The organism is Saccharibacillus qingshengii (genome assembly GCF_013185195.1).
Lineage (GTDB): Bacteria > Bacillota > Bacilli > Paenibacillales > Paenibacillaceae > Saccharibacillus > Saccharibacillus qingshengii.
Genome location: NZ_JAAZWC010000011.1, coordinates 120,632 through 167,637, shown reverse-complemented (window position 1 = coordinate 167,637; position 47,006 = coordinate 120,632). Strand labels below are relative to the sequence as shown.

Annotated in this window: 39 protein-coding genes and 1 pseudogene; 13 read left to right on the top strand and 27 right to left on the bottom strand. The window is 56.6% G+C overall.

Annotated elements, in window-relative coordinates; translation table 11 throughout:
• Positions 1–66: 66 nt before the first annotated feature.
• Positions 67–489, bottom strand: a pseudogene (locus HRQ60_RS11945) (site-specific DNA-methyltransferase); the annotation flags it as partial.
• Positions 490–549: 60 nt separating this feature from the next.
• Complete coding sequence (locus HRQ60_RS11940; RefSeq protein WP_172196041.1) at positions 550–1,254, bottom strand: putative periplasmic lipoprotein; 705 nt, start codon at positions 1,252–1,254, stop codon at positions 550–552.
• Positions 1,255–1,340: 86 nt separating this feature from the next.
• On the opposite strand from HRQ60_RS11940, the gene HRQ60_RS11935 reads away from it, so the two are divergent.
• On the top strand, positions 1,341–1,787 hold the full coding sequence (locus HRQ60_RS11935; RefSeq protein WP_246281286.1) for a helix-turn-helix domain-containing protein: 447 nt from the start codon (positions 1,341–1,343) through the stop codon (positions 1,785–1,787).
• A gap of 51 nt (positions 1,788–1,838) precedes the next feature.
• On the opposite strand, the gene HRQ60_RS11930 is transcribed toward HRQ60_RS11935, so the two are convergent.
• The 3 genes from HRQ60_RS11930 to HRQ60_RS11920 all read right to left on the bottom strand — a co-directional run bounded on the left by HRQ60_RS11930 (position 1,839) and on the right by HRQ60_RS11920 (position 7,118).
• On the bottom strand, positions 1,839–2,972 hold the full coding sequence (locus HRQ60_RS11930) for a Fic family protein (RefSeq protein WP_172196040.1): 1,134 nt from the start codon (positions 2,970–2,972) through the stop codon (positions 1,839–1,841).
• A gap of 79 nt (positions 2,973–3,051) precedes the next feature.
• On the bottom strand, positions 3,052–3,816 hold the full coding sequence (locus HRQ60_RS11925) for a DUF4391 domain-containing protein (RefSeq protein ID WP_172196039.1): 765 nt from the start codon (positions 3,814–3,816) through the stop codon (positions 3,052–3,054).
• Entirely contained in the window at positions 3,813–7,118 is a 3,306-nt protein-coding gene (locus HRQ60_RS11920) for a helicase-related protein (RefSeq protein ID WP_172196038.1), read from the bottom strand. The genes HRQ60_RS11925 and HRQ60_RS11920 overlap by 4 nt, the downstream gene beginning before the upstream one ends.
• Positions 7,119–7,474: 356 nt before the next feature.
• On the opposite strand from HRQ60_RS11920, the gene HRQ60_RS11915 reads away from it, so the two are divergent.
• Complete coding sequence (locus tag HRQ60_RS11915) at positions 7,475–8,392, top strand: aldo/keto reductase (RefSeq protein WP_172196037.1); 918 nt, start codon at positions 7,475–7,477, stop codon at positions 8,390–8,392.
• A 223-nt stretch (positions 8,393–8,615) separates the two neighbouring features.
• On the opposite strand, the gene HRQ60_RS11910 is transcribed toward HRQ60_RS11915, so the two are convergent.
• The 8 genes from HRQ60_RS11910 to HRQ60_RS11875 form a co-directional block, all read right to left on the bottom strand.
• Positions 8,616–9,659 carry an LTA glycolipid anchor biosynthesis glycosyltransferase, IagA/BgsA family gene (locus HRQ60_RS11910; RefSeq protein WP_172196036.1) on the bottom strand — a complete coding sequence of 348 codons (1,044 nt, stop codon included), beginning with the start codon at positions 9,657–9,659 and terminating at the stop codon, positions 8,616–8,618.
• Between the two features lie 25 nt (positions 9,660–9,684).
• Positions 9,685–10,284, bottom strand: coding sequence for a TVP38/TMEM64 family protein (locus HRQ60_RS11905; protein ID WP_172196035.1), 600 nt, complete (start codon positions 10,282–10,284; stop codon positions 9,685–9,687).
• Positions 10,285–10,361: 77 nt separating this feature from the next.
• Positions 10,362–11,549, bottom strand: a complete 1,188-nt coding sequence (locus HRQ60_RS11900; protein WP_172196034.1) for a glycosyltransferase family 4 protein — start codon at positions 11,547–11,549, stop codon at positions 10,362–10,364.
• 237 nt (positions 11,550–11,786) lie between these two features.
• Positions 11,787–12,761 (bottom strand): aldo/keto reductase, encoded by a 975-nt coding sequence (locus HRQ60_RS11895; RefSeq protein ID WP_172196033.1) that lies wholly within the window; start codon positions 12,759–12,761, stop codon positions 11,787–11,789.
• Positions 12,762–12,815: 54 nt separating this feature from the next.
• Positions 12,816–13,247, bottom strand: coding sequence for a GNAT family N-acetyltransferase (locus HRQ60_RS11890; RefSeq protein WP_172196032.1), 432 nt, complete (start codon positions 13,245–13,247; stop codon positions 12,816–12,818).
• A 46-nt stretch (positions 13,248–13,293) separates the two neighbouring features.
• Positions 13,294–14,211, bottom strand: coding sequence for a pentapeptide repeat-containing protein (locus HRQ60_RS11885; protein WP_172196055.1), 918 nt, complete (start codon positions 14,209–14,211; stop codon positions 13,294–13,296).
• Positions 14,212–14,449: 238 nt separating this feature from the next.
• Positions 14,450–14,794: a zinc ribbon domain-containing protein YjdM gene (locus HRQ60_RS11880; protein WP_172196031.1), complete on the bottom strand. Its 345-nt coding sequence runs from the start codon at positions 14,792–14,794 to the stop codon at positions 14,450–14,452.
• A gap of 123 nt (positions 14,795–14,917) precedes the next feature.
• On the bottom strand, positions 14,918–16,168 hold the full coding sequence (locus HRQ60_RS11875; protein ID WP_246281285.1) for a Zn-dependent hydrolase: 1,251 nt from the start codon (positions 16,166–16,168) through the stop codon (positions 14,918–14,920).
• A gap of 148 nt (positions 16,169–16,316) precedes the next feature.
• Between HRQ60_RS11875 and HRQ60_RS11870 the strand changes: the two genes are divergently transcribed.
• A complete protein-coding gene (locus tag HRQ60_RS11870) occupies positions 16,317–17,219 on the top strand; it encodes a YegS/Rv2252/BmrU family lipid kinase (protein WP_172196030.1) in 903 nt (300 codons plus the stop codon).
• Between the two features lie 91 nt (positions 17,220–17,310).
• Here the strand turns inward: HRQ60_RS11870 and HRQ60_RS11865 are convergent, their stop codons facing one another.
• The 7 genes from HRQ60_RS11865 to HRQ60_RS11835 form a co-directional block, all read right to left on the bottom strand.
• Entirely contained in the window at positions 17,311–18,555 is a 1,245-nt protein-coding gene (locus tag HRQ60_RS11865) for a leucine-rich repeat domain-containing protein (protein ID WP_172196029.1), read from the bottom strand.
• 12 nt (positions 18,556–18,567) lie between these two features.
• Complete coding sequence (locus HRQ60_RS11860; protein ID WP_246281283.1) at positions 18,568–19,890, bottom strand: VWA domain-containing protein; 1,323 nt, start codon at positions 19,888–19,890, stop codon at positions 18,568–18,570.
• Between the two features lies 1 nt (position 19,891).
• Positions 19,892–22,333, bottom strand: coding sequence for a DUF5682 family protein (locus tag HRQ60_RS11855; RefSeq protein WP_172196028.1), 2,442 nt, complete (start codon positions 22,331–22,333; stop codon positions 19,892–19,894).
• A complete protein-coding gene (locus tag HRQ60_RS11850) occupies positions 22,330–23,433 on the bottom strand; it encodes an AAA family ATPase (protein ID WP_172196027.1) in 1,104 nt (367 codons plus the stop codon). Before HRQ60_RS11850 ends, HRQ60_RS11855 begins: the two co-directional genes overlap by 4 nt.
• 133 nt (positions 23,434–23,566) lie before the next feature.
• Entirely contained in the window at positions 23,567–25,405 is a 1,839-nt protein-coding gene (locus HRQ60_RS11845) for a HEAT repeat domain-containing protein (protein ID WP_172196026.1), read from the bottom strand.
• Between the two features lie 64 nt (positions 25,406–25,469).
• Complete coding sequence (locus HRQ60_RS11840) at positions 25,470–26,909, bottom strand: SWIM zinc finger family protein (protein ID WP_172196025.1); 1,440 nt, start codon at positions 26,907–26,909, stop codon at positions 25,470–25,472.
• Between the two features lie 296 nt (positions 26,910–27,205).
• A complete protein-coding gene (locus HRQ60_RS11835; protein ID WP_172196024.1) occupies positions 27,206–29,494 on the bottom strand; it encodes a carbohydrate-binding domain-containing protein in 2,289 nt (762 codons plus the stop codon).
• Positions 29,495–29,735: 241 nt separating this feature from the next.
• Here HRQ60_RS11835 and HRQ60_RS11830 point away from each other — a divergent pair, with 241 nt between their 5' ends.
• The 3 genes from HRQ60_RS11830 to HRQ60_RS11820 are packed head-to-tail and all read left to right on the top strand — an operon-like array spanning position 29,736 to position 33,413.
• Positions 29,736–31,469 (top strand): extracellular solute-binding protein, encoded by a 1,734-nt coding sequence (locus HRQ60_RS11830; RefSeq protein ID WP_172196023.1) that lies wholly within the window; start codon positions 29,736–29,738, stop codon positions 31,467–31,469.
• Positions 31,470–31,511: 42 nt separating this feature from the next.
• Complete coding sequence (locus HRQ60_RS11825; RefSeq protein WP_172196022.1) at positions 31,512–32,480, top strand: ABC transporter permease; 969 nt, start codon at positions 31,512–31,514, stop codon at positions 32,478–32,480.
• Between the two features lie 30 nt (positions 32,481–32,510).
• Positions 32,511–33,413, top strand: coding sequence for a carbohydrate ABC transporter permease (locus tag HRQ60_RS11820; protein WP_172196021.1), 903 nt, complete (start codon positions 32,511–32,513; stop codon positions 33,411–33,413).
• Between the two features lie 115 nt (positions 33,414–33,528).
• Here the strand turns inward: HRQ60_RS11820 and HRQ60_RS11815 are convergent, their stop codons facing one another.
• The gene (locus HRQ60_RS11815; protein ID WP_172196020.1) at positions 33,529–33,909 is read right to left on the bottom strand and encodes a nuclear transport factor 2 family protein; all 381 of its coding nucleotides are present in this window, start codon (positions 33,907–33,909) and stop codon (positions 33,529–33,531) included.
• A 179-nt stretch (positions 33,910–34,088) separates the two neighbouring features.
• Here HRQ60_RS11815 and HRQ60_RS11810 point away from each other — a divergent pair, with 179 nt between their 5' ends.
• Complete coding sequence (locus HRQ60_RS11810; RefSeq protein ID WP_172196019.1) at positions 34,089–34,418, top strand: ArsR/SmtB family transcription factor; 330 nt, start codon at positions 34,089–34,091, stop codon at positions 34,416–34,418.
• Between the two features lie 227 nt (positions 34,419–34,645).
• Here HRQ60_RS11810 and paiA read toward each other — a convergent pair whose 3' ends face one another.
• From paiA to HRQ60_RS11790, 4 genes are all read right to left on the bottom strand, one after another.
• Complete coding sequence (gene paiA / locus HRQ60_RS11805) at positions 34,646–35,164, bottom strand: spermidine/spermine N(1)-acetyltransferase (RefSeq protein ID WP_172196018.1); 519 nt, start codon at positions 35,162–35,164, stop codon at positions 34,646–34,648.
• A 27-nt stretch (positions 35,165–35,191) separates the two neighbouring features.
• The gene (locus HRQ60_RS11800) at positions 35,192–35,644 is read right to left on the bottom strand and encodes a MarR family winged helix-turn-helix transcriptional regulator (RefSeq protein WP_172196017.1); all 453 of its coding nucleotides are present in this window, start codon (positions 35,642–35,644) and stop codon (positions 35,192–35,194) included.
• Positions 35,645–36,098: 454 nt separating this feature from the next.
• The gene (locus HRQ60_RS11795; protein ID WP_172196016.1) at positions 36,099–36,788 is read right to left on the bottom strand and encodes a DUF4956 domain-containing protein; all 690 of its coding nucleotides are present in this window, start codon (positions 36,786–36,788) and stop codon (positions 36,099–36,101) included.
• Positions 36,781–37,590 (bottom strand): polyphosphate polymerase domain-containing protein, encoded by an 810-nt coding sequence (locus HRQ60_RS11790; protein WP_172196015.1) that lies wholly within the window; start codon positions 37,588–37,590, stop codon positions 36,781–36,783. The genes HRQ60_RS11795 and HRQ60_RS11790 overlap by 8 nt, the downstream gene beginning before the upstream one ends.
• Positions 37,591–37,835: 245 nt before the next feature.
• Here HRQ60_RS11790 and HRQ60_RS11785 point away from each other — a divergent pair, with 245 nt between their 5' ends.
• Positions 37,836–38,516 (top strand): response regulator transcription factor, encoded by a 681-nt coding sequence (locus HRQ60_RS11785; protein WP_172196014.1) that lies wholly within the window; start codon positions 37,836–37,838, stop codon positions 38,514–38,516.
• The gene (locus HRQ60_RS11780) at positions 38,516–39,865 is read left to right on the top strand and encodes a sensor histidine kinase (protein ID WP_343044674.1); all 1,350 of its coding nucleotides are present in this window, start codon (positions 38,516–38,518) and stop codon (positions 39,863–39,865) included. Before HRQ60_RS11785 ends, HRQ60_RS11780 begins: the two co-directional genes overlap by 1 nt.
• Positions 39,866–39,973: 108 nt before the next feature.
• Here the strand turns inward: HRQ60_RS11780 and HRQ60_RS23670 are convergent, their stop codons facing one another.
• Positions 39,974–40,612 carry an SEC-C metal-binding domain-containing protein gene (locus tag HRQ60_RS23670; RefSeq protein WP_246281282.1) on the bottom strand — a complete coding sequence of 213 codons (639 nt, stop codon included), beginning with the start codon at positions 40,610–40,612 and terminating at the stop codon, positions 39,974–39,976.
• 27 nt (positions 40,613–40,639) lie between these two features.
• Entirely contained in the window at positions 40,640–41,209 is a 570-nt protein-coding gene (locus HRQ60_RS11770) for a hypothetical protein (protein WP_425501661.1), read from the bottom strand.
• A gap of 114 nt (positions 41,210–41,323) precedes the next feature.
• On the opposite strand from HRQ60_RS11770, the gene HRQ60_RS11765 reads away from it, so the two are divergent.
• The 4 genes from HRQ60_RS11765 to HRQ60_RS11750 all read left to right on the top strand — a co-directional run bounded on the left by HRQ60_RS11765 (position 41,324) and on the right by HRQ60_RS11750 (position 46,788).
• Entirely contained in the window at positions 41,324–42,241 is a 918-nt protein-coding gene (locus HRQ60_RS11765) for a phosphatidate cytidylyltransferase (RefSeq protein WP_172196012.1), read from the top strand.
• 540 nt (positions 42,242–42,781) lie between these two features.
• Positions 42,782–44,383 (top strand): acyl CoA:acetate/3-ketoacid CoA transferase, encoded by a 1,602-nt coding sequence (locus tag HRQ60_RS11760; RefSeq protein ID WP_172196011.1) that lies wholly within the window; start codon positions 42,782–42,784, stop codon positions 44,381–44,383.
• A gap of 37 nt (positions 44,384–44,420) precedes the next feature.
• Positions 44,421–45,686 carry an L-lactate MFS transporter gene (locus tag HRQ60_RS11755; protein WP_172196010.1) on the top strand — a complete coding sequence of 422 codons (1,266 nt, stop codon included), beginning with the start codon at positions 44,421–44,423 and terminating at the stop codon, positions 45,684–45,686.
• 142 nt (positions 45,687–45,828) lie between these two features.
• A complete protein-coding gene (locus HRQ60_RS11750; protein ID WP_172196009.1) occupies positions 45,829–46,788 on the top strand; it encodes a nitronate monooxygenase in 960 nt (319 codons plus the stop codon).
• Positions 46,789–47,006 lie beyond the last annotated feature (218 nt).

Below are 47,006 nucleotides of genomic sequence, written 5' to 3'. Positions count from 1 at the left end.
CAAATGTCTAGGCTGGAAGTCTACACACGAATCGTTTCAGGACGAAGTGTTGCACTTGGATTGACAATCCGTCTTGTAAATAAAATCTTTCCCCGTATTATAAGGCGGATCAATATAAATGCACTTAACCTTCCCCAGATAAGACTCCTGAAGAAGCTTCAGAACCTCCAGATTATCTCCTTCTATGTACAGATTCTCCGTCGTATCCCAGTTCATACTGTCTTCCTTTACCGGGCGAAGCGTTTTGTCGATCGGCGTGTTCGCGTTCAAGATCGCTTCCTTTTTCCCAGGCCAGGTCAGCTGATAGCGTTCTTTATCCCCTTCGACCAGGACATCAGACAGCTCTTGCTTCAACAGCTCGAAGTCGATCGCTTTTTTGAGTTTCCCATCTTTCCCCAACGTCTCGGTCACCAGCTGCGGAAATAGTTCTCCCATCCGCTCAATATTACGCGCGGTCAGATCCGGTGATGTCATGTTCAACTTTTCCATGGATTCCCCTCATCCTCTAATTATGATCAAAAGTAAAAGCGCATTTCCAACGCAAACTCCTTACAATTTACCGTCTTCCTCTGCCTTATCCGATTTTTCTACAAGGCCTTTGTATTTAACCCCGTTATACACAATTGTCAGGTTCGTCTTAAAATTCTCTCCGGCCACATGTAACGAAATATCTGTATCTTCATTTTCCCATAGTGAAATCATCCGAAGGTCACCGGTAGCCAGCGCCATTCCCCACTCTGCACGGGGTTCATCGCGATAAAGATCTCCTGACCAAAGTTCCTCGTTCTTTATGGGTGCTCCATACTTTTCCGTTAGCGAAGATTGAAGGTTGTCGTAGTCTTTTATATATTGATTTTCGTTCATATAACTCTCCGACAGAATATAAGCGCCGGAAACTAACTGATCATCGACGAATTGGTAGTAAACAGAAAAATCAAGTCCGCCAACTTCATCTTGATACAAAAGAACTTCTTCATTTTCCTGCATCGGTTGCGAACCTTCCGCAGCAATAACTTCTTTCATCGACATTCCCCAAATCGTATTACGAAAAGTAGGATTCTCTGTCTCGATAGAAGAAGCCTCAGGCGCTTGCTCTTCTGAAGCCTTCTCGGCAGATAAGGATGCAGCTTCCGTTTCATTTGTCGTTCCGTTCGTTGGCTTCGAAATATTCGAAGATACAGTAGGTTCGGATGTGGCTCCGCAGCCCGTCAATCCAATAGCTGCTAGCACTACAATTACGCCTAATTTTTTCATATTGCCCCCCAAATAGTACTTGAGTAGAATATCCTCCTTCCAATTGTACTATCCAAAAAGGATTTTATAAATAAAATACTTTTATAATGGTAACTGCATTTCCGATCAATTTACCTACCCTCAATATTGAGGTGAGTCAAATGTCGGATTTTTTGAAATTAGTCGGAGAACAACTGAAGAAAATACGGGATTCTAAAGGATTAACCCAAGCCCAAGTCGCCGAGCGTACAGGCAAAGAAGGGTTCAGCAAATCGCGGGTATCCGATATCGAACGTGGACAGACAAATATTTCGCTCAAAACATTGGAAACGTTAATGAAGGCGCTCGACATCTCTCCAAATGAGCTGTTCAACTTCGAAGACTTGTACATGGCTCAGGATATCGAGGACAAAAAACTGATGGTGGATTTACATAAGTACATGCTCATGGAACGAGATCTGGACGAGGTGAAGTATGTAGTACGAACAACGAAGGATTTTCTGGAGACCGTAGACGCCAAGACAGCGGATCGGAATAACAAAAAGAACAAATAAAAAGACAGGAGAGCTTGCGGCTCCCTGTCTTTTGCTTATTCAAGCCTATAATTAGGATTCGTTGTCTATCATTAGATAAGGATAGCTGCCGGGCGCTTGTCGGATTTCTTCTGCTAATTGTTCGTATGCAAGAGACAGCACTACTGTTCGAATACGCTGCGCTTCAGGATCACGTGGCTCTATAAATCCGGCTGCGATCCATCTCTTTACTTTGTCTCGCACCGCACGCTCTCCGACTCCCAACATTCTTCCGATTTCTGTATTTGTAACGAACTGCTGCTTGAAAACAAGATGACGAAATAAGGCTCGCTGCTCCACCTCAAGCCTTCGTATGAGTTCGGGTTCAACTTTCAGCAGTTCGCTGTTTTTTCGTTTTACGATTTGCGCAGCTTCTTCGTATACCTCGCCCAGACCGTCCAAGAAATAATCCAGCCAAGGCGTCAACATGGCATCATGACGACCAAAATAATAATTATGGTGCAGTTCCATTTGGAGTTTTCTATAATATTCATTTAGATTGCGATCATAGAAGTTTTCAAGAACGAACAGCCCTTTCAGACCATAACCGTTTCTACGAAGCAGGTAGGTTGCAATCATCCGGGCAGTCCTTCCGTTCCCGTCCATGTAGGGATGAATCGTAAGGAACTGCCACATGGCAATGCCCGCTCGAATCGGAGCAGCTAGACCGATATTTTGCGGAGAGTTGAGCCAAGCAACCAAGTCTTCCATCAGAACCGGAACGTCCTGCGGCTCAGGAGGAAGATAAAATCCGGACTGATTGCGGTCGCCTACTTTATTCTGTTCTTCTCGATATTCACTTATTCTTGCACGGCGGCCATGAGTGACTTTAATTACAGCATGAAGCTTTTTAATCCATTCTTCGGTAATGGGAAGTTCTCGTCGCTCAGAATCGTCCAGAAACTCAATAGCCTTCATCAAATTGTAGATTTCCTGCTCTTCCTCATTCGCACTATTTCGATATAACACTTTTCGTTTCTCTTCTTCGCTTAATGTATTCCCTTCCAGCTTTGTAGACAACAGAACGGTCGTTTCTTTCGCTTCCCTTTTTAAATCATCTAATATAGAGGCCGGAAGAGGAAGCTGTTCGACAGTAACACTAGCTCTTTCGATCTTAAGCAAGTTATTGACCATCGATAAAGTAATCATAAATTTAGGTTTAAACATCGTATCACCTCCTGTATATTTTATCATTTTTGCCGCTATTTTTCCTCTAAATAAAAAATATTGTTTATATTCGGACATATTAACCGTTATTTGAAATTTGTATACCGCTTAATCCTGCTAATTCCTGCTGCTTCTTCCGAAGCTCCATATTCAACTCCACCTTACGATTGAACTGCTTCTCCCGCCGCATCTTTGCTTCGAGCCGGTCGCATTCCCGTTGCAGCGCTTCGATCCGGGCCTGACGCTCCAACAGTTCTTCCAGTGGCAGTTCACCGCCTTCAGCATCCTGCTGCTCTGTAATCGCGACTCTCGGCTCGTCCGCGCCGCCAAGTCGACTCCCGTCTTCCGCTAATACCAGGCTGCGCACGATATGCTCGTACACCGCCTTCAGATTCAAGCCCCGCAGCACCTCGAACGCCTCTTCCTGTCCCGAGCCGTCCGTCGTTGAATCATCTGTTCTCCACGGCGTCTCGTGATAAGAGCGTATGACGCTCCGATTCTCGTCGCTGCCGCTGCGCTCCTTGTAAGCGATCGCCAGCTTTTCCTCGCTTTCGTAGCGCAGTACATAAAGAATCGGATACGGGATTGCCCGGTCGATTGCGCGCAGAATCTCAGTCGAATATTTGCGCTGTCGCAGTTCGATCTCGAATATTTGAATCTCTTCAATTCCGTCCGCAGGCTCCAAGTGCACGGTCCGAGCGGATAAATTGTGGGCCCAGACTACCGAATCGACCTGCTCAACAAACAGCTCTTTCAGATTCGAACCGGCTTGCAATTTTTCATAAAATTTGGTTTTGGGAATTTTGCGGCCGAACCGGGTTCCTGGCGGAAGTTTGAACCTCATGATTCGTTCCTCCGCGCCACCGACGACTCGACTTCAGCCCCAACTTCTGTTCCGACCTCCCGAATCACCACAAAGTTCAACAGCTCGAAGTCTTCGATTCCGCGAATTGAATCCAGTAGTGCCGTCGTACCGCCTGCGCTAAACAGACTATCCAGATCGCCTTCTTCCTTAACCTGCACGATCGACAAAATGGCATCTTCCAACAACTGCGAGTAATGTCCCATTTTCCGCCCATCCCGAGTCTCTGCGTTAAAATCGGCATAAGCTTCCGCAACCGGTTCTCCCTGCCCCCGACAAAGCGCCCTCAACACATCCAGTGTCTTTTTCACGTCCAGATGATTCGTCACGACTTGTCCGCTGTCCCCAATGTAGACCAGATAAAAAGGATGTAGTCGGTTCTGCCGCTTGGCGTCGAGCGCTTCATCGATATTGCGAAGCACGAACACGACGCCCGGACGCGTGATTCCTTTACTCGCATCAGTGCTCACAACCGCATGCAGACCGCCCGGAACTTCGTCCATCTGTCCATGCTCTTTGACATAGTTGACCAGATCCATCCGAAAATCGTTCAACCCCAGATCGGTAATCGACACTCCAGTGTCCATCTGATCCAGATCGACCACTTCTTCTTGCAGCCGATTCAACTGCCGTTTGCGGTATTCCAGATCGCTGGAGCGATTGAACAGCACATTGTCGTCGCCCGTCGCCGTCATATCCATGATGACCATCCGATTCTCCACGCGGCTTTTGAGCTTGATATATTCGTCTAGAGACAGATTCGGCCAGAAATTGACAAGCTGAATCGCTTTGTTGCGCGAACCGATCCGGTCGACGCGGCCGAACCGTTGAATAATACGCACCGGATTCCAGTGGATATCATAGTTAACCAGATAATCGCAGTCCTGCAAGTTCTGACCCTCGGAAATGCAGTCAGTCGCAATCAACAGATCCAGTTCGCGCTTCTCGCCGGGCATCGTTAGATGTTTTTCTTTGGAACGCGGCGAGAAGCAGGTCAGCAAGGTATGAATATCGCTGCGCAGCCCGGCCGTATTTTTGTTCTCGTCGCTGCCTGTGATTTTGGCGGTGTCTATTCCATATTGTTCTTTCATATAAAGCGAAAGATGCTGGTAGAGGTAGCCCGCCGTATCGGAAAACGCACTGAACACAATCACTTTACGATTGCCCACGTTGATCGGTGTCCGGATCTTGTCGTCGATAATGCTTTTGAGCACACTTAGCTTCTTATCGTGTTCCGGCGTTACCTTTACCATTTCTTCGTACAGTCCTGATAGAACGGCACGATCATGCGCCAGGTCTTCTTTCCAGCGCAGCAGGTCGATATCCGCCAGATTGATTTTGACGTTTTTGCCGATGCTAAAGTCCTCGTCGAGCCAATCTTCATCGTCGAGATCCGCTTCCTCTGCCTCCGAGTATTCAATATCGTTCGCTTCCCGGCTGCGCTCGTACTCTTCTACCCGCTGCAAATTGCGCTCTAGGTTAGCTATGATCTTGGACAGGGTCAGGCGAAACGACTCCACGGAGCTTTCCAGCCGCTTGAGCAGATTAATCCGCATCAGAATCTGCAAGCTGCTTTCGCGGTCTCTTTGCTTCAGATTGCCGCTGCCGCCTCTGACACTCGTATCATACAGATTTTCGTAAAAGCTCATTCGGCTCGGCTGGATATATTGAAACGGCGCATAGATGCCCAGGTTGATACGTGACAGTTCGGCGAAAATCACATCGTATCCCGGTACATCGGAACGGTCCGTAATCGCGCAAGCCTGGGACAGCGGGACAAGCCGTTTTGGGAATTCGCCAATCTCCTCCGTGTTATAGTATTTCTGAATATGCGTACGCGAACGAGCGATGGTCAAGCTGTCCAGCAGCTCGAAAAAGTCGAAATCAAGCATTCCCAGCAGTACCGAAGTGGTCCGCTGCTCGACCTCAAGTTTTGACCATTGATTAAAAGCAGACTGGGCTCTTTTGAAAATATCGTCGATCCCGCGTTCAGTGCCCAGCTTCTCATTCATCTGTTCCGGGTTGCCTTCGTACGCAAGGGCAAGCTGGTTGCGCAGATCCATGAAGCGGTTGTTGACCGGCGTAGCCGACAGCATGAGCACTTTCGTCCGCACGCCGCTTTTGATCACTTTGTTCATCAGTTTTTGGTAGCGAGTTTCTTTGTTCTTTTTGGCCTCATTGTTGCGGAAGTTATGAGACTCGTCGATCACAAGCAGGTCGTAGTTACCCCAATTGAGGCGGTCCAGCGGCATGCCGTTGGAAGATCCTTTTTCGCGGGACACATCGGTGTGATAAAGCACGTCGTAACGCAGTCGATCCGCAGCCAGCACATTATTGTTCACCGGCTGCCGATAGGTCAGCCAGTTGTCGCCAAGCTTTTTGGGACAGAGCACCAATACGGACTTATTGCGCAGCTCGTAATATTTGATCACACCGATCGCACTGAATGTTTTGCCCAGACCTACGCTGTCCGCAAGAATGCAGCCGCCGAATTTCTCCAGCTTGTTGATCGAACCGAGCACCGCGTCTTTTTGAAACGGATAGAGCCGATTCCAGATCGCGCTCTCTTTGAAGCCCGTCGCTTCATTAGGCAGTACATCTTCACTCAGATCCGACAGAAATTCATTAAATATATTGTAAAGAATCGCGTAATAGACGAACTCCGGCGAATTTTCTTTATATACCGAAGAGATTTGCTCAGCCACTTGTTTCGTCACGTCTTCAAGTTTTTCTTTATCGTTCCAGAGTTGATCGAACAACCCGATATAAGTCCGTGTGGCTTCTGGCTCGTCGAATCGATTAACCATATTGGTCATCGCTCCACCTTTTTCGTAACCCAGATCTTCCCGAGCAAATCCTGCCAGCGGCATATAAGACACGGCGGCATCCATAGACTGTACGTTCATCATGCCTTGCATCATGCTTTGAGTCCGATTAGACTTGAACGTCGCTTTTTTGCGAATCCATTCTCCACATTCCCGGGCGATCGCTTTCTGATTGAGTTCGTTTTTTAAGCGAATTTCAAATTCCGTGCCGTATAGACTGCTTTCCCGATTACGTTTGGGTATGTAAAATTCCCGTTTTTCTTTGGACTGTTTCTCCGCAACGAAGGTCGGAGAAGTGAAAATGAAGCGCACTTCATCCACCTGCTGCAGCTCTTTCATTAAAGCTTCGTAAGCGTATAAGGAAAAATACGAAGCGGCGATCGAAACCTTGCTTCCTTTTTGCAATGTTTCTTTGAGATCGTCTCCAAGCCGTTCGCTAATATTATTGATAATTTTCATTTATTCCCACCTCTTATAAGAATACTAATCAAACAAATTCCCGTTTGGCAAGTACTTATGAAGAGGCGTGAGCCTTAATCTTATAAAAAATCGACCCTCTTGCGGAGATCCAGGTCCCTTATCCTGATTACTGAAGCTTCTCAAAATGATTCTTCACTTTAAACAGGTGTTATATAAGGATCGATGATCCTGGCGATCGGACTCGGCATTTTCCATTGAATCCGGCCGAAAGAGCGCAGAATGACCGGGTACCCCAGCAAAAACCTCAGGGTGGCTTTTATATCTTGAAAACGTTTTATTTTTATGTCACAATTGGTATGTTTTTAAGTTCCGCCCAATACGAGGAGGAAATAGCCATGAGAACCATCAAGCTCGGAAGCAGCAATCTCGATGTACCGGTAGTCGCGGTCGGCTGTATGAGAATCGATTCCCTGGACAAAAAAGAAGCGGAAACGTTCGTGCAAACGGCACTCGACGAAGGCGCGAACTTCTTCGACCATGCAGACATTTACGGCGGCGGCAAGTGCGAAGAAATCTTTGCCGAAGCGGTACATATGAGCACGTCGGTACGCGAGAACCTGATCCTTCAGTCCAAATGCGGCATCCGCCAGGGACAGTTCGATTTCTCCAAAGAGCATATCCTGTCCTCCGTCGACGGCATTCTGCAAAGACTGAATACCGACTACCTCGATATCCTGCTGCTGCACCGTCCCGACGCTCTGGTCGAACCCGAAGAAGTGGCCGAAGCGTTCGATAAGCTGGAATCTTCGGGTAAAGTGCGCCACTTCGGCGTGTCCAACCAAAAACCGATGCAGATCGATCTGCTCAAAAAATACGTGAAGCAGCCGCTGGTCGCCAATCAGCTGCAGCTCAGCATCACGAATGCCAACATGATCTCCAACGGCGTCAACGTGAACATGCTGATCGACGAGTCGGTCGACCGCGACGGCAGCATTCTGGATTACTGCCGCCTGAACGATATCACGATTCAGCCGTGGTCGCCGTTCCAATTCGGATTCTTCGAAGGCGTGTTCCTCGACAACGACAAATTCCCGGAACTGAACGCGGAGATCAACAAGGTCGCGGAAGCTCACGGCGTGAGCAATACGACGATCGCGATCGCATGGCTGCTGCGCCACCCGGCCAATATGCAGCCGGTGACAGGAACGATGAACGTGCAGCGGATCAAAGACTGCATCAAAGCCGGTGAAGTGAAGCTGTCCCGCGAAGAATGGTACGCCATCTACCGTGCGGCCGGCAACAAACTGCCTTAAGACATTCGCAATTACTGATCCGATCGCAACCGATTCAAGGCTCAATCCCTAGACCGGGCAACGACTGCGCGGCTGTATCCGAATATCAAAAAACCTGCCCGTCCGTCCCGGCTGCGTATCCGAAGATACACAGCCGGGCGGCGGCAGGTTTTTTGGCGTTTGCAGGTTACGACCCGCTTATGCGCTTGGTTTGTAAGGAAGGAAGCCGAGTCCCGGAGAACGTCTACAATTCCGGGTGCAGGATCTTCGCCTGCGGCTTGACCGGTCCGCTATGTAAGGCAATCTCGTATAATTCGACCAGGCGCCGGCCGACCGCATCCAGATCGAGCCCCAACGCCAATTTCCGGCCGTTGGCGGTAAGATCCGGCAGCGTATGCCCCGCAATCCCCCGGATGCCCCGCTCGAACGCGTCCAGATCACGCGCCTTGTAGACGGTTCCTCCGTCTTCCAGCCACTCGGCGTAGATCGGCAGGTCGCGCACCAGCACGGGGATTTCCGCAGCCAGAGCTTCCAGCAGCACGATGCCTTCCGTCTCTTCGTGGGTCGCGAACAGAAACAGATTGCTGCCGCAGTAGGCGTCGCGCAGTTCTTCCCGGTTCACGTAGCCGGGAAAATGCAGGTTCGGCAGCTTCGTTTCCACCGCTTCGCGAATCTTCGGCGGCACCATGTACAGCGGCGTATAGCCGAACCAGTAGAATTGATGATCCGGCATCCGCCGGGCCAGCTCCACGAAATCCAGCACGCCTTTGCGCTCGATATAATGTCCGACCGACAGCACGACTTTCGCCTCTTCGCCTAGACCGTGCTTAAGGCGGAAACGGCGTCCGGCTTCTGGATCCGGCGCAAAAAACGCGCTGTCCACCCCGTTCGACAAACTGACGATCGGATTGGTCACCCCGTAGTTTTGGATCAGTCCTTTGGCGTATTCCGTCGGTGTAATGAGCAGATCGGCACTGCGGTAACAGCGCATGATCCAACGTTTGAACAGCGGTGCCGCCAGGTTCGAACCCCGGAAGGAATTGCGAAAGTCTTCCATGGTCGAATGCGCATGATAGACGACTTTTTTGCCTTTTCGTTTCGCTCTTTTCGCCATCCGCAGGGAATCGGGGAAAATGGTGTTCAGATGCACAAGATCGTAGTCCTCTTGCTCGTTCATCGTGTAATCGATGCCGAGCCTCTCCAGCGCTTCGCGCTGGTGGCGCACTGCCTCGCCGACTCCGCTTCGGCTTACCGTGTCCAGCGATCCGGCATACAGCAGGATTTTCATATTTGTTTCCTTCCCTTCTTCACATTCAAGCGATGCCGAACAGCTTCGCCGCCCAGGTAATCGCCGCGCTCAGACCAAAGCTGTAAGCGGCGATCGCAAGCGGTTTGCCGAGCAGGATAATCGTCGTAAAGCGGCGCAGCGTCATCTTCGTCGTTCCCGCCAGGTAGCACAGGAAATCGTCCGGCGCGACCGGCATGAAGATGCCTACGGCAAACAGATTGTTGAAGCGGCGGCCTTCCGTCCAGTGTTTGTATTTGGCTTGCAGCTTCGGACTGAACATGCTGTCCAGAATAGGGCGGCCGTATCTTCTCGCAAGCAGGAACGCGGCCAGCGAACCCAGGCAGATGCCGATATAGTTATAGAAAAATCCGGCCAGCGGCCCGAAGATCAGGATGCCGCCTACGCAGCCGATCCCGCCGGGCAGAATCGGAATGATTACCTGCACGGCCTGGAATACAACGAAGATCAGCGGCGCCCACACGCCAAACCCCGCGAGAAACCCTTCCAGCGAAGCTTGGGAAGTGAAGATCCCCGTATAGAAACCGTAAACGATGCAGGCTGCACAAGCAGCCAATCCGGCAGCGGTCGTGGCGTTCATCATATAGCGCATCGAGAAAGACTTCAAGGCCAATCCCTCCGATCTGTAAATAAGGAATGCGTTGCACATGCAGCTTATCCGTCATGCCGTCAAGCGGAAACCGGCTACTTGATCGCAGCCATGATAAACGGCCGGCTGGTCTCGGGCCGGTATAGGGCGGTGGCCCGAACGTAGATTTGTTCCGCACTCGTCCCGAATGCCGAGGACGAGTAACGTTCCAGGGCAAGCTTGCGGGCATTCTCGCCCAATTCCTCGAGCAGACCTTCTTGATGAAGAGCCGCCGTCAGCGATTCTTCGAACTGCTCGAACGTATCGTACTGCCAGCCGTTGACGCCGCTGTCGACCACGCCGCTCAGGCAGTCGTCGCGGCGGCACAGCACGGGCACGCCCGAAGCCATCGCTTCGATATAGGTCAACCCCTGCGTCTCGCTGTTCGACGCGCTGACGAACAGATCGCCCAACTTGTAGTAATCCGCGATCCGCTCCGGTTGAACCATCCCCGCGAAGACCACGCGATCCTGCAGATCCAGTTCTTTGGCATACCGTTCCAGCGCCTGGCGGTTCGGCCCGTCTCCGACCACCAGCAGTTTGAGATGGGGCTGGCGGCACTGCGAGACAAACCGCAAAATCTCTTCGAGGTTTTTCTCCTTCGCCAGCCTTCCGACCGAAACCAGCACATGATCTTTTTCGGACAGTCCGAAGCTTTCTCTAAGAACCAAGCGACGTTCCGCAGACAGTTCCGCCTGGAATTGACTCAGATCGACGCCGGTCGGCACGACATGAATATCGCCCGGTACGCCGTATCCCTCAAGCAGGCTGCGGACTTTTTGCGTAGGCGCCACCACACTCTGCACATGCTTGAGCGTACTGCGGGTAAACAGGGCAACGGCGGCCCGCCCCCAGGTGCGGCTCGGCGAGAAGTAATGCGTGTAATCTTCGTAAACCGTATGGTACGTATGAACGATCGGGATTTTCAGCTTTCCCGCTATGTATCTGGCCATGCGGAACGTACTGAATTCGCACTGCGAATGAATGACGTCCGGTTTCCAATCCAGCAGATCCTGCAGCTCACGGCGGTGCACGCGCAGTGCGGTGCGGACCCCCGGATACAGCGCCTTGACGGAGCCGATATAAGTAATATCTTCCTGCACAAACGAATGCGCGTCCGGCGAAAGGGTCAGAATGCGAACTTCATGCCCGTTCTTCTCCAACTCGCTTTGCAGATTGACCACAGAGGTGACAACTCCATTGATGATCGGTCGGTAGCATTCGGTCGTAATCAAAATTTTCATACCCGTCCCTCGATTTCGATAGAATTTTGACCGTTGGGAATGCCATTTATGATTATATCTTCTCTATTTAAAATACATTCGAATTCCTGATTAAACAATCCTAAACAATTGTTAACATATTCGGAGATCGTCATTTTCTTTTCTTATTAACGTGCGCAGCCCCCTTTCCCCCTGCGAGGCAGCAGAAAAAGACCGAAGCTTATGCTCCGGTCTATTCTTGGCGCGTCTGCAAAAAGCTCAGCTCAGCCGATACACCGCAAACGGTTCGCCCCGGCGGAACGGCTCGCTGATCTCGTCCAGCTTCGCGAACAGTTCCGCATCCGCTTCGAACGTTGTACTCGCCAGATTCGCTTCCACCTGCTGCGGATTCGTGGCTCCGGCGATTACCGTAGAGACCGCAGGGCGGCGCATCAGCCAGGCCAGCGACAGCGCGCTTGGGGTCGTACCGGCTTCCGCCGCCCATTCGCCGACCCGCCGGCCCAGTTCCAGATAGCTGTCGTTCATAAACCGGTTGAAGTTCGGATCGGTCTCGGCGCGCGAACCTTCGGGAGCCGACCCGCCGCTGCCGTATTTGCCGCTCAGAATGCCTCCCGCCAGCGGGAAATACGGAATAAGCCCGATCTCCTGATCCAGACACATCGGAATCAATTCGCGTTCCGGCGTACGGTCCGCGAGCGAATAGCTGGTCTGGCTCGAGATATACCGAACGAAACCTTCCCGTTCACTGATCCCGAGCGCTTTCATAAATTCCCAGGCCGTATAATTCGAAGCGCCTACATAACGGACTTTGCCCGAAGAAACAAAATCGTCGAGCGTGCGCAGCGTCTCTTCAAGCGGCGTATAAGGGTCAAACGTATGGATCTGGTACAGATCGACATAATCGGTCTTCAACCGCTTCAGACTGCTCTCCAGCTCCTTCTGCAGGTGGCGGCGGGACGAACCCCGCTCGTTGGGGCCTTCGCCGCGCGGCAGGCCCGCTTTGGTCGTCAGTATAGCCCGGTCGCGCCGGCCTTCCAGCGCTCTGCCGATGATGCGTTCCGATTCCGTGCCTGCGTAGATATTGGCGGTATCGATAAAGTCGATGCCGCCGTCCATCGCCGCGTGGATCACCCGGATCGACGTCTCTTCGTCGGCGCGCTTGCCGAAAGCGTTGGTGCCGAGACCGAGTTCCGAGACGTACAGACCGCTGCGGCCGAGTCGATTATGCTTCATGGTCATCTTCCTCCCGATACCGGATAGCCGAACGTTCAAGTTCGGGGCAGAACTTTAAGGACTTAATCTCATATAGACGTCAATTCCGTCTTCACTGTCGGTGACGAAGCCAAAACGTTCGTACAAACGGCGGGCCGGACTGCCCTGCAGCACATTCAGACGCACGGTTTCGTTCTTCGCTTCGCCCAGCACCCGACGCAGCACCCGCGTGCCGAGGCCGCTTCCGCGGAAGTCGGCATGCAGATAGAAATGTTCCAGCAGATAGCCGCCGGAATCCGGCTTAAGCGCGATGCAGCCGGCAAAACGGCCGCCCTCCTCCACGATGCGGGTATACTCCGGTATAAAAGAGCGCCGGAATCGTTCCCGCACTCCCTGTTCGTCGTAGCGCCCCAGACGATTCAGGGATTCGAACAGCGCTTCTGCGCGCAGCTCGGCAAGCCGGTCCGCATCGGACGCAGCCGCCTGCCGCAATGTAAGCAAATTCATCTCTCTTTGCCTCCTTGTGCCAGACCGGGATTCTGCCCGACCGCAGTCAGTTCGCCCAATGTCCCGGGCGCTCCAATCCCGGCGGAAGCAGGGTCGACGCGTCCCCGCGGGCCGCGTTCACCTGCACCTGCGTCAGGAACAAGGCGCCGGTCAGATTGGCGCCCCGCAGATCGGCATCGCGGAAATCGGCGCCGATCAGGTCCGCTTCGCGCAGATCCACGCCGCCCAGATTGGCGGCGATCAGGTAAGCGCCGCGCAGGTTCGCACCGCGCAGATCCTCGCCGCGCAGATCGGCGCCCACCAGGTCCGCGCCGCGGCCGATGGCCGGTTTGCGGCCCTTGCGGCCGCCTTTGCCCCCGCGCGGGTTCTGACGCCCGCGCGCCGGCTCTTCGCCGCGCGATGCCCGGCGCCGCAGCGCTTCGGCCCGAACGAGCTCGCTGCCTTCGAGCAGCAGCCCGTTCACTTCCGCGCGCTGCACGGAGACGCTCAACTGCATGAGAGCGTCGGGTTCAAGCCGGGTAAGACGCTCGATCTCCGCGAGCTTCTCACCCAGCTGCGGATGGAGCTTCGAGGCCGCAGGGCGGCCAAGCAGCTCCGTCAGGTACAGCATCAGCTCGTGAAGCTGCCAGACGATCGGCAGCACTTCGAACATGGCGCGCGCCGTCTCCGGACGCTCGCGCCAGCTGACCCCGCCGTAGGTCTGCTGCGAGACTTTCTGGCCCGCACCGAAGCAGTCGTAGACCGTGCAGCCCCGGAATCCGCTGCTTCGCAGCTTCGTATGAATGCCGCAGCGGAAGTCTTCCCGCAGGTTGCGGCACGGTTCGCCTGCCGCTTTGTCGATCGCAAAGTCGACCGAAACCGCGAACGGCAGCGCCGCACAGCAGAGACCGAAGCAGTTCTCGCAATCTCCCCGGAACGACTGACGGAAGTCACCCGGACCGTTTCTATGATCTGTCGAATCCATCTTCATCCGTAAAATCCTCCAAACTTTTCGTTTGCCCAACTTTCGATACCTGGAAACGTTCGTCCTCTATCTTAAAACAACCGCCGCCGCAACCACAAACCTTTTGTCGGGAACGGGAACAAAAAAGCCTGCCGGGCGACAATTCGCCCAGCAAGCTTTTTCGATTCCAGCATCGACCAGTCATCGTGATCCGTTTCGAAGGTCTTTCTTCTCTTCCAGTGGGCTGCGGCGCAGCCAATCAGGCTTTGCGTACGAATTCCGACTTCAGTTTCATCGCGCCGAATCCGTCGATCTTGCAGTCGATATCGTGGTCGCCGTCGACCAGGCGGATATTCTTGACCTTCGTCCCGATCTTCAGCACGGACGAACTTCCTTTGACTTTGAGGTCTTTGATTACGGTCACGGAATCGCCGTCTTTGAGTTCGTTGCCGTTGGCGTCGCGCACGATCTTCGTGTCGGCCGCGCCGTCCGGCTTTTCCGCTCCCGGCGTCCATTCGTGCGCACATTCCGGACAGACGAGCAGATTGCCGTCCTCGTATGTGTATTCGGAATTGCAGGCCGGGCAGTTAGGCAGTTCATTCATGGGTTTCATTCCTCGTTTCCATCGCATTCGTTCTCTTCATGGTGCCATATTCGCAGGCCGCTTCACAAGTCGTGCAGCCGACAATCCTTCGACATTTCGATGTCGGTAGACGCTTGTCTCCGCTTACTCGGCTTCGGTCAACGTTTTGGCGGCTTCATAGAAAATGTCTACGGCACGCGCAATATCCGCAGGATCCGACCATTCTTCCGGACAATGGCTGAGTCCGCCGCGGCTCGGGATAAACAGCATGCCGACCTCGGTAAAATCGGAAAAGATCATCGCATCGTGCCCCGCTCCGCTGTTCAGCGGGCGAGATTCGATTCCCAGCGCGCCGCTGCTTTGCTCCAGTAGGTCCCGCACTTGGCTGCTCATCCGCTTGGGCTTGATGTACAGCTGGCGTTCGACGTCGATCTCGATGCCATCCCCCGCCGCAGAACGCGCCAGCGTCTCTGCTTTATCGAGTATGCCCAGCACGTCTTCTTCGCGTCCCGCACGCAGATCGGCGGTAAAGACGACGCGGTCCGGGATCACGTTCGCTCCGTTCGGAAAAACGTTCAGTCGGCCGACCGTCGCGACCGTCCCGTTCCCCTGCTCCTTCGCTAGCTCCGGCAGCTGCGCCACGATCTTCGAAGCGGCCACCAGCGCATCGGCGCGCCGCTCCATCGGCATCGTCCCGGCATGGCCGGCACTGCCGCGTACGGTGACCTGAATCTGGGTCAGACCGACAATCGCCTGAACGATACCGATCGGAATACCTTCTTCCTCAAGGATCGGCCCCTGCTCGATGTGCAGCTCCAAGAAGGCTTTGATACTTTCTTTCTCCCGTTTGCCGGGCAGAGACGGATCCAGTCCGATCGCGCGCATCGCTTCGACCGTCGTGATCCCGTCCTTGTCTATCGTCTGGGCAAACTCCTCTTGGGAGATTACGCCCAGCATGGCGCGCGAACCGAGCAGTCCTCCGATAAACCGCCCGCCTTCCTCTTCGATCATCGCCACCGCTTCGAGCGGGTACTTGGGCGTCAGTCCGTTCTCCCGAAACAGCCGGGCGACTTCAAGTCCTGCGACCACGCCCGCCGGACCGTCGTACGAGCCGCCGTTTGGCACCGAATCGAAATGCGACCCGATCAGAACCCTCGGCGCCCCTTCGATCGTACCTTCCAATCGGCCGAAAATATTGCCGAAGCCGTCTTCTCGCACCTCTAGTCCGTATTCGGTCATCACTCGCTTGATGTACTCGCGCGCCTGAAGATCCTGCTCGCTGTACGTCAGGCGGGTCGTTCCCTGTCCGGGAGTCGACGTAAATTCGCCGATCGCTTCGATATGCCGTTCGATTCGCTGCCGCAGGTCATCCGTGTACCCCATTTTTTCGCTCATTTCAACCTTCCTCCGTTCCTGCCGCTTTTTTTATCATTTCTATCCGGTCTATTGTACAGCCTTCTCTGCAAAAAAAGAGACGCTCCCTGCATTTTCTGGGTAAAGAAAAGTAGCAAGCATATTCCAACCAGAACGGGGGAGCCTCTTCGTGAAGCAGGCCATGATTATAATGAATCCGTCTTCAGGCAAAGAGAAGGCGCTGGAATACGTCCGTAAAGTCGAAGATGCACTGCGCGACGAAGCCGGATACGACGTCGTGATCAAAGAAACGACCCAGGAACTCGATGCGACCAAATTCTGTGTGTCCGCGTGTCAGGACAAGTTCGACCTGGTGGTGTCGGTCGGCGGAGACGGCACTCTGCACGAGACGATCAACGGGCTGCTCGACCAGCCGCACCGGCCGAAGCTCGGCGTGATTCCGCTCGGAACCGTCAACGATTTTGCCCGGGCGCTGAATATTCCGCTCGATCCCGATCAGGCGATCCATACGCTGAGCTCGACGCGTCTGCGCCGTGTCGATATGGCACGCGTCAACGATCAGCTGTTTGCCAATGTGGTCGCTGCCGGTTCGCTCGCCGATGCGTTGTCTTCCGTCACTTCGGAAGAGAAGTCCAAGCTTGGCGCACTCGCGTATTTCAAGCAGGGGGCCAAAGAACTGCTGGGCAGTTCGACTTCGCCGCTGACGATCACGCATGACGGCGGCACCTGGGAAGGCGATGCGCCGATCTTTATCGCCGCACTCACCAACTCGGTCGGAGGCTTTGAGAATCTGGCACCCGACGCTTCCGTAGACGACGGACTGCTGCACTGTTTTATCCTGCACGATCTGAACATTTTCAATACGCTGACCGCCGGGGTATCTCTCCTGCTCGGCAATCTCAAAGGCCACAAAGATGTGGAATACTTCACGACCAAGCGGGTAAGCGTCTCGTCTTCCCAGCCGGTCAAGACCAACGTCGACGGCGAGCCGGGACCGGCCCTGCCGATCGAGCTGCATATCCTGCCTTCGCATGTGCAGGTTGTCGTTCCGGAAGATTCGGAGACCGCCTGAACGGATTGAATTGAGCAGAACGGAAATATTGAACACAACAAAAGGCGGCCGCCAAGGTCGCCTTTTGTTGTGTCTTCTACCGAAAAAATCGTTAGCGATAGACCAGTTCTCCCCCGCGATCTTGCATCATCTGCTCCAGTTCCAACCACGCTTTCGTTCCCGGTTCGGCTTGGCTTCCGGATAACCGCACCCATTTGAGCGCCGGCAGATTCAGCAGCAGGCTTGGATCGGCGAAAGAGGTCTTGGAGAGATCGAGCCGCTCAAGCCCGGTAAGCGTCGGCAGGAAATCCCAGTCTTTGGGCTTCAACAAAGTAACATCGAGATTTCTCAAACGATACATGCCTTGAAGCGGACGAAGATCTTTGACTTTCGTGCCCCAGATCCACAGCAGCTCAAGCAGCGGGAACTGTTCGCCCACACCTTCGATCGAAGCCAGCTTGGATTTCTCCACGTAGAGAGTTTTCAGCATCGGACAGACGCCCATCTCTTTTAAGGTGGTGATGCCCGATCCCCGCAGCCTAAGCTCTTCGATCGCGGGATGCTCATGGAAGCCGCCGAGATCCGAAGCCACGCAGAAATTGGCATCAAACACCCGCAGCCGGGAAAGTTCGGCTGCATGGGACAGGTCGGTCAGCTTCTTGGGTGATATCAACAGTACCTTCTCGACGTTCGGAAACACGTGCAGCGAACCGAGATCCGCAAGCCGGCAGGTCTGCGCGCCAAGCTGAAGCTCGCGGACCGTCGGAGCCGGCTCGTAGTCAGGAACGGATACCAGGTCGTCGAAACGAAGCTGCAGTTTCTCCAATGCGGGAGGCAGCGCGGACGGGCTCTCGTAATTGAAGCGCGACAGACTCAGCTCCCGTACGCGATGCAGGGCAGACAGCAGCTCCTTCGGAAACGCCTGCACCAGATACGTCAGATGCAGCGTCTCGAGCCGGCTCAAGCCGGCGATCGCTTCGATCCCGTGCTTCACTGTCGTCTTGGAGACAAAACTGAGGTGACGCAGATCGGACGCCGCTTCGAGACCCGACAGATCCGGAACGGTCATTTTCGAATCGGTCGTACCGAACTCCAAACGCTGCAGCCCGGGGAATTCCCGCAGCGGCTCATAAGTGGAGATGAGGCGCGGCTGCATGATTTTAAGCGATTCCAGTTCTTGCGGCGAATCCGGCTCATGAAAAAAAGCATATTGGCGGTACTTCCCGATATACGCATCCGCTTCGTTAAGAAGAGCCCGCTTCGATTGGTCGTAATCGGCAGCGCTCGCCACCCGGCCGACTAAAACCGAATCTTCGGGGAGCGGACGCCGGATGTCGATTTGGGGCGGCTGCTCCATCTCCATCCCTCCTCAGCCTTTGTTCGCCGTCAGTTTCTGTGCCAGTGCAGTCATGTCCTGTCCCTGCAGCGCACCCGCCACGAGTTCCGGCAGCATGCCCGGCGTGCACGCGAAGCAGGGTGTGCCGTCCCGGGACAGCTGCTTCGCCAGGCGCTCATCGTAGAACGGGCGGCCGCTGTCGGAGAGTGCCAGCAAACAGAGCGTGCGCACGCCGGATTCTCGCATCTCGCGCATCCGGCGTACCAGCGCCGACTGGTTGCCTCCTTCGTACAGGTCGGTGACCATGATGAACAGCGTCTTCTTCGGATCTTCGATAAAGTTCTCGCAGTAGGCGACCGATTTGTTGATATCGGTTCCGCCGCCGAGCTGGATGCCGAACAGCATATCGACGGGATCGTCGACGCACTGCTCGGTCAGGTCGACCACTTCCGTATCAAATACGACGACGCGCGTATCCAGTGCCGGCATACTGGCGAAGATCGCGCCCGTCACCGAAGCCCAGATGACCGAATCGGCCATCGAACCGCTCTGGTCGATATCGAGAATGACCGTCCACTCCTTGCTGCGGCGCGCCCGATCGAAATAATAGAACCGTTCGGGAATCAGAATCTTGCGTTCGACATTGTAATGCTTGAGATTGCGCTGGATCGTCCGCTTCCAGTCCAGACCGCTGAGCGAAGGCAGCGGCGTATGCTGCCGCTTGTTCAGCGCACCGGTGACGGCACGCTGCATGTCTTCTTTCATTCGGGCCATCAGCTCGTCCACGACCGCTTTGACCAGCATCCGGGCCGTGTCTTTGGTTTTCTCGGGAATCTTGCCTTTGAGCGCCATGAGCGTGCCCACCATCTGGATATCCGGTTTCACCGAAGCCAGCAGCTCCGGCTCGAACAGCAACTGCTTCCAGCCGCGCCGCTCGATCGCATCGTTCTGGATGATCGAGACGACGTCTTCCGAGAACAGGCTGCGTACGTCGCCCAGCCAGCGGGACAGATTGACGGACCCCCGCCCTCTGCCTGCCGTACGTCCGCCGGAGCCGCCGCCTGTGCCGCTGCCCGAACCGCCGCCGGCCGGGGAGGCGCCTTCCGTCGTATCGTCGTAGATCGCCGCAAGCGCGGCATCCATGATCGCTTCTTCTTCGGTGAGGTGCAGTCCTCCCGCCCCGCTCATGCCTTCCAACTGTTTCTGGGCCGCTTCGCCGAGAATCAGACGCCAGCGCGAAACGGAATGTTCGGCCGGGCTGCCCGAAGGCGATGCCGATTCTCCCGTGCCCGCTGCGTTTTGTTCTTCGATCGGATCGTCAGGGTTGTTCATCGAATTCGTCGTGTTATTCACCATATCAAAAGTCCCCAAAGTCGAAATCGTTCAATTCATCCAGCATCTTGTCCTCTTCCTCCTTCAGTTCCCCGGTCAGAATCTCTGCGGTCTGTTCCGTGTTGACCCCCCACAGCTCGCCCAGCATCTCGGCGATCATCGTCTTTTCATGCGCCGAGAATGAGCTGAATGCCCGCCGCAGGAACACGAGTGCCCGCTTGAACTCTTCATCGTCCAACGAATGGATATACCCGTTCAACTGCTGCCACAGGCTCATCCGCGACAGCAGGGCGTAGCGGTTGCGCATGGACAATCCTTCAAACCACCCCGCGCCGAGTTCGGACGGAATACCGGGCGACAGCCGGCGCGAGACTTCCGCGGCGCACTGCTCCGTATCCATCTCGCCCCGCTCAAGCAGCAGTGCGCAGGCAAAGCCGGACAGCTTCGGATTGCGGTCATCGCGTTCGGACAGACTGTTCAGTTCGGCCGACCAGAGCGGCACGTCGACCGCATCGTCATGTTCCTGAGCGATCCGGTTCAGGTCGCTTATGGCCGACACCATGCCGTAAGCCGCTTCGTCGCTGCAGTTCGCGGCATCGACCAGATACAGGCAGCCGCGGTAGAACAGCTGTTCCATCAGCGGAACAAGCGGCCGGGTGTCCGCACGCCGGACATCGCCGTAGGCGATAATGCCCGACAAGCGGGAAGCCGCGGCGGCGATCTGCGCCACATCGCGGCTGTCCGCGGCCAGACTTTGAAGCACGCGGCGGCCGTCTTCCATCTGCGCGGTCATGCCGCAGCGGACGGAAACTTCGATCAGCTTGGAAGCTTCGGAGATCGAGGTGCAGGCTTCGAGCCGTTCCCGCAGCCGGTAGGCGCAGGCGATCTCGATCGTCTCGCCGAGCAGGGTGGACTCGACGACCCGGATCTCGGCTTCCGGCGTCCACTGGATGATCCAGTCTTCGGCCCAGACGGCCCGGTCCGAAGCAGCCGGCCTGGAACGGACAAACGGAATCTCCAACAGTTCCAGACGATGGAACAAGAAAGATCGGTTCAAGTCGAGGAATGCGGCTTCCTGCGAAGAAACGCGCCGATTCTCGCGCAGATCGAGCGAGAGATCCGCCGCGACCGCAGTCTTGTACTTGGTCAGCTTGAGCCGTTTCAATTCGCGGTTCAAGTCGTCTTGCAGAGGCGTCTGGCTGACGCCTTCGGCCAGGCTGCCGATCTGCGTCCCGATATCGACCCGGGCCAACGCTTCGGCCACGACCGACAATTCTCCGCGCCCCAGCAGGGTTTGCGCCGAGTCGCGCAGCTCCTGCAGCGTCGGCGCACTGCCTCCGTGCAGCGAAGCCAGCCCTTCGGCCAAGCGGACTGCCTCGATGACCTCGGCGGTCGAACGATGCGTACCGGCGGCGCGCAGATTCCGGGCCGCCGTCGACAGATACAGCCGGGGCAGTTCGTCCGGCCGTCCGGCCTCCATCGCTTCCCACATCAGCTGATAATAATGCGGAGCGTTGTTGCCCGCCCCGTAACCCGACAGGCTGGACAGCCGATAGTACGAATACGGCATCAGCGTGAGCTTGGCGCTGCGAATAGGCATCGCCGCAAGTTCCTCGTCACTCATCGCGCCGGCCGCGGGTTCTTCCAGTGCCGCTGCATGGTAAGCGCCGCAGACCACCACGATCTTCGCGGGATCGTGTCCGGCTTCGATTGCTTTGAGAATCTGCCGCCGCATATACGCTTCGCGCACATGGTTATAGGCGTGTTCCTGCGGCTGCTCGGATCGTTCGCGATCTTCGCCGAGGGCGCGCATTTCGGCCGAAAAGGCCAGAATCGAGTCGCGGTACGTATCGGGATTGGCATTATGCTCGTAATGACGCTCCCAGTACGTCTCGTAGTCGTGCTCGTCCGCCATCTCGGCGATCCGTTCATAGAGCGAACGGCCGGCGGCTCCGGCTTCCTGTTCTTCCACGCCTTCCGCCTCCAAGGCCGCAGGCGCACCGGAAGACGGCAGACCGCCCGGAAGATCGGGCTGCCCGGAACCTTCGGTTTCCGGGGATTCGGAACGTTCCGCTTCCTCCTTCGCACGGCGCTCCGCGCGTTCTACGGCGCTTCGGTGCCGCAGATCCTGAAGCGCCAGTGCCGCGCCGGAAGGCAGATCGATCATTTCGCACAGCGCGCCGTTCTTGGCAGACCAACGCATGGCCTGCAGCTCGGGCGAATAAATGGCGAACGGCCAGAGCGCTGTTCGTACCGGCATTTCATCCGTGAAAGCCAGTACCGCAACCGGAGGAACCGTCGAAGGCTGGACCAGATCGCGAATGAGGGACGTAGCGTCGGACGGACCTTCGATCAGGACCGCCGTAGGTTTGACGCGGTCCAGATACTGGAGCAGATGGCGGGCACCGCCGGGGGAGAGGTGCCGGACGCCAAACACGGAGATCCGGACGTCGGACGCGGTATTCACTCGTTCATCTCCCTGCACGCCTGATACAGTCCGCGCCACTCCGATCCCCGTTTCTTCATGACGTTGTCCAGGTATTCTTTCCAGACCAGCTTGTCTTTGTCGTCGTCTTTGACGATCGCTCCCTGCAGGCCTGCGGCGAGATCCTCGTCGGTCATGTCCCCGCTGCCGAAACTTGCGGCCAGCGCCATGCTGTTGGTCAGCAGCGAAATGGCTTCCGCTGTCGATATCACGCCGTTCGGCGACTTGAGCTTCTCTTTGCGGTCGAGCGTCATGCCGCTGCGCAGCTCGCGGAAGATGGTCACCACTTTGAGCAGCGCTTCGTCGGCGGGAGGCGAGGCTTGAAGCTGATACGAAGCAGCGATCTCGCTTACCCGCTTCTTGACGATCGACAGCTCCGTCTCCAGATCGGACGGCGCGGGCAGCACGATGATATTGAAGCGCCGCTTGAGGGCCGCGGACATTTCGTTGACGCCGCGGTCGCGCGTATTGGCCGTCGCGATAATCGAGAAGCCTTTGCGGGCGCTCGTTTCGCTGCCGAGTTCCGGTACGGACACCGTTTTCTCCGACAGGATCGAGATCAGCGCATCCTGCACTTCCGACGCGCAGCGCGAGATTTCTTCGAAGCGGGCTACGCTGCCGCCTTCCATTGCCCGCATGATCGGACTGCGCACCAGCGCTTCCTGCGTCGGACCGTTCGCCAGCAGCATGGCATAGTTCCACGAATACCGAACCTGTTCTTCGCTTGTGCCGGCCGTGCCCTGCACGACAAGACCCGAATTGCCGCTGACCGCGGCCGTCAAATTCTCGGACAGCCAGGATTTGGCGGTGCCCGGCTCGCCGATCAGCATCAGCGCCCGGTCGGTTACGAGCGTGGCAATCGCCATCTCGACCAACCGTTTATTGCCTATGTATTTGGGCGTGATGTCCAGTTTGCCGGCTTTGCCTCCGGTAATAAACGTCAGTACGGCGCGCGGCGACATCTGCCAGCCGGGCGGAACTGCCCCTTTGTCTTCTTTTTTCAACGCCTCAAGCTCCTGCTGGTACAGAACTTCCGCCGGCAGGCGCATAGCCTCCTGCTCTTGCTTTTTTGCTGCTGCCATTCGTTCATTCTCCTCTCGATTGCAAGATGGGTGCGACAACTCGAAAATGAAGCCGGTTTGTCCGCCCGCACGGCCGATTCTTCGGTACCGCCGGGCGGACGCGCCGTTCGTGTGACAAGAGGAAGCTGCGGAATTATTCGTCCGAAGCGGCTTTCTTCCGGAGCGAATGAACGACTTCCTGCATCGTTTCCTTGAGATTCTCGAACCGCATATGTACGATCAGCGGTTCCAGACGGTCTGCGGCCCCCGCGGCAAAACGGGCCGGGATCTGGGTCAGACGCTCCGTTTCCCCGTGGTAGATGCTGTAGACTTTTTTCCAGTCTTTGTTTTCCATCCAGCTCATCAGCAGTTCGTACTTGGTCTCTTCGTCATAGCCGCCCGCATCAAGCGCAATGAAAATATAATGCTCGTAATAACTGTTGCTCGTATTCTCGATTTGTTTCTTCAGGTAAGGCAGCAGCTTCGGATGTCCCGGGGCCGCCAGGCCGGAGACCAGTTCGAGATCGTTCCGGTCGATGACCCAATCCAGCCAGCGGGGATCCCACTGCGTTTCGATGGTCTCCTGCGGAAGGCGACGGCGAACATAATTTTCGTAGACATGGATTTCTCCGTGCAGCGTCTCGATCAGCTTCTTCTGGACCGCCTGGGCTTTCTTCGATACGGCCGTGCGCAGAAGACCCCGGCCCGAACCGGCATACCGGTCGTACAGTTCGGCAGGCGAACGCCGGCTCTTGGTCGCATGGAAAGCATAAGGCAGGAAATCGGGACTTTGCTCTTCCAGGGCGTACAGCACTTCAAGCGCTTCTTCGGTATCGGATTCCTTCAGGTAACCGGCGGCCTGGCTCAGCGTACGGAATCTTTCGGCATAATCCAGGCGTCCCAGCGCAGGATAATCGGACTGGTTCGCACCGAGATCCAGATACAGCCGCGCAAGCTCCGGATGCTTCGCATAACGGAAAGCGACCGTGAACGGCTCCAGTTCGCTCCACAGCTTGTCCTTGCTCTTGCGATCTTCTTCCCCTGTATATTCCTGGCGCAGCTTCTCCGCGTAGAGCGGAATCAACCGCTCGAGCATCTCTGCGGCCGGGGCGGCTCCGACCGCTTCGGCGGCCGGCATCGCATCCTTGCCGGTAAACGCTTCGTAGAGCCGGTCGCGCGCGGCTTCGGAATTGCGTACGGCCAGTGCCGCCAAGGCGCCTTCGCGCACCGGCTTTTTCTTGTCCAGCGACCATTCGATCAGACGGTCTTCGAAATCCGGATGCGATCCCAGGCAGGCGATGGCCGCGGCCCGCACTTTGTCCGAGCCTTCCTCGGCCGCTTTGACCAGCAGGTTCAAGGTCCGGGCATCCTCGGCATCGACGCCCAGCTTCCGGATCACTTCCAGCCGTCGCTCCTGCTCGCGGCCTCCCTGAATATCCAGCCCTGCCAGCAGGTAAGGCACAATGACCGGGCCGTAGGACGGCAGGATATAACGGACGGCGTAATCGGCCAGTTCCGCGTAGGGATCGTTCAACGCCTTCATCGCGAACGGGAACAGACGCAGATCGCGGAACAATCCGTCCCGATGCGCTGTCGTTACAATCTCGTAGCGTCCGCCGCCCGAGGTGGACAGCGCATTCTGCACTTCGGCCAGCTGCCGGTACGAATGGGCCGTCGTCAGGTCGGTCAGTCCGCTTTCTTGAAGCTTCTCTTCCTTCAGACCTTCCACAGCGGTGGCTCCTTGTGTCGACAGCACCGAATTCAGCAGCAGCGAGACGTCCTGAAGCTTGGAAGCTCTGGCTTCCGCTTCGGACGGTCCCGTCAGTTCCGCGATGCCTTCGGCCAGCTTCTTGAACACCGGCGCGCGTTCTCCGAGCTGGGCAAACTTGGGTTCGATCCGTTTCAGGCGGAAATCGTCCGCCGCCAGGTCGCTGCCCGCGATATAGAGGCGGCGCAGTTCGCCCTGGAGTTCCTGCAGCAAAGTCGTACTCATTGGCTTCTCCTCCCGTTTCTGTTCAATTTCGTCCCGGAATCCGGGCCTCGTATCGCTTCTGCGATCAGTACAGCAGCCGGGTGATCCGGCCGTCCTTGATCAGCGTCAACGGCTGTGCAGCCAATCTTCCCGTGTCCATCCGGTGTTCAAACATGGCCAGTACCAGTCCTTCTTCCAGCAGCGCCGGATCGACCAGCGACAGCAGCGGGGTCGTCGGCTGGGGAAGCCGGTAAATATCGCCGAGTTCCAGCGCAGCACCCGTTTCGTCGACCAGCGCGAAAGTTCCGCTGTCCGTCTGGGCGATTCGGGATGCCTTCAGCAGCACCACCGGCGCACGGTCGGCCAGCGGGTCCTTGAGCTGGTTCTTGACGGACTTGACCGCCTCCGCGATCGACGCCGAAGCGGCGGAACGAACCGATTCGAAATCGCCGGAAGCGGTCTGCCGCGGCAGCATGCCTTCGAAGCGCACCCGGGCATTCAGGCCGCCCGGATACCGGTACAGCTCGGCAATCTGCGCCACGCTGAAGAAGCTGTCTTCTTCCTTCATGAACTTGACCGCTTTGAACGGCCGATACTGAACCGTGCGGTGAACCCGGCCTTCGCCTAGTTCCAGCCAGAATCCGGTATCGACGAACTCTTTGCGGGCTTCGTCGCGATAGCTGTAGAACGCCAGCTGCAGCAGCTCGACGTTCTCGCTTACCCGCCCCGCTTCCTTCAGTTCGGACAGCTGCCAGGCATGGCCGAGCCATTCCTCGATTGTCGATTCCGTATCGGGCGAGAGTTCGGGGTCTTCCTGCTTGGCCTGCAGGTAGGTGCGACCCTTCTTGATAAAAGCGTTCAGCAGCGTCAGCTGCTCGGCCGCATATGTATAACCGCTCTCGCGATCTTCCTGCTCAAGCAGCAGGGCCAACCGGCGAAGCTCGTTCTCCGCTCCGGTCAGATAGCTGCTGCCGAGCCTTTTCGCGTGATCGTTCAGATCCTTGGCCGTCCGCGCGTTGGCGGTACCCAGTCCTCCCCGCACCAGCGACACGGTGAGCTTCTCGAGTTCGTCCAGCGCTTCGAGCTGCTGGGCGATCTTCTTCTTGAGCGCCGCTTTGTTGACCTTCTTCGGCTTGGCCGGCGGAAGTTCGCCGCTCTCGCGCTTGGCTTTGTTCTCCTCGCGTTTCTCCGCCTTCTCGCGCTTGGACGAAATCTCTTCCGGCACGGTCGACTGTTCGAACTTCAGACCGTCTGCATACGCATACATAAGACCCAGTGCATGCTTGCACGGGAACTGCCGGCTTGGGCAGCTGCAGCGGGATACCGGATTGTCCGGAGTCAGGAAATCGACGGAACACACGTAATTGGACTTGCCGCTGCCGGCACATTCGCCGAACAGCAGGTCCCCTTCCTCGGACACGTTAAGCTTGACGAACTTGTTCTTCTGGACGAGCCCCCGACCGTTCTTGGCCGCGGCCGCGTTCGGAGCGAGCGAATCGATATGGGATGCAGTCAGTTGCAGCAAATCAAGCGCCTCCTCGCTAATCTGTGATTGGTTAGCATTATACGTGATTCCCGCGCAAATCTCACTCGGGCATGCGGCACCGGACTTTGGACCCTGGCCTTTCGCCCCAACAGGATTTTTGTGCCAATCCGAACATTTGTTCTGTTTTTTTAAGAATATAACACGGTTCCCCTGCGATTACAAACGCAGTGCGGCAGCCGGCTTCCGCACTTCGCTTTTTTCTGCGGCAAAAAGCCGGACGAAAGCGGCGTTAACCGCTGTTCGTCCGGCTTGTTCGAGACTGCCGCCTTGCCTGTTTATCGTCTGCCTCCGCCCATTCCGCCGGTGCTCTCCGTCGTGATCCCGGTTTCGTTCAGCCAGGTCGCCATGCTGCCGGAAAGGGTCACCGTCACGACCTCGCTGCCTCCGGCCGACACGGTGTACGTTCCGCCGTCTTTCAGATCCGGCGAACTGAACACCACCACGCCGAACTCTTTGGCAGGCGTCATCGTCGCGACCGTAACGCCTGCGCTGTCCGTCAGGTCGACCCGCGTACCGGCCGCCTGCGTCTCGGAGAACGTCATCGCGATCGAGAGCTGCGCCGACTCTTCGCTCGGAGCCTGCGCCATCCCCGCGCTTCCGGCCGCATTGAGCGTGCCGCCGCCGATCTCGAAAGTGCCGTCGTAATCGAGCGTTCCGTTGCCGCTGCCTGTCGGGCCGTTGACGGTGACCGTGCCGCCGGTCATGACGATCGAACCGTTGGCATCCAGGCCGTCGCCTCCCGCATCGACCGTGAGCGTACCGCCGTTGATCGTCAGCAGGGCACTGCCCGCGCCCATGCCTCCACCGCCGCCGAATCCGCCGCGTGCCGCCGTGTCGGCCGCCGCTGCCGATGCGGCGGCTGCTGCAACCGAAGCTTCGGTATCCGCGGAAGCCGAAGCGGTGACGGCCGTTGCCGAAGCAGCGTCGTCCGCTGCGCGGCCTGCCGCGGCTGTTTCTGCCGGTGTTTCCGAGGAAACCGCGGTGCCGGCTGCCGCCGAAGCTTCGGAAGCATTCACGCCGTCGTCGCTCGACACCACCTGGATGTCGCCGCCGTCGATCGTAATATTCTGCGCTTCGAGTCCTTCGTAGCTGGTCTTGATATCAATCGTTCCGGCTGCGACGATCAGGTTGGTCTCGCCGTGCAGCGCATCGTCGCCCGTCGAGATTTGCAGGTCGCCGCCTGCGATTTCGGTATCGCCGTTGCTGTGCAGCGCGTCGTCCGCCGAGTCGATGACGAACGTTCCGCCGTTGACCGTCAGCGTGACGCCGGCTTTGATGCCTTTCATACTGTCCGACTCGGTCTCGGCCGCCGTATCTGTCGAGGACGCAGAATCGGATGCGCTGCCCGGCATGGCCGGAGGCGTTCCTCCTTCTTCCGGCTGTGCGCCGTCCGGCAGCGCCGGAGGACCGCCCGCCGCTTCATCCGCCTTGGTGCCCGAAGCCGCGCCGCTGCCGTCTACAGCCGGCCCCTGTCCCGTGCCGGGATCGCCGGTTCCGCCCGGACCGCGCATGCCGCCTTCCGGGCGCTGTCCGCCGCCGAAGCCGCTTCCCCCGCCGAATCCGCCGCCCATTTCTTCGGTATGTTCCGGTCCGTTCTCCGAACCGCCGCCGGCCGAAATCCGGAACTCTCCACCGTCCAAGGCGACATCCGTCTCTCCTTGAATACCGTCATTGCCCGCTGTGATCTCGAACGTGCCGCCCTGGATCGCTACAAAGCCTTTTTCCGCGTCTTCGTCGTTGGTCGACTTGATGCCGTCGCCGGCCGCATCGATTCCGATCGTGCCGCCTTCGATATACACGCGGTCTTTGCCGACCATTCCGTCGTCCGCCGCTTTGATGTCGATCGTGCCGCTTACGACATTAAGGGCGTCTTTGCTCGCAATGCCGTCTTTGTAATTGGCGGTTACGGTCAGGCTGCCGGTGCCGTTGATCGTCAGATCGGCTTTGCTGAAAATGGCCGCACTTGGCTCTTCGTCCGCGTTCAGCGTATAGGCCGCACCGTCCGTGACCGTATTGGCCGTGCCTTCGGCAAGGGTCAAGATGACTTTCTCGGCGGATTTGACGTAGATCGGAGCGCTGTCTTGATCCGTCAGATCGACTCCGCTTAGGATCAAGTGCACCGATTCGGCGTCCGCCGTATCGACAATGATCTGACCGTCGCTCAGCTTGCCGTTCAGGACGTAGGTGCCGGCCGCGGTGATCGTTACCGATCCGTTTGCCGCTTCGGCGCCCGCTCCGTCGATCGAAGCGTCCGTGCCGGCCAGCGTAATCGTCGTGGCATCGGCGGAAGCTTCCGTTAAATAGTTTTCATCGCCGAGCGTGACGAGGCCGGCTGCCGTCAATCCGCTCAGTTTGGCCGAGACCGCGGCCGCCTCCGCGGTCGTCGATACGCTCGTTTGTGTCCCCGAAGCTGCCTCCGCGGTATTCGCTGCCGCCGTCTGCGCCGTGTCGGCCGCCGAACTGCACGCCGACAAGGTCAGCATGGCACCGAGGAATATCACGAGGCCTGTCCGTTTTTTCGCCTGAAACTTTTTCGTTTTCTCGAGCTTGGTTGTTTTTTTCATCTATAATCGTTCCCTTCGGGTTGAGGTTGGGTGATCAGGGTGCAGATCCAAGCGTTCTTGGTTCTGCCCTTATCCTAAGCCCCGAAGCTTTAGCGAATCTTAAAAGACAGAACTTCGGATGAGGCGGCCGGACAAACATCAAAAAATCCGTCGCTAAGACCAAAGATCCGTCTATTGAATCCACTATTTGTAAGCGCTACCATCTAAGAGAACATAAAGCTACCGATCAGGGGGGATTAAGATGAATATTCGTATCTTTGCGAAACGTGCAGGTCTGCTGGCCGCCGTCTCCACACTCGCTTTCTCTACGGCTTGCAGCGGCGGCAGCGAAGCCGAGAAGGCTCCGACCGAAAAAGACGAAGCCGCCGGCAAGCAGGAACAGGTCGCGTTCAAGGATATCGGCAGCGATATCCGGGGCAGCGAAAAACCGACGCAGCAGCAGATCGACGAAGTGAACGGCACGCTCAACGATACATATCTCGGCGATATTTTCGATCAGCCGATCCCAAGCGACTATTCCGCTTATCCGGTTGAGGGCGACGTGACGTTGGACGTATGGATGGCGGCCCCCGCCGAAATCCCGGACATGAACAAGCAGCAGGTGCAGGATCAAGTGGAGAAGCTGACCGGCATCAAAGTCAACTTCATCACGCCGCCGGTCGGACAGGAAGCGGACGCGTTTACGCTGATGATCTCGTCGGGCGAGCTGCCGGACATCATCATCGACCCGGGCCGATATCCGGGCGGGCTCGAAGCGGGCCTGAACGACGGTGCTTTTATCGACCTGACGGATCTGATCGAGAAAAATGCGCCGAACTACAACGCCTGGCGCACCTCCGACGAAATGCGCCGCAAAACGACGGTGACCGACAGCGGCAGACTGCTCGGCTTTTACGGGATCGCGCCTTATTCCGAGTGGATGTGGTTCGGCCCGCTGATCAAGAAGGAAGCCCTGGAGAAGACGGGTCTGGAAGTCCCGACCACGATCGACGAATGGCACACGTTCCTGACCAAAGCCAAAGAAGTCGGCTACACGGAACCGCTCAATTACGGTTCGTCGTACGGCCAGATTTTCACAGGCATCATTAACGGCGCTTATGGAGTCTGGGACTGGACGTTCATGGACGCGGACGGCAAAGTAGGGTGGGGACCGGCGCAGCCGAAAGCCAAAGAGTATCTGGCAACGATGCAGCAGTGGAACAAGGAAGGGCTGCTCAACCGCGACTGGGCGACGGCCGACTTCAATCAGCGAATGGCGACCGCGATCTCCGACAAGACCGCGATCATGATGGACTCCCCGGATACGATGTGGAGCTATTGGAAGCAGCAGAACGATATCGACTTCGTCGGCGCGCCGAACCCGGTGCTGAACGAAGGCGACCAGCCGCAGGTCAGCTACAAAAACTTCATGCGGACCGGTTCGAGCGCCGCAATCACGACGCAGGCGGAGAACGTCGAAGCGGCGATGGCCTTCCTGGACTTCGGCTACAGCAAAAAAGGCTGGGAAGTGTTCAACTACGGCGAATACGGCACGGTGCATCTGATCGACGCGGACGGCAAACCGTACTTCCCCGCCGATAGCTATATTTACAAAGACCCGGACGGACAGCCGGTTGCGACGACGCTGCACAAGTACCGGGTGCACGACTGGCCGAATATCCGCGACGAGCATCATTCCAACCCGCTGATCGTGGCCGAAGGCAGCTACTCCGGCGATATCCGCAAGACCTGGACCGAAGAAATGGACGCGAGCGTCACCATGCCTCCGATCACATTCACCCAGGAAGAAGCGTCCCGCGAAGCCGAGCTCGGGAATCAGTTGGCTACGCTCCGGAGCGAATATTTCGCCAAGATCATCATGGGCGAACTTCCGGTGGACGCCTACGACAAGTTCCTGCAGGAAGCACAGAAGATGGGTCTCGAAGAATTCGTCGCCCTGCATCAGGCAGCGCTCGACCGCTACAACCAACGTTAGGCGGCGGATGCCCGAATGAATCTACAGGGAGGTGACTGACCGGTGCTTACGCTGCAAAAAAACAAAAAAACGGGCGGCTCGGCCGTTTCCGAACGCCCCCGCACGGCAGCGGTGATCAAAAAAGACGTGCGCAAAAATTGGTTCCCGTATCTGCTTGCCGTTCCCGTGCTGATCTGGTTTATCGTGTTCTGCTACGGGCCGATGTGGGGTCTGCTGATCGCCTTCAAGGACTATAAGCCGCTGCTCGGATTTTCCGAAAGTCCCTGGGTCGGCATGAAGCATTTTATCGACTTTTTCCAGGGTCCGTACTTCTGGCGGGTCGTCAAAAACACGCTGCTGCTGAACCTGTGGGGCATCGGCTTCGGCTTCACCGCCCCGATCATCCTGGCGCTGCTGCTGAACGAAGTCCGAAACAAAATGTTCAAACGCACCGTGCAGACGATTACCTACATGCCGCACTTTATTTCCCTCGTCGTCGTGGCCGGCATGATCCATATTTTCACGGCCGACCAAGGTATCATCACGCAGGCGCTTCAATGGATCACGGGCAAGGAATACTCTTCCCTGCTCGGCTACTCCTACCTGTTTCGGCCGCTGTACGTGTTCTCGGGCATCTGGCAGAGCATCGGTTGGGAAAGTATTATCTACCTTGCCGCGATGGGCTCGATCGATACGTCGCTGTACGAAGCGGCGGATATGGACGGGGCGAGCCGGCTGCGCAAAATGTGGCATGTCACCCTTCCGCAGATTACGCCGACGATCGTCATCTTGTTCATTTTCGCGGTCGGCGGTCTGATGGCTTCCGGTTACGAAAAAATCATCCTGCTCTATAATCCGCTCACTTACGACACGGCGGACGTGATCGGGTCCTACGTCTACCGGCGCGGCCTGCGCGAAGCCAGCTTGAGCTATTCGACAGCCGTCGGATTGTTCAGCGCCGTCATCAATTTCGGACTGCTCTGGATGACCAACAGCATCGCCAGACGCAAATCCGAAGTCAGTCTGTGGTAAAGCTCTGAACGAAAGGAGAGACACGCGCAAATGGTCCAATACAAATCGCTCGGCAACCGGCTGATCGACGCTTCGATCTATCTGCTGCTGGCCGTACTGACGCTGGTCTGCCTGTATCCGATTGTGCATATCCTGTTCGCCTCGATGAGCAATCCGGCGCGGCTCGTCGCCCACAAAGGACTGCTGCTGGCGCCGCTCGGCTTCACGCTGGACGGCTACAAGCTGATCTTCCGCGACAACGCCCTGCTCGTCGGCTACGCCAATACGCTGCTGTACGTCGGGCTTGGCACGGCGATCAACATGGTCATGACGATCATGGGCGCCTACGTGCTGTCCCGGCGGGATCTGTTCTTCAAAAAGTACATCATGATCCTGATTACGATCACGATGTTCTTCGGCGGCGGACTGATTCCGTGGTTTCTGCTCATGAAAGACATTGGCCTGTACAACAATGTCTGGGCGATGGTGCTGCCGGGCGCGATCAATACGTGGAACATGATCATCCTGCGCACCGGCTTCCAGTCGCTGCCTCAGGAACTGGAAGAAGCGGCGACGATCGACGGCGCAAGCTCGATGCGTATTCTGCTGAGTATCATCGTTCCGCTGTCCAAAGCGACGCTTGCCGTCATCTTCCTCTATTATCTCGTCGGCAACTGGAACTCCTGGTTCAACGCGATGGTGCTGCTGCAGGACCGGGACAAATTCCCGCTCCAGCTTCTATTGAAGGAGATCCTCGTCGCCAACGACACGAGCGCGGCCACCATGGGCAGCTCCGGCGGCGTGGTGATCGACAGCGCGGGCAGCGCCACCGCCCACCGCGAGCTGGTCAAATACTGTACGATCGTCGTCTCGACGCTGCCGATCCTGCTCGTGTATCCGTTCCTGCAGAAATATTTCGTGAAGGGCGTGTACGTGGGATCGATCAAAGGGTAGCTTCAACAGACAAATAATCGATTCAAAAAAACTGCCGCAGCAAAAAGCGCCTTTTCTCCCGACAGGGAAAAAAGGCGCTTTTTCGTGATACGGACGATACGGCTTGAAGCTTGGCTTAATCGTTGTAGCGCCCGAAAGCTTCTTTGTCGGTCGGCACGTTTTCCAGATAGACGATCCTGCCTTCTTCGTTCAAACGGGCAATATCGACTCCCGTCTTGGCGTAGACTTTGCCTTCGGCGGAACGTCCGCATACGGCCCAGTTCGTGCGGTAGCTTCCGTCCGGCTGGCGTTCCCACGCTTCCCACATATGCTTCACGTCGCTGTTATAGGCGTAGAACGCTCTCACGAAGTCTTCGAATCCGGTGCGGCTGCTGCCGTTCAGCACGATCTCCGCATCGGGAACGAACAGCGACAGCAGATCGTTCATCGCCGACTCGTCGGTGCGCGCCGCGTCGAACAGGCGAAAATAAGTATTCAATAAAGGTATGGTTTCCATAGATGATCCTCCTGGTAAAGCGGATAGGGTGGGACAGGTTGGCTTGGCCCGCCGCGATTAACAATTCGATATTTTTCGAACTGTAGAGAACTATATCACTTTTTCTCTGTTCTGCGCAATCTTTAGTTCGAATTTGATCGAAGTTTGTATAGAAACGGTAGATATGATACCCTACAACCATGAAAACTCCACATATTCCCGCAGCCGCCGACCTGAGCCTCACTGTCGTATGCGCCGCGCTCGGCGATCCGATCCGGATGAAGATCGTGCAGTGCCTGGCGAGTTCGGGCGAGAAAAACTGCTCGGGCTTCGAAGTCGACCATATCTCCAAGTCCACTTTGTCGCACCATATCAAGATCCTGCGCGAAGCCGGATTGATCCGGCCGCGTTTCCAGGGCAAGGAACATTTCTATTCCCTGCGAACGGAAGAGCTGAATCTGCGGTTCCCGGGTCTTGTCGATATGCTGCTTACCGAAAATGAAAGGGCAAAGACCGTGCTGTCCGTATGATTCCGAAAGGTTCGGCTTACCGTCTGACGGATGCAAGATCCGGCAGGCGGTTTTTGGTTTGCGGGGCGGGGCAATGCGCTTGAATTCTAACTTATCCACCTGTGGATAGGCGAAATTTCAGCGAAAAAACGGTTATCCACAGCCAAAAAGAAGCCGATCCGGCGTTTTTGCCGCGGATCGGCTCTGTGGATTATTTTTGGAGAGGACCGCTTGTTCCTCTGCGGCTGCTACTCCAGCATTTTGGTCAGAATCCAGTCGGTCTGTTCTTCATCCCCCATATAGAAAGAATGCGCTCCCGTGCGCACAAATCCTTTTTGTTCGTAAAAGGCCACGGCGTTGTCGTTCTTCTCCCATACGCCAAGCCAGATTTTCCTTTTCTTCTGCGCGGCGGCCAGTTCAAATGCTTTGTGAATCAGCACGCTGCCCAGCCCTTGTTTCTGAAAAGCCTGCCGAATATAGATACGCTCGATCTCGAACGAATCTCCGTCCATCGGTTCGGATTGGGCTTCGTCGGTGTTGACCTTCATGAATCCCGCCAGTTCCCCATCGGCATAGAGGAAAAAGAACGTCGAATTCACTGTCGCTAGCTCGCGCCGCAGCTGCGTTTCAGTAAAAGCTTTTGCCAAATACGCCTGCATATTCTCCGGCTTGTTCTGCTTGCCGAAGGTGTCGTTGAACGTCTCGATACTGACCTCGCGCAGTGCATGTACGTCCTGTTCGTCGCATATTCGGAACGTAATCATCATGGGTATCATCCTCTCATCGGCTTGGTTTCAATACTCGCGTCTGCCGCCTTTCTTCACGAACTCCCAATCGACTTCGACATTGCCGCGGATTTTGCGCAGCAGGTGCAGCACCGTGTCCGCTTCTTCCTGCGACAGTCCGGACAGGGCTACCCGGTTGGAATGGTCGTTCTCGCGCCGGATCACAGGAACGACTTCCAGCCCCTGCTGCGTCGGAAACAGCTTTTTGATCTTGCGGTTATGTTCGTCGCCTCTTTTCTCGACCAGTCCGTTCGTCTCCAGCTTCTGGATTGCGCGGGCGGCCGTGGTCCGGTCCACTTTGATCATATCTGCCAGCTTCTCCTGGATGATGCCGGGGTTCTCGCAGATCCGCACAAGGTAGAGATATTGTCCTTTGGTGAGATCCTGTTCCTTGAATTCGATATTGCTGATCGAGTCGAGCGCCCGGGCGATCATGCCGATCTCTCGCAGAATTTCCGTCATGGGTGGGCTCCTTTCTGTGGGTGGGGTGGGTGGGTGGGAGCGGGATCGTTTCGACCTGCGCTTCGTTGTCCTTGCCCCTTTTGATTTAATAAAAGAGTTAAAGGTGAGGGGAAAGGGCAAAGGCGCTTCGGTTCGAAACGACCCCGCTCCAGGGGGTGTGTAGATTGTCTAGATATGAAGAACAAAGGCAGAAAGATAAAAGATAAAAGATAAAAGGCAAAAGCAGCGGTGTAGGGATCGGCCTCACGATTTTGTATTCAATCATAAATAATTTTTGTTGCATTTGCAACATATTGAACGAAAAAATGAAAGCCCGTCCGGGAATTTGCTCCGGCGGGCCGGGGCTTGACTGCGACAGCCAAGACGATCGACTGCCAAAACAGCAAAAAGCGTCTCTTCCTCCGTTGTTCGGAGAGAAAGACGCCCGGTGGGAATGACATGCCCGCTTACCCGCTCAATATTCCGCCGTCACCGGAGGAGCCATGGTCAGCGACAGATCGAGATTGCCGTTGCGGGTACGGATCGAATCGAGAAAAGCTTTCTGGTTGACGCCCTGGTCCAGCGTAACGGAGTAGACGAGCTCGTACAGACTGCCGAGTTCGGTCGTGCGGATCTTTTTGAGATCGTGCTGTACGCCGAATTTGCGGAACACTTCTTCGAACGCTTCTTCGTAGCCGAGATTTTCCGGAATCGTGACTTTGAGCGTCTTCTGCTGCGATTTGCGGGCGCCGAATTTGAAGACGCTCAGCGCGAACATGACGACGCAGAGGATCAGGGTGAATAGCACCGCGTAGCCGAGAGAACCGACGCCGCAGGCCAGACCTGCCGCCATCGTGAACAGAACGTACGTGATGTCTTTCGGATCGCCAGCCGCGCTGCGAAAACGGATGATCGAGAACGCGCCGGCCAAGCTGAACGCACGGGCCACGTTGCTGCCGATCATCAAGATGATGACGGCGACGACGATCGGGAGAATCACCAGCGTCAGAGTAAATCCCTGCGTGTAGGTCGCTTTGTTTGTTTTCATATAAGTCAGACTGATAAGGATGCCCAGGATGACCGCGAGCGCGATCGTCATCAGCGTGTTGGTCAGGGTCAGGTCGGTGGTGCTGGTCGTGGTGCTGTTCAGAATAGAATCAAGCATAGCGTACAGTCTCCTTTTCGTCGGTGCGTTCCAGGATCGGCAGGTCGCTTACCGCATTTAATTGAATATTCGGGATCAGATCCGGCAGCATTCTCCGATTCTTCAACAGCTTCTTGTATTCATTGCCGTATTTCGAAAAGCTCGTCCGGTACAGTCCATGCTCGGACAGCATTTTGGACAGCCAGGCCGGCACCGTCTTCTCCGCTTTGACTTCCATCAGCCATTGGCCGGGCTCCATCAGCGGCTCGCCGTAATCGCCGTTTTCCAACTGCACCTCGTACCGGCGGCAGCGAATATTCGTGTCGAACGTGATCCGCAGATCGCGGCTGGTCTTGTCGAACAGCGCTTTGCGGTCGTAGGACAGATACACTTTTGGCTCCAGATCGTACAGGCGAAGGAAGTATTCGATCTCGTCCAGCACCTGCGGATTCATATAAGGCTGAAGTTCCGGCGGCTGTCCGGTGCGGACAAAGTCGTAGGCTTCGCTTAGCTTCAGCGCCGTGCGGCGTTTATTGACCAGACCGAACACTTTTTTCTTGATTTCGAGGTAGACTTTTGCGTCTTCGCTTGGCACGCCGTAAGCGCGGATGCGCAGCTTTTCTTTGTATTTCGGTTTGGCGAGACTTTGACGGATCAGCGAGTCGTGCGGGGTATCGAAGTACAGATTGCTGATGCAGTAGAATTCGTTTTTGTTATATTCGTCTTTTTCCATATATTCCAGCAGCGCCGAGTAAATCTTGAGGTAAGCGGCGTGATCCATCAGGTATTTGCTCTCGTATCGGTTGAAGACTTCGATCGCCATGATTCATCGTTCCTTTCGCCTGGGGGTTTGTCGGTGTTTCCTTGCCATACCCGTATCTTAGGCGTGCAACCTTTAGCGAATCTTAAACAAATCGAGAGTTTTGTAAAAAGGAAAGACAGATTCGGGAGAACTATACTCGCCCCGGCCCTTAAGGTTCACTAAAGCCTTTCCCGATATAATGAAGGCAATCCAACGCCAAACGGCGAACCTATTCAACCAAACTCAAACAGAGGGTGAAGATAAAGATGAGAATTCTGATCGTGGAAGACGAACGGCACCTGGCGGAAGCCCTGTCCCAAATTTTGAAAAAAAACAACTATTCGGTCGATGTCGTGCATGACGGCGAAGACGGACTGGATTACGCGCTCAGCGATATTTACGACCTGCTGCTGCTCGATATCATGCTGCCGGGCATGGACGGGATCAGTATCCTTAAAGCGGTGCGGAGCAAAGGCATGGCCGTACCGGTCATTCTGCTGACAGCCAAAGGCGAGATTCCCGACAAAATCGCGGGGCTGGACCACGGGGCGGACGACTACGTGGCGAAGCCTTTTTCCTCGGACGAACTGCTGGCCAGAATCCGGGCGGCTGTGCGGCGCAAAGGCGAAGTCATGCCGGAAGACGCACTGAAATACGGAGATCTGGAGCTGAATGCGACCAATCCGAAGCTGACCGTACGCGGCAAGGAAATCAAGCTTAATCCGAAAGAAAGCGAGCTGCTGGAACTGCTGATTCTGCGCAAGCAGGCGGTGACGTCCAAAGAGCAGATCATCGAGAAGCTGTGGGGATTCGATTCGGAAGCGGAGCATAACAATGTGGAAGTGTATATTTCTTTTTTGCGTAAAAAATTGAATTTTCTCGGCTCGGACACGCGCATCTCGACGATCCGCAGCGTAGGCTATGTGCTGGAGGAGGGCAAAGGCTGATGGGGAAAAGAACCGGCACGGCCGTCAAACCCGACCTGTCGAATCCGCTGTTCAGAAAACTGCGCGACCGCTTCCTCATCGTCAATCTGGTTACGATCGTCGTCATTATGCTGGTCGCCTTCGCGGCGATCTATACGATCACCTACCGGCAGGTGCAGGGCGAGATCGGCATGGATCTTATGCGCACGACCAATATGTATCGGGACGGCGGAGGCGGAGGCGAGCCGCAGGGCGACAACGTCCACGGAAATCTCCCCGGCGGAGCGGCCGACGATGCGGCGGGAGATCAGGGCGGCGGATTCGGCGGAGAGATGGGCGAACCGCCGCAGCGCTCCGTATCGTTCATGCTGCGCGCCGACTCGGCAGGTACCCTGACGGAGACGGAATCCCGCTTCAGCATGACCGACGAGTTCTACGCCGAAGCGCTCCGGCTGGCGGCGGCGGACGGCGGCGACCGCGGCGAATTCACGCTGGACGACAGCCGCTGGACGTTCAGCCGGGTGCAGACCGGCAGCGGCGCGATGTACGTCTTTATCGATACGACGGCGCGCCAGGCCATCCTCAAGACGCTGATCTATACGTTTACGGCCGTAGGATTGGCTATGCTCGTCGTGCTGTTCTTCTTCAGCCGCTTCTTCGCGAACCGCTCGATTGCGCCGGTGCGCGAAGCGTTCGAGAAGCAGAAGCAGTTTATCGGCGACGCTTCGCACGAACTCAAGACGCCGCTTGCGGTCATCAATACGAACGCCGACGTGCTGCTCGCGAACCGCGACGAGAGTATCCGCAGCCAGGAAAAATGGCTGCTCTACATCAAGTCGGAGACCGAACGCATGGCGAAGCTGACCGGCGATCTGCTGTATCTGACCGAGATGGACGATTCGCGGATGCGGATGGTCCACTCCCGCTTCGATCTGAGCGAAGCGGTCGAGAACGTGATGCTGACGATGGAAGCCGTCATTTTCGAAAAGGATCTGTCGCTCGATTACGAGATCGAGCCGGATCTGCACCTTGTCGGCAGCCGCGAGCAGATCGTGCAGGTGACGATGATCCTGCTCGACAACGCGATCAAATACGCGAACACTCGCGGCTCGGTCACACTGTCGCTCAAACGCGGGCAGGGCGAGATCGCACTCTCGGTCGGCAACACCGGCGAAGGCATTCCCGCCGAGCATCTGCCGCGAATCTTCGATCGCTTCTACCGCACCGATCAGTCGCGGACCCGCTCCCAGGGCGGGCACGGCCTGGGTCTTGCGATCGCGAAGTCGATCGTCGAGCAGCACAAAGGCCGCCTCTCGGCAGCCAGCGTACCGGGCGAAATCACGACGTTTACGGCGGAGTTCCCGGCGTAACGCGGCGCAGCAAGGAAAGGTGCCGCAGCCCTGCCGAACTAGCGACCTAACAAACAGCCCGGCTGCTTATCGGCAGCCGGGCTGTTTCTATACGGTGTACACGATCCGCTACTCGGCCTCCGCTTCAAAAACCAGTTCGAACCCTGCCGACTCGCCTGCAGCTTCCGCTTTATCCGCCTGGCCTTCGCTTTGCGATCCGCTCGCTTGAACGCCCGCCGGGGTCTCCGCGCCGCCTGCCGTCAGCTCCCAGCGCAGCAGCTCCCCGTCTTCGCCGGTGACCAGCAGCGCGCCGGACACCGGCGGCGTCTCGCCGAACCCAGCGGTCAGCGCTTCCGCGGCAAAAGCCAGCAGCGGACGCAGCACGTCCTGCTCCTGGAACCCGCCCAGGATCAATCCGCCCCAGACGCGGTTCGCCAGCTCTTCGAGCAGCCGGCGCTCCGACGGGCGGAACCCTTCGCCGTAACGCGTGGACGCGTGCAGGCGCCCGCTCTCCAGATCTTCCAGCAGATCGCCGGCCAGCGCCATCAGGTCGGCATCCAGCCCTTCCGAGCGCGCTTCCGTCCGCAGACGGCCGTTCAACCCGGTGATCCGGTCTACGTAATAGATGCGCGGAGCAAACGCCGGATCGGCTTTTTGCAGACTTGCGAACTTGACCGAATCGATCACGGCAAACTCTTTGTCGATGCAGCACTTTTTGTACTTTTTGCCCGAACCGCAGTAGCAGGGGTCATTTCTTCCGATTTTCAAAGTATTCTCTCCTTTTGTTGCGGCTGTTCAGCCCTTTTCTTCCGTTTGCGCTTCGGCGCGGATATACGCATATTCGTTCAGCCTGCCTTCGTACACCAATTCCAGCCGTTCATTCTGGCGGAAGTCGTCCGGCGTCACGAGCGCGGGAAGCTTGTTCCAGATCTTGATACCCGAACGATGCAGGATCTCGGCCACGAACTGCGAACAGAAATACGAGTTGCTGAACTCCACCGGCTCTTTGAACGCCACGCCGATGATGCCCAGCAGATTATAGAGATACTTTTCCCGGCTGCGGATAAACACGTTCAGCACCCGCCGCATTTTCTCCACTTCGCGCTCCGTCACCTGCAGTTCATAGATGACGCAGGTCGTGTTCGGGTAGCGGCTGAACGTGCCCGTACGGATATCTTCGCGGACGAAGCCGCCGTCGATCGGATTGTACGGGTTTTTGCGGCCGAAACTGTACAGTTCCGTCAGCTCGCGGTCGAACGCGATCGAGGCATGATTGTAAGGGGCACGCGTATACGTTCGAATCATCTTCGTAAACAGCGTACCCGTATTCGTCAGCAGAATATACACGGACCGTTGATCCGTCATCATCGCTCTCCCCTTCCGGGACAAGTTTCGTATTGCGCCTTTTTGAATGATTCCTTTATGATAGCATACGCAGGCTTACACGGACTGCTACTTTAACCCTAAGTTGGTGATCGCTTGTTCAGTTCCTATATTGTGCTTCTGCTTGTTCTTGGCGTGCTGATTGCCGCCAATCTCGTCTACGTGTTTGTCAGCCGCAGCCAGCCGGGCAAAGACTACTCTTCGATCGGCACCCGGATGAAAACCTGGTGGGGCATGTTCTTCATTTTCTGCCTCGCTACTTTGTTCACGCCCGCCGTATCGCTGGTCTCGCTGATGGTCCTCTGTTTCTTCGCGCTCAAAGAATACTTCTCGATGATCCGGGGCACCCGCAAAGCGGACCGGCGGCTGTTTCTATGGGCGTATCTCGCGATTCCGGTGCAGTTCTACTGGATCTATACCGGCTGGTACGGCATGTTTATCGTATTCATTCCTCTGTATGTGTTCTTGATCCTGCCGATCCCCCGTCTTCTGGGCAAAGGGATATTCGGCTTCCTGCGCAGCGTCAGCTCGACCCAGTGGGGACTGATGCTCATGGTGTTCGGTCTCAGCCACCTGGCGTATTTCCAGTTCGCGACGCCCCAATACGGAGGCGGGCTTGTCCTGTTCCTTGTCGTGCTGACGCAGCTGAACGATGTGATCCATACGGTGGTCTCGCTCTATTTTGGCAAAAAGAAAGTCGTGCCGACCTCCAATCCCTATCTCACCTGGGAAGGATTCGTTTGTTCGTTTCTCGTCACGACGGGCGCTTCGACGCTGCTGGCTCCGTATCTGACCCCGTTCAGTCCCACTGCGGCGGTATGGTTCGGCGCCCTGCTGGCACTCGCCGGATTCTTCGGCAGCCTGACCGTCTCCGTGCTGAAGCGCGATCTGCTGGTAGGAGACGAAGACAAAGCGGCTACGCTCAAGAAAAGTTATCTGAGCCAGATCGACAGTTTGACGTATACGGCGCCCGTGTTTTTCCATACGGTGCGATACTTCTTCGATTTCATGTAAAAAAGTTCCGAATTCCGCAAGCCGCATTCCGTTCGATCCAACGGGTGCGGCTTTTGCCCTTTTGTTGCAAAAATGCCTATTCGGCGTTCGTCACCATTTCGTCAATTTTCTGTTCCCCAGCTCTCCCTGCCCGTACAGGCAGCCGGCGGATGAGGATCCGCGATCTCTTTCTCCCTTTTTGCAAAAAGAAGCTTCGAAGTTTCCTGGCTGGGCAGCCGTTCGTTTGATGCTTCCAACCTGTCGCTTTTTTGCGACAGCGGTCAATCCCGCCTGTGAGCGCCCGGAAGCGGAACGTCAGGCCTCGGATCCGGCTGCCGGAAGCGCCAAACCTTGAGATCCCGAGTCGTTCCGGCAGCCGAAGTCGCAATATTGCGGCACTTTTTATCCGGATTCACCGACCGTTCCCTGCCCGTTGACGGGCACTTTTTCCCGCGTTACTCTACAAGTGAAAGTTTTCACATCATACACGACACATTAAGTGAACCGTTTCACATTTCAACCCATCGTATCTTTTCCATTCTGATAGAGGAGTGAATTCATATGTCGAAAGTTATTACAGCCGCCGAAGCGGCAGCGTTAATCCAGGATGGGGACACGGTCGCGGCAAGCGGCTTCGGCTTGTCCTGCTGGGCGGAAGAAATGGGCATCGCGATCGAAGAGCGCTTTATGCAGAGCGGCGCACCGCGCAATCTGACCGTCGTCCATGCCAGTGCCGTAGGGAATCGCCGCGAGAAAGGCATGAGCCGGCTCGGCCACGAAGGACTCATCAAACGCTGGATCGGCGGGATCGCGATCGCTTCGCCGGGTATGGCCAAACTGATCGAAGAAGACAAATGCGAAGCGTACAATCTGCCGCAGGGCGTCATTACGCAGCTGTTCCGCGAGATTGCGGCCAAGCGGCCGGGCGTCATTACGAAGGTCGGCTTGGAGACTTTCGTCGATCCGCGGCTCGAAGGCGGGCGGATGTCGCCTTCGTCCAAGGAAGATCTGGTGAAGGTGATCGAGCTGGAAGGCGAAGAATGGCTGTTCTACAAAACGTTCCCGATCCAGGTCGCCCTGATCCGCGGCACGGTCGCCGACGAGAACGGCAACCTGACGCTGGAGAAAGAAGGCCTTCATATGGAAGTGCTGCCGATCGCCCAGGCCGTACGCAATTCCGGCGGGATCGTGATCGCCCAGGTCGAGACGATTGCCAAGAACGGAACGCTGAATCCCAAACAGGTCAAAGTCCCGGGCATCCTGATCGACCATCTGGTCGTCTCGAAGCCGGAAAATCATTTCCAGACGGAAAACACGCTGTACAATCCGGCTTTCTCCGGCCAGGTCAAAGTGCCGCTTGAAGATATGGAGCGCATCCCGCTCGACGAGCGCAAGATCATCTCGCGCCGCTCGGCCGCCGAGCTTGTTCCGAACACGATCCTGAATCTCGGCGTCGGAATCCCGGTCAACGTGTCCACGGTCGCCGCCGAAGAAGGCGTCAGCGATCAGCTGATCCTGACGACGGAAGCCGGTTCGGTCGGAGGCGTACCTGCCGGCTTAAAAGACTTCGGCCATGCGTACAATTCCGAAGCGATCGTCGACCACGATGCGCAGTTCGACTTCTATGACGGCGGCGGTATCGACTTGTCCGTGCTGGGCCTGGCGCAGACCGACCAATTCGGCAACGTCAACGTCAGTAAGTTCGGCACGCGGGTCGCAGGCTGCGGCGGCTTCATCAATATCTCGCAGGCCGCCAAGAAGCTGGTATTCGCCGGTACCTTTACAGCGGGAGGCCTGGAAGTGCGGGTCGAAGACGGACAGCTGAAGATCGTGCAGGAAGGCAAAGCGAAGAAGTTCCTGAAGAACGTGCAGCAGGTGACGTTCAGCGGCTCTTACGCCGCCAAAGTCAAACAGCCGGTTATTTACGTCACGGAGCGCGCCGTGTTCGAACTGCGCGAAGGCATCATGACACTGACCGAGATTGCGCCGGGCATCGATCTCCAGCAGCATATTCTCGATCAGATGGAATTTGCTCCGGCTGTCGCGGACGATCTGAAGACGATGGATCCGGGCATGTTCCGCGAACACTGGGGACAGCTGAAATCCATCATTGCAGAACGCCAAGCTTCGAAGGTTCGTCCGGAGCCGATCTCGATCGGTTAGTCTATCCATTCCCCAAGCCAAAAGGAGAATATCAACCATGAACCCTACTCTTTCATCGACCGCCCAACCCCACTTGAACCGTTGGACGATCCTGATCGTTTCTATTCTGATCAATGTCTGCGTCGGCTCGATCTACGCGTTCAGCGTGTTCGCCATGCCGCTGAGCAAAGTGTTCGACGCCACCATGCCGCAGATCATGATGGCCTTCACCATCAACGGCGCCATCTCGCCGATCCCGATGATTCTCGGCGGCAAACTCGTCGATAAAGGAGGCGCCCGCACCGCGATCTTCCTCGGCGGCGCGATGTTCGGCATCGGCTTTATCTTGTCGGGCCTGGCCACCGCACCTTGGATGCTGTACCTGACCTACGGCGTCATTACGGGCATCGGCCAGGGTATCGTCTATTCGGCGACCATCGGCAATACGGTCAAGCTGTTCCCGGATAAAAGAGGGCTTGCGGCCGGTCTGGTTACCGCAGGCTACGGCGGCGGCACGATCGTGATCGCTCCGATCGCCAACGCTCTCATTACCGGTTCCGGCGTGCAGTCGGCCATGATGATGCTCGGCGCCGCTTTCCTGATCGTCATCCTCGGCTGCGGACTGCTGGTCAAAGCCGCGCCTGTCGGCTATGCGCCGCTGGGCTGGACGCCTCCGGTCACGGCCGGCCGTCCGGGCGGAACCAACTTCAACTGGCACGAAATCATTCGCAAACCTATTTTCTACGTCATCGCCTGCCTGTTCCTGATCGGCGCCTTGTCCGGCATGATGGTCACCGCCAACGCTTCCGTAATCGGGCAAACCATGTTCGGTCTGACCGCCGCCAGCGCCGCTCTGTTCGTCAGCTTGTACTCGCTCAGCAACTGCCTGGGCCGGATCGTCTGGGGCGCCGTATCCGACCGGATCGGACGCACCAAGTGCCTGATGGCTATCTATCTGGTCATTGCCGTGATGATGCTGACTATCGCGCTGTCGTCTTCGATCGTCGGTTTCGCGGTGGCGATCATCGGGATCGGCCTCTGCTTCGGCGGAACGATGGGCATCTTCCCTTCGATCGTCGGCGAGAAATTCGGCATGAAATACTACGGGGTCAACTACGGCGTTACCTTTATCGGGTACTCCGGCGCGGCTTTCTTCGGTCCCCGGATCGCCGGTTCGGTCGCCGCCGCGAACGGCGGAGTGTTCACCAACGCTTTCTATATCGCACTGGTCATCGCATTGGTCGGGTTCGCTCTGACCTTCGTATTCAAAGCCATGGAGAAAAAGACGGCCGAGACTTCGATTACGCCGACCCGCGCCGCATAACCTTGATCGCCGCCTCATAAGCTTTTCGCACCTATCCAATGTCCATACCAATCGGGGCGGCCGAGGCCCGGAAGTCTCCGGGTTCGAACGCCGCCTGCTTCATCGTTTCCCTACCCATTATCTTAACTTGGAGGAATTACTCATGACTATCACCGAACTGCTCGGCATCCAATATCCGATCTTCCAGGGCGCTATGGCCCAGATTGCCCGCGAACCGCTCGTCAGCGCCGTATCCAACGCCGGAGGCCTGGGCATTATCGGTTCCGGCGGGATGACCGCCGATACGCTGCGCGAAGAAATCCGCAAAGTCAAAGCCGCGACCGACAAACCCTTTGCCGTCAATCTGATGCTGATGATGCACAATATTCCCGAATTGATCGAAGTCATTGTCGAAGAAGGCGTGAAGATCGTCACTACGGGCGCCGGCACGCCGGCTCCGTATATGCCGATCTTCAAAGAACACGGCCTGACCGTGATCGCGGTTATTCCGTCCGTCAAGATTGCCAAGAAGATGGAGGCGCTCGGCGTCGACGCGCTCGTGGCGGAAGGGACCGAAGCCGGCGGCCACGTCGGCGAGACGACAACGATGGCACTGGTTCCGCAGGTCGTAAGCGCGGTATCCATTCCGGTCGTCGCCGCAGGCGGTGTAGCCGACGGACGCGGCATCGCGGCGGTATTCGCACTCGGCGCGCAGGGCGTACAGGTCGGTACCCGCTTCCTGACCACGGTGGAATGTCCAACCCACGACAACTTCAAGCAGGCCGTACTCGATGCCGACGATACCAGCACCACCGTGACCGGCCGCAGTATCGGCGGTCCCGTGCGCAGTATCAAGAACAGTATGATTGCCGAGTTCCTCAAGCTGGAGAACGAACATGCTTCCCGCGAAGAACTGGAGAAGATCAGCCTGGGTTCCCTGCGCCGCGCCGTATTCGAAGGCGATACCGAACGCGGTTCCGTCATGGCCGGACAAATTGCAGGGATGTGCAACGAAATGACGACCGTCGAAGAAATGATTACCGGCATGTTCGAGGAAGCGCAGCTGCTGCTCAACCGTCTCGGCAATCTGCAAATCGCGGCCAAATCGCCGGTTCGGGTCTAATCCGATCCGGAACCACGCACCTAGTACCTTGACCGGATTAAATCCAAGGTTTGCGTTCATCGGAAACACGCATGGTTCAAGCGGGTTTTCGAGGGGCGTAACCTAACCTCTTTATCGGTCAAGGTACTTGTACCTTGAACGGATTAAATCCAAGGTTTGCGTTCATCGGAAACACGCATGGTTCAAGCGGGTTTTCGAGGGGCGTAACCTAACCTCTT

Coding starts and splice junctions, on each gene's coding strand:
- HRQ60_RS11940 (WP_172196041.1), bottom strand. CDS start 1,254: ATGAAAAAATTAGGCGTAATTGTAGTGCTAGCAGCTATTGGATTGACG.
- HRQ60_RS11935 (WP_246281286.1), top strand. CDS start 1,341: ATGGTAACTGCATTTCCGATCAATTTACCTACCCTCAATATTGAGGTG.
- HRQ60_RS11930 (WP_172196040.1), bottom strand. CDS start 2,972: ATGTTTAAACCTAAATTTATGATTACTTTATCGATGGTCAATAACTTG.
- HRQ60_RS11925 (WP_172196039.1), bottom strand. CDS start 3,816: ATGAGGTTCAAACTTCCGCCAGGAACCCGGTTCGGCCGCAAAATTCCC.
- HRQ60_RS11920 (WP_172196038.1), bottom strand. CDS start 7,118: ATGAAAATTATCAATAATATTAGCGAACGGCTTGGAGACGATCTCAAA.
- HRQ60_RS11915 (WP_172196037.1), top strand. CDS start 7,475: ATGAGAACCATCAAGCTCGGAAGCAGCAATCTCGATGTACCGGTAGTC.
- HRQ60_RS11910 (WP_172196036.1), bottom strand. CDS start 9,659: ATGAAAATCCTGCTGTATGCCGGATCGCTGGACACGGTAAGCCGAAGC.
- HRQ60_RS11900 (WP_172196034.1), bottom strand. CDS start 11,549: ATGAAAATTTTGATTACGACCGAATGCTACCGACCGATCATCAATGGA.
- HRQ60_RS11895 (WP_172196033.1), bottom strand. CDS start 12,761: ATGAAGCATAATCGACTCGGCCGCAGCGGTCTGTACGTCTCGGAACTC.
- HRQ60_RS11890 (WP_172196032.1), bottom strand. CDS start 13,247: ATGAATTTGCTTACATTGCGGCAGGCGGCTGCGTCCGATGCGGACCGG.
- HRQ60_RS11885 (WP_172196055.1), bottom strand. CDS start 14,211: ATGGATTCGACAGATCATAGAAACGGTCCGGGTGACTTCCGTCAGTCG.
- HRQ60_RS11880 (WP_172196031.1), bottom strand. CDS start 14,794: ATGAATGAACTGCCTAACTGCCCGGCCTGCAATTCCGAATACACATAC.
- HRQ60_RS11875 (WP_246281285.1), bottom strand. CDS start 16,168: ATGAGCGAAAAAATGGGGTACACGGATGACCTGCGGCAGCGAATCGAA.
- HRQ60_RS11865 (WP_172196029.1), bottom strand. CDS start 18,555: ATGGAGCAGCCGCCCCAAATCGACATCCGGCGTCCGCTCCCCGAAGAT.
- HRQ60_RS11860 (WP_246281283.1), bottom strand. CDS start 19,890: ATGGTGAATAACACGACGAATTCGATGAACAACCCTGACGATCCGATC.
- HRQ60_RS11850 (WP_172196027.1), bottom strand. CDS start 23,433: ATGGCAGCAGCAAAAAAGCAAGAGCAGGAGGCTATGCGCCTGCCGGCG.
- HRQ60_RS11845 (WP_172196026.1), bottom strand. CDS start 25,405: ATGAGTACGACTTTGCTGCAGGAACTCCAGGGCGAACTGCGCCGCCTC.
- HRQ60_RS11835 (WP_172196024.1), bottom strand. CDS start 29,494: ATGAAAAAAACAACCAAGCTCGAGAAAACGAAAAAGTTTCAGGCGAAA.
- HRQ60_RS11830 (WP_172196023.1), top strand. CDS start 29,736: ATGAATATTCGTATCTTTGCGAAACGTGCAGGTCTGCTGGCCGCCGTC.
- HRQ60_RS11820 (WP_172196021.1), top strand. CDS start 32,511: ATGGTCCAATACAAATCGCTCGGCAACCGGCTGATCGACGCTTCGATC.
- HRQ60_RS11815 (WP_172196020.1), bottom strand. CDS start 33,909: ATGGAAACCATACCTTTATTGAATACTTATTTTCGCCTGTTCGACGCG.
- HRQ60_RS11810 (WP_172196019.1), top strand. CDS start 34,089: ATGAAAACTCCACATATTCCCGCAGCCGCCGACCTGAGCCTCACTGTC.
- paiA (WP_172196018.1), bottom strand. CDS start 35,164: ATGATGATTACGTTCCGAATATGCGACGAACAGGACGTACATGCACTG.
- HRQ60_RS11800 (WP_172196017.1), bottom strand. CDS start 35,644: ATGACGGAAATTCTGCGAGAGATCGGCATGATCGCCCGGGCGCTCGAC.
- HRQ60_RS11795 (WP_172196016.1), bottom strand. CDS start 36,788: ATGCTTGATTCTATTCTGAACAGCACCACGACCAGCACCACCGACCTG.
- HRQ60_RS11790 (WP_172196015.1), bottom strand. CDS start 37,590: ATGGCGATCGAAGTCTTCAACCGATACGAGAGCAAATACCTGATGGAT.
- HRQ60_RS11785 (WP_172196014.1), top strand. CDS start 37,836: ATGAGAATTCTGATCGTGGAAGACGAACGGCACCTGGCGGAAGCCCTG.
- HRQ60_RS11780 (WP_343044674.1), top strand. CDS start 38,516: ATGGGGAAAAGAACCGGCACGGCCGTCAAACCCGACCTGTCGAATCCG.
- HRQ60_RS11770 (WP_425501661.1), bottom strand. CDS start 41,209: ATGACGGATCAACGGTCCGTGTATATTCTGCTGACGAATACGGGTACG.
- HRQ60_RS11760 (WP_172196011.1), top strand. CDS start 42,782: ATGTCGAAAGTTATTACAGCCGCCGAAGCGGCAGCGTTAATCCAGGAT.
- HRQ60_RS11755 (WP_172196010.1), top strand. CDS start 44,421: ATGAACCCTACTCTTTCATCGACCGCCCAACCCCACTTGAACCGTTGG.
- HRQ60_RS11750 (WP_172196009.1), top strand. CDS start 45,829: ATGACTATCACCGAACTGCTCGGCATCCAATATCCGATCTTCCAGGGC.